Origin of the sequence: Rothia kristinae, from assembly GCF_016028855.1 — a bacterium.
GTDB lineage: Bacteria > Actinomycetota > Actinomycetes > Actinomycetales > Micrococcaceae > Rothia > Rothia kristinae.
Map to the genome: position 1 here is coordinate 1,660,716 of NZ_CP065738.1, position 57,346 is coordinate 1,718,061.

Genomic DNA, 57,346 nt, shown 5'->3' on the forward strand with positions numbered 1-57,346 from the left:
CGACCTCAAGGACGTCGAGCGCTACCGGGACGACGAAGTCGTGCTCATGTGCACCGGGTCCCAGGGGGAGCCGATGGCGGCCCTGTCCCGCATGGCCTCCGGGGACCACCGGGTGCAGATCGAGGAGGGGGACACCATCATCCTGGCCTCCTCGCTGATCCCCGGCAACGAGAACAGCGTCTTCCGGATCATCAACGGCCTGCTCAAGCTCGGCGCCAACGTGATCCACAAGGGCAACGCCAAGGTGCACGTCTCCGGGCACGCCGCCGCCGGGGAGCTGCTGTACTGCTACAACATCCTCGAGCCCGAGTACGTCATGCCGGTGCACGGCGAGGTCCGCCACCTGATCGCCAACGGCAAGCTCGCGGTGCAGACCGGCGTGCCGGAGGAGAACGTGCTGCTCGGGGAGTCCGGGATCGTCGTGGACATGAAGGACCACCGGGCCAAGATCGTCGGGGCCGTGGAGTGCGGCTACGTGTACGTGGACGGCAAGTCCGTCGGCGAGATCACCGACCAGGACCTCAAGGACCGCCGCACCCTCGGCGAGGAGGGCTTCGTCTCGATCATCACCGTGGTGGACCGCCGGTCCAAGCGCGTGGTGGCCGGCCCGGACATCCACGCCCGCGGCGTCGCGGAGGACGACTCCGTGTTCAAGTCCATCACCCCCAAGATCTCCTCCGCCCTGGAGGAGGCCCTCAAGGAGGGCGGCAAAGCGCCGAGCAACCACCAGCTGCAGCAGGTGGTGCGCCGGACCATGGGACAGTGGATCGCCCGGAAGCTGCGCCGCAAGCCCATGATCATCCCGGTGGTCGTGGAGGCCGGCAAGGACAAGTAGGAAGCCCCCGGGCCCGCGCCCAACGGTGCGGACCCGCGGTCGTGATGCGGGACCCGGACCCGCGCATCCCCTGAGACGGGGGTGCGCGGGTCCGGGTCCCGCGCGCATGAACTACCCTTGGAGGATATGGCGCCTCGAACTTCCCCCTCCGCGACCTCCGGCTCCAAGGGATCCTCCCGCTCCGCGAAGACCTCCGCGACGAAGACCGGCCGCGGCCGCTCCGGCTCCCGCGCACCCCAGCAGACCGGCCCCCGCCCCAACCCCCTGGTGCGGGCGCTCAGCGCCGCCTGGCTGGGCCTGGCCCACCTCGTCGGCGGGGCCGTGCGGCGCATGGGCACCCTGCGCACCGAGCTGGACCCGCAGGACCGGCGCGACGGCGGCGCCCTGCTGATGCTGCTGCTGGCCCTGATCACCGCCGCCGTCGAGTGGTGGAACCTCGCCGGGGCCTCCTCCCAGGCCATCGCCTGGCCGGCCGGGGCCTGGCACGCCGTGGTCGCCGGGACCTTCGGGCTGATGGCCCTGCTCGCCCCCGTCCTGCTGGGCGGATTCAGCCTGCGCGCCTTCCGCCACCCCACCGAGATGCGCGCCAACAACCGCATCGCCGTCGGGCTGCTGCTGATGATGATCTCCGGCTCCGCGGTCTTCGACCTCGCCGCGGGCTCGCCGACCACCCACGACGGGCTGCTGGCGATCCGCGAGGCCGGCGGCGTCGTGGGCCTGCTGGCCGGGGGCACCGTGGCCAAGCTGCTCACCGTGCCCGGGGCGTGGACCCTGCACGTGCTGCTGCTGATCATCTCCCTGCTGATCATCACCGCGACCCCCGTGCGCCAGATCATCCCGCGGCTGCGCGCCGGCCTGACCCGGCTGCTCGGGGAGCGGCCCGAGCGCCCCGGGGCCGACGAGCACGACCGCTCCTATCTGGACGGCCCCTACGTCGAGGACGCCCCGAGCACGCGCCGGGGCCGCCGGAAGAAGGGCAAGGACCGCTCCCGCCCGACCCCGGCCCTGGACTCCTACGAGGCGGATGAGCCCTACACCCGGGCGGTGGTGGACCGGGAGGAGACCGGAGCCTCCCCGGAGGCCGATTCGACGCAGCCGCAGGGTTCGCGCCGGAAGCGGAAGAAGTCCGAGCTGTTCGACCTCGGCAAGTTCAACCGCGCCCGCGCCGCCCAGGAGCAGCCCATCGAGACCGCCGAGACCGGGCCGATCCTGCGCGACCCCTTCGGCGAGCAGGAGGAGGCCACCCGGGTGCTGCGGGATCGGGACGCGGGCGCCCCCGACGCCGAGGACGCCGGGGCCGTGGACCCCGACGCCACCCAGGTGCTGGAGGACGATCAGACCCACACCGCCCCGGCCCGAGGCTCCTCGCACCGCGCCGCGCAGCGCGGGGCCCGCCGGGGTGTCTCGGCCTCCGCGGGCGACGCCGCCCCGGCAGCCGGGGCGGCCGCGGCCCCCGCCGGAGCCGCGACCCCGGAGGCCCCGGCCGAACACCCGGAGCACCCCGCCCAGGACGTCTCCCCGCTCATCGAGCGCGCCGAACCCGCCGAGCCCGCGGACCTCGGCGCGGGGACCGAGGCCGCCGCGGGGGAGCAGATCCCGCGGGCCCACCCCCAGCGCGGGGCCGCCCGGGAGACCGCGCTGGCCACCACCGATTACGTCCTGCCCCGCCAGTCCCTGCTCGTGCAGGGACCCCCGGCCAAGGAGCGCTCGGAGGTCAACGACGCCGTCGTGGCCTCCCTGACCGACGTGCTCGAGCAGTTCAGCGTCGACGCGGAGGTCACCGGCTTCTCCCGCGGCCCCACGGTCACCCGCTACGAGATCGAGCTGGGCCCGGGCACGAAGGTCGAGCAGGTCACCCGCCTGTCCAAGAACATCGCCTACGCGGTGGCCAGCGCGGACGTGCGCATCCTCTCTCCGATCCCGGGCAAGTCCGCGATCGGCATCGAGATCCCCAATACGGACCGGGAGACCGTGGCCCTGGGCGATGTGCTGCGCTCCGGGAAGGCCCACGCCTCCCCGCACCCGATGGTCATGGGCGTGGGCAAGGACGTGGAGGGCGGCTACGTCGTTGCCAACCTCGCCAAGATGCCGCACATGCTGGTGGCCGGGGCCACCGGGGCGGGCAAGTCCTCCTTCGTCAACTCCATGATCACCTCGATCCTCATGCGTGCGACCCCGGACGAGGTCCGCCTGATCATGGTGGACCCCAAGCGCGTGGAGCTGACCGCCTACGAGGGCGTGCCGCACCTGATCACCCCGATCATCACCAACCCGAAGAAGGCCTCCGAGGCCCTGCAGTGGGTGGTCAAGGAGATGGACGCCCGCTACGACGACCTCTCCCACTTCGGGTTCAAGCACATCGACGACTTCAACCGCGCGGTGCGCGAAGGCCGTGTGCAGCCCGAGCCCGGCTCCAAGCGCACCATCCGGCCCTACCCGTACCTGCTGGTCATCGTGGATGAGCTGGCGGACCTGATGATGGTCGCCCCGCGGGACGTGGAGGACGCGATCGTGCGCATCACCCAGCTGGCCCGTGCGGCCGGGATCCACCTGGTGCTGGCCACCCAGCGGCCCTCCGTGGACGTGGTCACCGGGTTGATCAAGGCCAACGTGCCCTCCCGCATGGCCTTCGCGACCTCCTCCGCGACCGACTCCCGGGTGGTCCTGGATCAGACGGGTGCTGAGACGCTGATCGGGCAGGGCGATGCGCTGTTCCTGCCGATGGGCGCCTCCAAGCCGATGCGCGTGCAGGGCGCGTGGGTCTCCGAATCCGAGATCCACGACGTCGTCGCCCACGTCAAGACGCAGATGCCGGTCAGCTACCGGCCCGACGTCACCCAGGAGGCCCCGAAGACGACCATCGACGAGGACATCGGGGACGACCTGGACGTGCTGCTGCAGGCCGCGGAGCTGGTCATCAACACCCAGTTCGGCTCCACCTCGATGCTGCAGCGCAAGCTGCGGGTGGGCTTCGCGAAGGCCGGGCGGCTGATGGACCTGCTGGAGTCCCGGGAGATCGTCGGGCCCTCGGAGGGATCCAAAGCCCGGGACGTGCTCGTGGCCCCGGATGACCTGCCGGCCGCCCTGGCCCGCATCCAGGGCCAGGAGCCCCCGGCCGCCCCTGCCGCGTCCGCGCCCGCGGACCTCGTGGGAGAATCGCAGCAGGAACCCGCCCGGGACTGGCAGGACGACGCCGAGTCCGCGGACTCCGAGGATGCCTGGCAGCTGACCGGGCGCTGATCGCCGCGGGGCCGCCGGGCCCCGCGGCACAGGAAGAGGGAAGGGACACCGATGAGCACCGCGCCGACCGGCGAGCCGAAGCCGTCCAACTGGAACCTGCCGAATGCGCTGACGACCGTGCGCATCCTCCTGGTTCCCTTCTTCATCTGGTTCCTGTGGGCCGGCGGCCCGTGGGGCGCGGACGCCCTGGGGATGCGCTGGGCCGCCGTCGTCGTGTTCGGCGTCGCGATGTACACGGACAAGCTGGACGGGGACCTGGCCCGCTCCCGCAACCTGATCACCGACTACGGCAAGATCGCGGACCCGATCGCGGACAAGCTGCTGACGGGCTCGGCCTTCGTGGTGCTCTCGCTGCTGGGGGAGCTGTGGTGGTGGGTCACGATCGTGATCCTCGTGCGCGAATGGGGGATCACCCTGATGCGCTTCGCGGTCCTGCGCTACGGGGTCATGCCGGCGTCGAAGGGCGGCAAGCTCAAGACGGTGCTGCAGACCATCGCCCTGGTCCTGCTCATCCTTCCGCTGGGCGCCCTGGGCACCGGCTGGCTGGTGCCCGGGTGGATCGTGATGGGCGCGGCCCTGGTGGTCACCGTGGTGACGGGGCTGGACTACGTGGTCCAGGCCGCGCGCCTGCGCCGCCGCGCCCTGTCCTCCGGGGGTGCGGCCCGATGAGCCCGCACGCGGGCCAGCCTGGGCCGGGCCGCACCCAGGAGCAGGCCGTGCGGCTGCTGCGCGAGCGGGGCCAGAGCGTGGCCACGGCCGAATCCCTGACCGCCGGGCTGATCAGCGCGAGCCTGGCCGAGGTGCCGGGGGCCTCCGCGGTGCTGCGCGGCGGCGTCGTCTCCTACGCCGCCGAGGTCAAGGAGGCGCTGCTGGGGGTGGACCCGGAGCTGATCGCCTCGCGCGGCACGGTGGATCCCGACGTCGCCCGGGCGATGGCCCGCGGCGCCCGCCGGGCCTGCGCCGCGGACTGGGGGATCTCCGCCACCGGAGCGGCCGGGCCGGAGCCGCACGACGGCAAGCCCGTCGGCACGGTGTACCTGGGGATCGCGGGCCCGGCGGAGGCCGAGACGGTCCTCGAGCTGCACCTGACCGGGGATCGTGAGCGCATCCGGACCGAGAGCGCCCGGCGGGCCCTGGAGACCCTGGTGGAGCAGCTGAGCCGCGGACGGTGACCGAACGGTGACCTGTTGTTCACCGATCTGCCAGGTTACTCCCAGGTCCCTGCCCGGCGCGGGGGGAATGAACGCACAGGTGAGGCGGTTGTAGTGGGTGATGACGGACCGGCAGGACCGGCCACTGCGTGGGCACCCGCCGCAGGCGGAGCCCCGAGGAACCACCCGGAGGACCCGGTCGGACCGTCGTTCGCTTCGAGTAGGGAGATAGGCAAGACCATGACCAAGCAGCCCGTGTCCGTCAACGGCGTCGTCCGCTGGAAGGACGTCAGCCGCCCCGAGACCGCTACCCCCGCCCACCAGGAGCCCAAGATGATCGTCCTGCGCCACGAGATCGGCGAGGTGCTGCGCGACGTCCGCCAGCGCCAGAACCGCACCCTGCGCGAGGTCTCCCACAGCGCCCGCGTGTCCCTCGGCTACCTCAGCGAGGTCGAGCGCGGCCAGAAGGAGGCCTCGTCCGAGCTGCTCGCCTCGATCTGCAGCGCCCTGGACATCCCCCTGTCCCAGATGCTGCGCGAGGTGGCCGACCGGGTCGCCGCCGGCGAGGGCCTGCGCATCCCGGACACCGTGCCCACCGAGTTCGACGAGGAGTTCCGCCGCGAGTACGGCGCCGGGGCCACCGGCACCAAGGATCTGCCGGGCGCGCCGCGTCCGCGTCCGATCGCGCACTGATCCGCCGCACCCTGCCGAGGCCCGCGCCGAGCACCGGCGGGAGGCGGCAGCCCGCCGGCCCGGCCCGCAGCCTGAGGACCCCGCGTCCGCACCCCACCTTCGGGGTGCGGATGCGGGGTTCTCGCGCGGACGGGCACCGGACAGCGGGCCCAGCTCGGCGGGCACCGCGCGGGCGCGATCTCAGGAAGGAGGAGGGATGAAGCTCTCGGAGTTCTGGCGCTCCATGGAGGAGGAGTTCGGCCGCGGCTACGCGCGCGTCGTCGCCGCCCAGACTGTGCTCGACGCCGCCGGGAACCGCACCGCCGAGGAGGCCCTGGCCGCGGGGATGAAGCCCCTGGCCGTCTGGCAGGCCGTGTGCCGCCAGCACGACCTGCCCGAGGACCGCTGGCTCGGGGCGGATCCGGGCGAGCCCCGCTGAGGCGAACCCCGGTATCTCGCGGGGCGCCGGCGGCCGGTGTTCGAGCGCGGAAGTACGTTCGAAGAGGTGTTCGAAGATCTGTTCGGACTGCGTTACACTGGCTTCAGAGGAAGCGCGGTCACCGCCCGGCGCGTCCCGGCCCACCCGGCTCGGGACCCGGACCCGGGCTCCCGTTATCCACAGAGCGGGCGAGCCCCCTTCGATCTGTCAGTCGGGGCCGTTACCGTGAGGATCGAACCGCAGGACCAACCACCGCCGCACCGGAACCGGCGCGGTGATCAGAATCGAGGAGACCATGGCTGCCAAAGCACGCAACAACGCCCCGGTGTCCCGGGCCACCGGCTCGGACCGGGAGAAGGCCCTGGAGTCCGTGCTCGCCCAGATCGACAAGAACTACGGCAAGGGCTCCGTCATGCGCCTGGGGGATCGGGAGGCCGTGAAGACGGAGACCGTCTCCACCGGCGCCCTGTCCCTGGACGTCGCTCTGGGCATCGGCGGCCTGCCGCGCGGGCGCGTCGTGGAGATCTACGGCCCGGAGTCCTCCGGTAAGACCACGGTCGCCCTGCACGCGGTGGCCAACGCCCAGAAGAACGGCGGGATCGCCGCGTTCATCGACGCGGAGCACGCCCTGGACCCGGTCTACGCGGAGAAGCTCGGCGTGGACACGGATGCCCTGCTGGTCTCCCAGCCGGACACCGGCGAGCAGGCCCTGGAGATCATGGACATGCTCGTGGGCTCCGGCTCCATCGACATCATCGTCGTGGACTCCGTGGCCGCCCTGACCCCGCGCGCGGAGATCGAGGGCGAGATGGGCGACTCCCACGTGGGTCTGCAGGCCCGCCTGATGTCCCAGGCGCTGCGCAAGATCACCGGGCGCCTGTCCCAGACCGGCACCACCGCGATCTTCATCAACCAGCTGCGCGAGAAGATCGGCGTGTTCTTCGGCTCCCCGGAGACCACCACCGGCGGCAAGGCGCTGAAGTTCTACGCCTCGGTGCGCATCGACATCCGTCGCATCGAGACCCTGAAGGACGGGGCCAACCCCATCGGCTCGCGGACCAAGGCCAAGATCGTGAAGAACAAGATGGCCCCGCCGTTCAAGCAGGCCGAGTTCGACATCCTCTACGGGGAGGGCATCTCCGTGGAGGGCGGCATCATCGACATGGCCGTGGAGTCCGGGATCGTCAAGAAGTCCGGCGCCTGGTTCACCTACGAGGGGGACCAGCTGGGCCAGGGCAAGGAGAACGCCCGCCGCTTCCTCAAGGACAACCCCGAGCTGGCCGAGGAGATCCAGCACAAGACGCTGATCAAGGCCGGGATCATCGACGCCGAGGAGGGCGAGGAGTCCCAGGAGGCTCCCGCGGGCGTCGGCGCGGGCATCGACGAGCTGGGTGATGACCCGCTGGACGCCCTGCCCGAGAACTTCTGATGAGCGATTCCAGCCCGCACGGCCGACGCCGCGGACCCGTCACGGGCCGCGGCGTCGGCCGTCGGCGCACCGGACGCAGCCTGGGCGCTCCCGCAGCAGCCCCGGTCTCCTCGACGCCGTCCTCAGGGCCGAACACCGGGGACGGGCGGAGGGACGCGGGGCGGCCTCCAGCCGAGGGATCGGCCCCGCGCACCCCGGAGGAGGCGGAATACGCCCGGGCCAAGGAGATCCTGCTGCGCCAGCTCACCGCCGCCGCCCGCTCCCGCGCCCAGCTGGCGCAGAAGCTCGCGGAGAAGGAGATCTCCGAGGAGACGGCCACCCGCATCCTGGACCGCTACGAGGATCTCGGTCTGATCGACGACGCCGAATACGCCGCGATGTACGTACGCAGCCGCTCCGCCAGCAGGAAGCTCGCCCGCCCGGCCCTGCGCCGGGAGCTCGCGCAGAAGGGCATCGACCCGGAGACCGCCGAGCGGGCCCTGACCCAGCGCACCGAGGAGGAGGAGCGCGAGGACGCCCGCGCGCTGGTGCGCCGTCGGCTGCGCCCCGAGCGGGACCTGGACGACCCGGCCCAGCGGGAGAAGGCCCTGCGTCGGCTGGTCGCGATGCTGGCCCGCCGAGGCTACGCCCCCGGCGTGGCCTTCGAGATCGTGCGCACGGTCATGGCCGAGCACGGGGAGACGCGTCTGGAGGAGCCACCGGGGCTGGCCTGACCCGGGCCGGTGGACTTGATCCGGCACGTCCCGGCGCCCGCGGCGGTCTTGTACCCTGGCACAGTGAATGCGAGCGCGACCCAGACCCAGACCCTGCCGTCGACCCTGCCCGAGGCCCTCGACGTCCAGCCCTGCCCGCCCGGCATCGAGGAGCGGACGGGGCGGTCCCACAGCTACGAGGTGCGCACCTTCGGCTGCCAGATGAACGTGCACGACTCCGAGCGGATCTCCGGGCTGCTGGAGGCCTCCGGGTACGTCCCGCACACGGGTGAGGGGACCCCTGACCTGGTGGTCTTCAACACCTGCGCGGTGCGGGAGAACGCAGACAACAAGCTCTACGGCCACCTCGGTCAGCTCGCCCCCGTCAAGCGCGCCCACGAGGGCATGCAGATCGCCGTCGGCGGGTGCTTGGCCCAGAAGGACCAGAACACCATCGTGGAGAAGGCCCCCTGGGTCGACGTCGTGTTCGGCACCCACAACATCGGCTCCCTGCCGCGGCTGCTGGAGCGCTCCCGGCACAACCGCGAGGCCGCCACCGAGCTGCTGGAATCCCTGGAGGTCTTCCCCTCCACCCTGCCGACCAAGCGGGAGAACGTGCACTCCGGGTGGGTGTCCATCTCCGTGGGCTGCAACAACACCTGCACCTTCTGCATCGTCCCCTCCCTGCGCGGCAAGGAGAAGGACCGCCGGCCCGGGGACATCCTCGCCGAGGTCCAGGCCCTGGTGGACGACGGCGCCGTGGAGGTCACCCTGCTCGGGCAGAACGTGAACTCCTACGGCGTCGGCTTCGGTGACCGGCAGGCCTTCTCCAAGCTGCTGCGCGCCTGCGGGCAGATCGAGGGCCTGGAGCGCATCCGCTTCACCAGCCCCCACCCGGCGGCCTTCACCGACGACGTCATCGACGCGATGGCCGAGACCCCCACCGTCATGCCCGTCCTGCACATGCCCCTGCAGTCCGGCTCCGACCGGGTGCTCAAGGCCATGCGCCGCTCCTACCGGTCCAAGCGGTTCCTCGGCATCCTGGAGAAGGTGCGCAAGCGCATCCCGCACGCCGCCATCACCACGGACATCATCGTGGGCTTCCCCGGGGAGACGGAGGAGGACTTCCAGGAGACCCTGCGCGTGGTCGAGGAGTCCCGGTTCTCCTCGGCCTTCACCTTCCAGTACTCCATCCGCCCCGGCACCCCGGCGGGTCGGATGCAGAACCAGGTGCCCCAGGAGGTCGTGCAGGAGCGGTACGAGCGGCTGGTGGCCCTACAGGATCGCATCAGCGCGCAGCTGAACGCCGAGCAGGTCGGGAAGCGGGTGGAGCTGCTGGTCTCCGCGCAGACCGGACGCAAGGCCGAGCAGACCCACCGGCTCTCCGGGCGCACTCCGGATCAGCGGCTCGTGCACTTCAGCGTGCCCGACGGCGCCCCCGTCCCGCGTCCGGGGGACTTCGCGACCGTGCGGATCACCGACGCCGCACCCTTCCACCTGCTCGCCGATTCCCCGGCGGAGGACTACGCGGTGCGCCGCTCCCGCGCCGGGGACGCTTGGGATCGCGCCCAGGCCGATTCCTGCGGCACCGGCGCCCCGTCGGGTGGCGCCCCGGGCACCACGATGCTCGGGATGCCGGCCCTGCCGCCGCGCCGATGACCCTCCCGATCATCGCCGTCCTCGGCCCCACCGGCACGGGGAAGTCAGACCTCAGCGTCGCCCTGGCCCGCGAGGTGGACGGCGAGGTGGTCAACGCGGACTCGATGCAGCTGTACCGCGGGATGGACATCGGCACGGCCAAGCTCACGCCCGCCGAGCGCGACGGCGTGCCCCATCACCTCCTAGACGTGCTGGACGTGCGCGAGGAGGCCTCCGTGGCCCGCTACCAGCGCGAGGCCCGCGAGCGCTTCGCCGAGATCCGGGGGCGCGGGCGCACCCCGATCCTCGTCGGCGGGTCCGGACTGTATGCGCGCGCGGCCCTGGACGTGCTGGAGTTCCCGCCCACCGATGCGCAGGTGCGTCAGCGCTGGCAGGAGCTCCTGGAGACCGAGGGGCGCGGGGCGCTGGCCGCTCGGCTGGAGGCCGTGGACCCGGTCTCCGCGCGGCGCGGCCTGGACGACCGGCGCCTGGTGCGCGCCCTGGAGGTCCACGAGCTGACCGGGCGCCCCTTCTCCTCCTACATGCCGCGGCGCGAACACCGGGAGCCGGCCCTGCAGATCGGGCTGAACGGGCCCCGGGACCTGCTGCACGACCGCCTGGCCGTGCGGGTGCACCGGATGGTCGAGGCCGGTCTCCTGCAGGAGGTGCGGGACCTGGCCGAGCGGGGGCTGCGCGAGGGGCGCACCGCCTCCCACGCCCTGGGCTACGCGCAGTTCCTGCGCGTCGTGGACGGGGAGACCTCCGAGGAGGAGGCCGTGCAGGAGACGATCATCGCCACCCGCCGCTTCGCCCGCCGCCAGGTCACCTGGTTCCGGGCGGACCCGCGCGTTACCTGGATCGGATTCACCCTCTCCCCGCGCCAGCAGCTGGACCGGGCGCTGACCCTGATCGAGCAGGGGCGCACGCCGGAGACCGCGAACGACGGGGGAGCCGAGGGCTGACCTGACCGCGCGGGCAGGACCGGGAGCGCGGCCGGATTCGCCGGCCAGACCGGTCCTCGCTGAGCCGGCCCTTCGGTCGTCCGACCCGCCCGATAGACTGGCCGGGTGACGACCGAGAGCACCACCGCCGAGAGCACCACCGCGCAGACCGACGCCTCCCGCTGGGGCGAACTGGCCGGAGTGACCCTGAGCAAGGGCCACGGCACCGGCAACGACTTCCTCCTGCTCACCGATCCCGAGGGAAGCCTCGAGCTGGAGGGGGACCTGGTGGCCGCCGTGTGCGACCGGCACCGGGGGATCGGCGCGGACGGGCTGATCCGCGCGATCCGCAGCCAGCACCTGGAGGCCGGGCGGGCCCTCGCCGCGAACGGGGAGGACGCCCCGGAGTGGTTCATGGACTACCGCAACGCGGACGGCTCCCTGTCCGAGATGTGCGGCAACGGGGTGCGCGTGTTCGCCCACCACCTCATCCACGCCGGGCTGATCGAGCTGCCGGAGGGGGAGACCGTGCGCATCGGGACCCGCGGCGGGGTCAAGACCGTCGCCCGGGTTCCCGGCGGCTACGCCGTGGACATGGGCCCCTGGGGCTTCATCGACGGGGAGCAGGCCCGGGAGCACGGGGCCGACTGCACCGTCTCGGCCCGCGGCCTGCGCACCGCCCGCCCGGGCCTGTCCATCACCATGGGCAACCCGCACACCGTCGTCGCCCTGGCCGATGAGGCCAAGCTGGCCCGGCTGGACCTGGGCACCGCACCGACCGTGGACCCCCGGCCCAGTGCCGGCACCAACGTCGAATTCGTGGTGCCCCGGGACGCCGAGGAGGAGGACGACGGCACGGGAGCGCTGGTGCTGCGCGTCAGCGAACGCGGGGTGGGCGAGACCCTGTCCTGCGGGACCGGCGCGTGCGCTGCCGCGGCGGCGACCCGCTTCTGGGGCGGGGAGGACGCCCCGGATGAGTGGCGGGTCGGCGTGCCCGGCGGGGAGCTGGGCGTGACCTTCGTGCTCGGCCCGGACGAGCTGGAGCACGTGATCCTCTCCGGGCCGGCGGAGCTCGTGGGCACCGTGCGCCTGGGCTGAGCCGCGGGACCCGGGCAGGTCGCCGCGGGGATCAGGCGGCGCGGGTGACCCGCAGGATCCGGAAGCCCTTGGCGGTGGCGGCCCGGTCCACCGCGAAGGCGCCGGGCTCCCGCTCCCGCAGGGTCTGATCCAGCCAGCGCTGCAGGGAGTCCGCGCCCAGGTTCTTCTGCACCACCAGGTGCGCCTGCCCGGCCGGGGCCAGGCGCACCAGCCAGGTCAGCAGCAGCTCGTGCAGCACCTGCTTGCCCACCCGGATCGGCGGGTTGGACCAGATCGCGTCGAAGCGCAGCCGCGGATCCACCTCCTCCGGGATCACCGGGCGGATGCCGGTCAGCCCCAGGCGCGCGGCGTTGCGGCGGGTCAGCTCCAGGCTGCGCCGGTTCACGTCCACGGCCATCACCTCGGCGTCGGGCCGCTGCAGGCCCATGCTCAGCGCGATCGGCCCCCACCCGCAGCCGACGTCGAGGAAGCGGGACCCGGACCGGGGCAGGGCGGGGACCTCGTCCAGCAGCACCGCGGTGCCCTTGTCCAGGGCCTTCGGGCTGAAGATGCCGGGGGCGCTCACCAGATCCCGCTCGGCCCCGGCCAGTCGCACCCGCAGGGGCTGCTCGACGAAGGGCTCGTCCTCGTGCGCGGAGAAGTAGTGCTCGACCATGATCCCCCATCGTATCGGCCCGCCTCACCCGCCTCCTCGGCGTCCGCGCTCGCGGCGCCGGCTCCCCGGGACTCGGCGCTGGGGCGCGGCGTCGCGTGTTCGTCCACAGCACAGGCCCGCCCCGGGTGCGGCGCGGGGGCCGCCCGGTAGACTGGCAGGACGCATTGAGCGGTCCGCGCGCCCGATCCGAGGGAGTCAGCACCGGCCGCGCCCCCGCACGGAAAGGCACCCTTGCCCCAGCATCACCCCCGCACCGCCGACGACGCCGCCCCCGAGCACACCGACGAGCGCACCGAGCAGCCCCGCCAGCCCAGCGACGCCCAGCTGCGCGCGACCGTGGACCGGGTCCTCGGCCGCTTCTCCCCGGAGGAGGAGCACCAGGCCTCCATCCTGGACCGCCGTGCCCCGGAGCTGGCGGAGACCACCCAGCACACCGAGCACGACGGCGAGCAGCAGGACCTCGAGGAGCGCCGCGCCCTGCGGCGCGTGGCCGGGCTGTCCACCGAGCTGGAGGACGTCACCGAGGTCGAGTACCGGCAGCTGCGCCTGGAGCGCGTGGTGCTGGCCGGGATCTGGTCCGAGGGCACCCTGGAGGACGCCGAGAACTCCCTGCGCGAGCTCGCGGCCCTGGCGGAGACCGCCGGCTCCGAGGTCCTGGACGGGCTGGTGCAGCGGCGGCTGAAGCCGGACCCCGGCACGTTCCTCGGCTCCGGCAAGGCCCAGGAGCTCAAGGAGATCGTGGCCGAGACGGGCGCGGACACCGTCGTCATCGACTCGGAGCTGGCCCCGTCCCAGCGGCGTGGGCTGGAGGACATCGTCAAGGTCAAGGTCATCGACCGCACCGCGCTGATCCTGGACATCTTCGCCCAGCACGCCAAGTCCCGGGAGGGCAAGGCCCAGGTGGAGCTGGCGCAGCTGGAGTACCTGCTGCCGCGCCTGCGCGGCTGGGGCGAGTCCATGTCCCGCCAGGCCGGCGGTCGGGCGGCCGGCGGCGAGGGGATCGGTTCGCGCGGTCCCGGTGAGACGAAGATCGAGCTGGACCGGCGCCGCATCCGCCAGCGGATGGCCAAGCTGCGTCGGGAGATCGCCGCGATGAAGCCGGCCCGGGAGACCAAGCGGGCCAACCGGCGTCGCAACCACATCCCCTCCGTGGCCATCGCCGGGTACACCAACGCCGGCAAGTCCTCCCTGCTCAACCGGCTCACCGACGCCGGGGTGCTGGTGGAGAACGCCCTGTTCGCGACCCTGGACCCCACGGTGCGCCGGGCCGAGACCCCGGACGGCATCGGCTACACCCTCTCGGACACCGTCGGCTTCGTGCGCAACCTGCCCACCCAGCTGGTCGAGGCCTTCCGCTCCACCCTCGAGGAGGTGGCCGACGCGGACGTGATCCTGCACGTGGTGGACGCCTCCCACCCGGACCCGGCGGGCCAGATCCGCGCGGTGCGCGAGGTCCTGGCCGAGGTGGACGCGCAGGACGTCCCGGAGATCATCGTGCTGAACAAGGCCGACGCCGCGGACCCCTTCGTTCTGGATCGCATCCGGCTGCGCGAACCCCACCATGCGATCGTCTCCGCGAAGACCGGGGAGGGGATCCCGGAGCTGAAGGAGCTGATCTCCCGGACCATCCCTCGGCCCAGCGTGCGCATGGAGATCCTGGTGCCCTACACCCACGGGGAGGTGGTCTCCCGGCTGCACGAGTGGGACGCGGAGATCCTGTCCACCGCGTTCGAAGAGGACGGGACCCGGATGAGCGTGCTGGTGCGGGAGGAGACCGCCCCGGAGCTGCAGCCCTACGCCGTGACCGCCCCGTGAGCAGCACCAACCCGGACCCCACGCGAGGCTCGGCACCCGCGGAGGCCGCCGAGGACGTGCACGCCCCGACCGGTGCGGAGCCGGAGACCCTGCCCGGGGCCAAAGACGCCCTGGCGCTGCTGGACACGGCGATCGAGCGCACCGGCGGGCAGCGCCGCGACGGGCAGCGGATCATGGCAGCGCACGTGGCCCAGGCCCTGCAGACGGGGCGGCACCTGCTGGTGCAGGCCGGCACCGGTACCGGCAAGTCCCTGGCCTACCTGGTCCCGGCCATCCAGCACGCCCTGGGCGCGGACAAGCCCGTCGTCGTCGCGACCGCGACCCTGGCCCTGCAGGCGCAGATCGTCGGCCGGGACGTGCCCCGGCTGCTGGAGACCCTCGAGGATCGCCTCGAGGGCGAGGTGGAGGTCGCCCTGCTGAAGGGGCGCAGCAACTACGTGTGCCTGCACAAGCTGGAGGGCGGCTACCCGGAGGATGAGGACCCGGACGCGCTGTTCAACCTCAACAGCCAGGGGCAGGCCGCCAGTGGGCATCCCCGTCCCGCCCCGGACTCGCTGGCCGAGGAGGTGGTGCGCCTGCGCGCCTGGGCGGACTCCACGGACACCGGGGACCGGGATGACCTGCGCCCGGGCGTCTCGGACCGGGCCTGGCGGCAGGTCTCGGTCACGGCCTCGGAGTGCCTGGGGCGCCGCTGCCCCCTGGTGGAGGAGTGCTTCTCCGAGCGGGCCCGGCAGCGGGCGGGGGAGGCCGACGTCGTGATCACCAACCACGCGCTGCTGGCGATCAGCGCCTTCGAGGGGATCGGGGTGCTGCCCGAGCACGACGTCGTGGTGGTCGACGAGGCCCACGAGCTGGTGGACCGCGTGACCGGCGCGGTGACCGGCGCCCTGTCCCCGCTGATGGTCCGCTCCGCGGCCCGGGCGGTGCGCACGAACACCCAGGCGGCCTCGGAGCCGCTGAGCTCCGCGGCCGAGGCCCTGGAGCAGGCCTGCTCCGGCCGGCCCGCCGAGCTCATGCCGCAGGGGCTGGAGCCGGGGATCGCCCGGGCCATGGAGCAGGTGCGCGACGCCGCCCGGGCCGCGCTGTCCGACACCAAGGGCGACGCGAAGGACTCCGACGCCGGGCGCCAGACCGCCCGCGCCAAGCTCACCGAGGTCCTGGAGCTGGCCGAGCGGATGCTCAGCGCGGACGGGCGCTTCGAGGTCGTGTGGATCTCCCGGGCCGGCGGCTGGGAGCCGGGACGCGGCTACGTCAGCGCCGCGGACACGGACCCGGCCACGCTGCACGTGGCCCCGCTGTCCGTGGCCGGGCGGCTGCGCGAGGGGCTGTTCCAGGACCGCACGGTGGTGCTGACCTCGGCGACCCTGGCCATCGGCGACTCCTTCGATCAGGTCGCCGGCTCCCTCGGGCTGCAGGGGGAGAAGGCCCCGGCGTGGGAGGGGCTGGACGTCGGCTCGCCCTTCGACTACCCGAAGCAGGGGATGCTCTACGTGGCCCGGGACCTGCCCAAGCCGGGGCGCGGGGTCTCGGAGGAGCAGCTGGAGCGGATCCTGCAGCTGGTGGAGGCCTCCGGCGGCGGGGCGCTGGGATTGTTCTCCTCGCGTCGCGGCGCGCAGCAGGCCGCCGAGTACGTGCGCGAGCACTCCGACCTGCCGGTGCTGGTGCAGGGGGAGTCCTCGCTGCGCGGTCTCGTCGAGCGGTTCACGGCCGAGGAGGACACGTGCCTGTTCGGAACCATGAGCCTGTGGCAGGGCGTCGACGTGCCGGGGCCCTCCTGCCGCCTGGTGCTCATCGATCGGATCCCGTTCCCGCGCCCGGATGATCCGCTGGCCACCGCCCGGGCCCGGGCGGTGGGCCGGCGCGGGGGCAACGGCTTCATGGCGGTCTCCGCCTACCACGCGGCGATCCGGCTGGCCCAGGGGGCCGGGCGCCTGATCCGCTCCCGCGAGGACCGCGGGGTCGTGGCGGTGCTGGATTCCCGGCTGGCCACCGCCCGGTACGGCGGGTTCCTGCGGGCGGCCCTGCCGCCGCTGTGGACCACGGACCGCCTGCCCGTGGTCACGGGGGCGCTGCGGCGGCTGCACGCGGGCTGAGGCGAGGGCCTCAAAGCCCGGACTCAGACGGCGCGCAGCACCGAGACGACCTTGCCCATGATGCTGGCGTGATCGCCGAGGATCGGCTCGTACTGGCGGTTCTGCGGCAGCAGCCAGGTGTGCCCGTCGCGCTGTCGGAAGGTCTTCACGGTGGCCTCGTCATCGAGCAGGGCGGCGACGATGTCCCCGTTCTGGGCGGTGTTCTGCTGGCGCACCACGACCCAGTCGCCATCGCAGATCGCGGCCTCGACCATCGAATCCCCGCGCACCTCGAGCATGAACAGCTCGCCCTGGCCCACCAGCTGTCGGGGCAGGGAGATCGTGTCCTCCACGTGCTGCTCGGCCGTGATCGGCACACCGGCGGCGATGCGCCCCACCAGCGGCACGCTGATGTTCTGCCCCTGCTCCTCCTCGGCCTCCGGCGCGGCGGTGGGGAACAGCGGGACCACGTCGGCTGCGGCCTCGGCCGTCGGCTGCGCGCTCGGGGCGGGGTCCGACTGCTCCTCCTGCGCGGGGCCCTGCCCGGAGGGGCGGATGTCGGTGCGGCGGGGTTCGGCCAGCACCTCGATGGCCCGCGGCCGCTTCGGATCGCGGCGGATGTAGCCCAGGGCCTCGAGCCGGGAGAGCTGGTGGGTGACGCTGGAGAGGCTGGACAGCCCGACGACGTCGCCGATCTCGCGCATCGACGGCGGGTAGCCGTGCGCGCTGATCGAGGCGGAGATGGCCTCCAGGATGGTGCGCTGGCGCGCGGTGAGGGGCTTGCGGGCGGAGGCCTCGGCTCCGTGGGGGGCTGCTCCGTGCTCTCGGGCCACCGTCGGGTCCTTCCTGGAGGTGTTCGATCTGTCAGTCCGGGGGTGTGGACTGCTCCCATCAGCGTAGGCGAGACCGCGTGTCGGATCAAACACATGTTCTAGTCCCTCGACAGTCTTCGATCGCACTGGTAGAACAGATGTACGAACTCGAACACGTCTTCGAAGGCGATCGAGCGTCAATCACCGCTAGGAGGCCGCCATGAGCATCGCGCTCACCGCACCCCGCCCGTTCCGCATCGGGTTCCGCACCGGGCCGCGCCGGGGTGCCCATCCGGCAGGCGCACCCGCCTGCACCCGCCCCGCCTGCGCCCGTCCGGCCGCGCGCCGCACCCGGCTGCTGCGCCGCCGTCCGGAGCGCGCGGCCCGCCCGACGCTGCGGCTCACCCGGCGCGGACGCCTCCTGCTCATCGGCCTGCCGGTGCTGCTCGGGGCCGTCGCGGTGCTGGCCGGGGCCCTGCTGCTGGTGCTGAGCCCGCAGGCCCAGGCCGGCGACGCCGCGCCGAGCGGGGCGCAGACCCGCGTCGTGGTGGTCTCCGCCGGGGACACCCTCTGGAGCCTCGCACAGGAGGCGGATCCGGAGTCCGACCCGCGGGCCGCGGTGGAGCGGATCGTGGACCTGAACGACCTGCAGGACAGCGCCGTGCGGCCCGGCCAGCGCCTCGTGGTGCCGCAGCCGGAGACCGCCGCGCCGTGAGACCGCAGGGTTCCGGGTTCACGCGAACGGGGACTCCACTAGGATGGCACCGTGAGTGATGCAGCCAGCCCCGATGCGGAAGCCGCCGTCCTGGATACCCTGCCGCTGCGAGATGACCTGCGCGGCCAGAGGGCCTACGGCGCCCCGATGATCCAGGTGCCCTACGCCCTGAACGTCAACGAGAACACCCATCCGCTGCCCGAGGAGCTGATCCGGGCGATCGGCAGTGCGGCCGCCGAGGCCGCGGCCGGGCTGAACAGATACCCGGACCGGGACTTCCCGCAGCTGCGCCGCGAGCTGGCGGACTACCTCGGCCACGGCATCACCGAACGCCAGGTCTGGGCCGCCAACGGCTCCAACGAGATCCTCCAGCAGCTGCTGCAGGCCTTCGGCGGGCCCGGCCGCAACGTGCTGAGCTTCGCGCCCACCTACTCCATGTACCCGCTCCTGGCCTCCGGCACCAACACCGAGTACATCGCCGGGCGGCGGGCCGCGGACTTCACCCTCTCCCCGGAGGATGCCGCGCGCCAGATCCGCCAGCACCGGCCGACCGTCACGATCCTGTGCTCACCCAACAACCCCACCGGCACGGCACTCTCCCCGGAGACCATTTTGGCCGCCTACGAGGCCGTCGAGGAGCTGGGCGGGATGCTCGTGGTGGATGAGGCCTACGCGGAATTCGCCCGCGATCCGGACACCACCGCGCTGTCCCTGCTGCCCGGGAGGCCCCGCCTGGTCGTCAGCCGCACCATGAGCAAGGCCTTCGCCCTGGCGGGGGCCCGGGTCGGCTACTTCGCCGCGGATCCGGCCGTGGTCGAGGCCGTCATGCTGGTGCGCCTGCCCTACCACCTCTCCGCGGTGACCCAGGCCGTCGCCCTGACGGCGCTGCGCCACCGGGACCAGCTGCTGGGGCAGGTCGGACGCATCCGCGAACAGCGGGACCGGATCGTGACCCGTCTGGAGCAGCTGGGTCTGGAGCCGGCCGCCTCGGACTCCAACTTCGTCTTCTTCGGGGGCCTGTCCGATGCCCAGGGCCTGTGGGAGGACCTGCTGGGCGACGGCGTGCTGATCCGCGACGTCGGGATCCCCGGGCACCTGCGGGTCACCGCCGGCACCGAGGAGGAGACCACCGCCTTCCTGGACAGCCTGGAACGGCACCTGCCCGACCGCCGCTGAGACCACCCCCGCCCCGGGCGCCCGGGTCTCACGGGCCCCGCGGGGCGCGCCGACCCACCGCCGACACCGCTACGGAGCATCGAATGCAGACCCTTGACGCCCAGCCCGCCCGGGCGGGCGGCCGCACGGCCTCCCTGACCCGCGCCACCAGTGAGTCCACGGTCCGGCTCAACCTGAACCTGGACGGCACCGGCGTCTCCCGGATCAGCACCACCGTGCCCTTCTACGACCACATGCTCACCGCCCTGTCCAAGCACTCGCTGATCGACCTGGAGGTCGAGGCCAGCGGAGACACCGAGATCGACGTGCACCACACCGTCGAGGACACCGCGATCGTGCTGGGCGAGGCCCTGCGCGAGGCCCTGGGCGACAAGCGCGGCATCCGCCGCTTCGGCCAGGCCACCGTGCCCCTGGACGAGGCCCTGGCCCGGGCCGTCGTGGACATCTCGGGGCGGCCCTACCTGGTGCACGAGGGGGAGTCCGAGGCCTTCGCCCACCACCTGATCGGCGGGCACTTCACCGGCTCCATGGTCCGCCACGTGCTCGAGGCCATCGCCTACCACGCCGGGATCTGCCTGCACGTGGACCTGCTGCGCGGCCGGGACCCCCACCACATCGCCGAGGCCCAGTTCAAGGCCCTGGCGCGGGCCCTGCGCGAGGCCGTCGAGCCGGATCCCCGCGTCCCGGAGGCCATCCCCTCGACCAAGGGGGCGCTGTGAGCACCGCTGGATCGCAGCCCGTGAAGCCCACCGTCACCGTCCTGGACTACGGGGCCGGCAACGTCCGCTCGGCCGTGCGCGCCCTGGAGACCGCCGGGGCCGACGTCGTGCTCTCCCGGCGCCCGCAGGACGTGCTGGAGGCCGACGGCCTCGTGGTCCCCGGCGTCGGGGCCTTCGGCGCCGTCATGGACGGCCTGCGCGCCGTGGATGCCCCGCGGCTGATCGGACGCCGGGTGGCCGGCGGCCGGCCCGTGCTGGGCATCTGCGTGGGGCTGCAGGTCTTCTTCGAAGCCGGCACCGAGCACGGGGAGCACACCGAGGGACTGGGGGAGTGGCCCGGGACCGTGGAGAAGCTGCCCGGAGACGTGGTCCCGCACATGGGCTGGAACACCGTGCGCCCGCCGGAGGGCAGCCGGCTGTTCGCCGGGATCGAGCGGGAGCGGTTCTACTTCGTGCACTCCTACGCGGTGCAGCGCTGGGAGTTCACCCAGACCAGCCAGCACATCCGGCCCCCGCAGGTCACCTGGGCCGAGCAGGGGGTGCCGTTCATCGCCGCCGTGGAGAACGGGCCGCTGAGCACCACCCAGTTCCACCCGGAGAAGTCCGCGGACGCCGGGCTGCGGCTGCTGCGCAACTGGCTGGACACCCTGCTGCGCACCGGCCGGATGGCCCCGCGAGGCCCCGAGTCCGAGGAGGACTTCCCAGACCCCGCCCGGGCGCAGGAGACCGCGCCCGCCGTCGACGCCGAGGAGGGCGAGCGCGCATGAGTCCCCTGACCTCCGGTCTGCTGCTGATGATCTTCGGGGCCTTCCTCGTCGGCGGCGGCATCTCCTTCCGCCGGCAGAAGCTGCCGCTCATCGCCCAGGTCGTGCTGTGGATCCTGGGCGCGGCCTTCTTCGCCTACGGCCTCTACGTCGTCACCCTCGACTGAGCGCCGGGCGCGGCCATCCCGCCCGCGCCCGCGCGCACCATCCGCAACGAACAGGAGCACCATCCCGATGAGCACCCCCCGCCTGCAGCTGCTGCCCGCCGTGGACGTCGCCGGGGGTCAGGCCGTGCGCCTGGTCCAGGGCGAAGCCGGCACCGAGACCGGCTACGGCGACCCCGTCGAGGCGGCCCTGGCCTGGCAGGAGGCCGGTGCCGAATGGGTGCACCTGGTGGATCTGGACGCGGCCTTCGGGCGTGGGGAGAACACCGAGGTGCTGCGCCGGGTCGCCGAGCGGGTGCGGCTGAAGATCGAGCTGTCCGGAGGGATCCGGGATGATGCCTCGCTGCGCCGGGCCCTGAGCCTGGAGCCCGCCCGGATCAACCTCGGCACCGCCGCCCTGGAGGACCCGGAGTGGACGCGCCGGGTCATCGCAGAGCACGGGGAGCGCATCGCCGTCGGGCTGGACGTGCGCGGCACGACCCTGGCGGCCCGCGGCTGGACCGAGGAGGGCGGGGACCTGTGGGAGGTGTTGGACCGGCTCAACGCCGACGGCTGCGCCCGCTACGTCGTCACCGACGTGACGAAGGACGGCACGCTGCGCGGGCCCAACACCGAGCTGCTGGCCGAGGTCGCCCGGCGCACGGATCGGCCGGTCGTCGCCTCCGGCGGCATCTCGGGGCTTGCGGACCTGGAGGCGCTGCGGGCCATGGTCCCGCACGGGGTCGAGGGCACGATCGTCGGCAAGGCCCTGTACGCCGGGCGCTTCACCCTGGCCGAGGCCCTGGACGCGGCGGGGCGGCCCGAGGCATGAGCCCGCGGGAATTGCCGGCTCACATCCAGGCGCAGCTGCGCAGCGCCGGCCGGGAGACGGACACCGGCGGGCAGCCGTGGAAGGGCCGCAACCTGGGGGAGGGGACCTCCCACACCCACGCGTATCCGCAGGACGACGGCCTGACCCCCGCCCCCGTGGCCGAGGCCCTGGAGGCCTTCGCCCGGGCCGAGATCCCCGAGGAGTCGGTGCTGGAGGCGCTGCGCGGCACGCGCCTGTTCGCCCCGGTTCTCGCCGAGCTGTCCCAGGCCCACGTGACCGAGGACGGGCTGGTCTCGGACAAGGAGTCGGAGATGGCCCTGGTCTCCATCAGCGCCCCGGACGGGCGGCGGGCCCTGCCCGTGTTCACCAGCGTGGACGCGCTGACCTCCTGGCATCCGCAGGCCCGGCCGGTGGCCGCCGAGGCCCGGCGCACGGCGCTGGCCGCGGTGGAGGACGGCAACCAGCTGCTGGTCCTGAATCCGGGCACCGAACTGGTCTTCGTCCTGCGGCGTCCGGGGGTGTGGGCCCTGGCCAAGGGCGAGCCCTGGCTGCCGTCCTACTCGGATCCCGAGGTGCTGGCCGCCCTGCAGCGCGCGGCCGCGGGGATCCCGCAGGCCCGAGGCGCGCAGATGGCCCCCGGGGCCGGGGTGGCGGCCCGCGACGCCGAGGGTCGGTTGCTGCCCGGCGGCGGGCCCGGCCCGGAGCTCAGCGTCGAGCTGCTGCTGGTCCCCGGCCTGGACCGGGCGGGCCTGGACGCTGCGTCGGAGACCTTCCGGGCGGCCGTGGCCGCGGACCCGCTGCTCGCCGAGCGGATCGACTCCCTGGAGATCCGGGTGCGCCCGGTCGAGGACCGGGAGCCGCGCCCGGCGGGCTAGAAGACCGGGCCGGTCAGGTTCTCTCCGGGGCCCTTGCCCGGGGCGTCCGGGGCGAAGGAGGCCTCGCGGAAGGCCAGCTGCAGGGAGCGCAGGCCGTCGCGCAGGGGCCCGGCGTGCTGGGAGCCGATCTCCGGGGCCGCGGAGGTGACCAGCCCGGCCAGGGCGATGATGAGCTTGCGGGCCTCGTCCAGATCCTTCAGCTCCGCGGCGTCGGGCCCCTCGGCCAGGCCGCATTTCACGGCGGCCGCGCTCATCAGGTGCACCGCGGTGGTGGTGATGACCTCCACGGCGGGGACCTCGGCGATGTCGCGCATCTGCGCGTTCACGGCCTGGATCTGCTCGGCGCTGGGCTCCGGGGCGGCCTCGGGGGCCACGGCGGCATCCGTGCCGCCGGGGAAGCGGTGCACGCCGGGATCGGGCTGGGCGTCGGCGGGATCCTGCGCGGCAGAGGAGGGGCGGGGTGTCTCAGTCATGGCCCCCACTGTCGCACATCGGGGGCCGTCGCGCCGCCTCGGGGCGAGACCGGCGCAGGGCAGACAACGGGGCGGCCATGGTGTAGAGTGTCAGGAGTTTCCAAGCGGGGATCTCGATCTCCCACCCGCGTCGACCGCAGCGGTCGCCGGGTCAGCGCTCGTGCGCCATCATGCCGTCCGCATCCTGAGGATGCGCGTCGTGTGCGGGCACGGGTCTCGAAGCCCCCGCTGGAACCGTCCCGCGGGGGCTTCTTCGCATCCCGTCGGGGCGATCCGCGAACCGTGCGGGAACAGACCCGCAGAGCCGACAGGAGCACCACATTAGCGATCCACGCATCAATGACCGCATCCGCGTACCGGAAGTCCGACTGGTCGGCCCCAGCGGCGAGCAGGTCGGGATCGTCCGCGTAGAGGACGCACTGCGTCTGGCGCGGGAATCGGATCTTGATCTGGTCGAGGTGGCGCCGAACGCCCGTCCGCCGGTGTGCAAGCTGATGGACTTCGGCAAGTACAAGTACGAGGCCGCCGTCAAGGCCCGCGAGTCCCGCAAGAACCAGACCAACACGGTCCTGAAGGAAGTGCGGTTCCGGCTGAAGATCGACGACCACGACTACGAGACCAAGGTCGGGCACGCCAAGCGCTTCCTCACCGCGGGAGACAAGGTCAAGGCCATGATCCAGTTCCGCGGCCGCGAGCAGCAGCGCCCCGAGATGGGAGTGCGCCTGCTGGAGCGGCTGGCGATGGACCTGGCCGAGGTCGGCAGCGTCGAGTCCAATCCGCGCCAGGATGGGCGGAACATGGTCATGGTCATCGGCCCGCTGCGCAACAAGGCCGAGGCGCGCCGCGAGCAGCAGCGCCAGGCCAAGCAGCAGGGCGGCAGCCGCCGTCAGCGCGAGCGGGTGGACACCCGCACCGCGCAGCCGGTGTCCAACTCGGTGGCCGCGGCCATGCCGGAGCAGCTGCGCCAGCAGGCGCAGGGCGGCTCGGCATCGCAGGCCCAGGAGGCCCCGGCCCCGAAGCCGCAGGCCGAGTCGAAGCCCGCGTCGGCCCCGAAGCCGCAGGCGGCTCCCAAGCCCCAGGCGGCCGCGAAGCCCGCGTCGGCTCCGAAGCCGCAGGCCGCGCCGAAGCCCCAGGCGGCTCCCAAGCCGCGGGCGCCGAAGCCCGGCCCCCGGTCGTAGCCGCCCCGCCCGGGTCCGCCCCGGGTTGGATGACCCTGCGGACCGGGTCGAGAAGGCGCCTCGTCCTCGACGTCGCCCTCGCAGATCCGGCTTCCGCTGCCTGAGACAGGCACCGTCCCCTCGGGGCGGTGCACGCCCTCCCGGCCCCGCGTGCCCCACGCGGGATCCGGGATGAAACGTAAGGAGAACGGCCCCCATGCCGAAGCACAAGTCCCACTCCGGTGCCAAGAAGCGCTTCAAGCTCACCGGTTCCGGCAAGGTCAAGCGCCAGCAGGCCAACCGCCGCCACTACCTGGAGCACAAGTCCTCCCGGCTGACCCGCCGGCTGGCCTCGGACCAGATCGTCACCGGCGGTCAGGCCAAGGTCATCAAGAAGATGCTGGCCAAGTAGGGCTCAAGCCCACCGCACCCATCGACCTCCCGGTCCCCGCACGGGACCGGCCCCGAACACGCCGCGCCGCCCCCAGGTGAGGGCCGCGCCAGAGCAGAAGGAGTACGCACGTGGCACGTGTGAAGCGGGCAGTCAACGCCCACAAGAAGCGTCGGACCACCCTGGACCGCGCGTCCGGCTACCGGGGGCAGCGCTCCCGCCTGTACCGGAAGGCCAAGGAGCAGGTCACCCACTCGCTGGTCTACAGCTACGACCACCGGCGCAAGAAGAAGGGCGACTTCCGCCGCCTGTGGATCCAGCGCATCAACGCCGCCGCGCGCGCCGAGGGCCTGACCTACAACCGCTTCATCCAGGGCCTGAAGGCCGCCGAGGTGGAGGTCGACCGCCGCATGCTGGCCGAGCTGGCCGTCAACGAGCCGGCCGCCTTCAAGGCGCTGGTCGGCATCGCCAAGGAGAACCTCCCCGAGGACACCTCCGCTCCCAAGGCCGCCTGAGACCGGCTCTCCAGCACGACGCCGCCCGCCCCGCGATCCGCGGGGCGGGCGGCGTCGTGCGTGGGCGCAGGCTCCGGTACCGCGGATCCGCCGCGCGCGGGCCGACGCCGGACTCCGGGCGCGGGCGAGGCCCGGGTAGGGTGGCCGGGTGAGCGCATTCCAGATCCTCGACCGCGAGCGGACCCTGATCAACCCCACCGCGGACCGGGTCCGCGACGTCGCCGCCCTGGCCCGGGCCCGCCAGCGCGCCCGTCGCGGGCTGTTCCTCGTGGAGGGGCCGCAGGCGGTGCGCGAGGCCCTGGCCGCCCACGCGCGCGGCCCGCTGCTGGACGCCGTGTACGTCACCCCGGCCTGCCTCGAACAGGACCCCTCGCTGGGCGAGGCCATCGCGGCCGCGGCGGGCAGCCCGGCCCCGACCGCCCCCGGGGGCCCCGCGCGTCGGGTCTTCGCCCGGCTGGCGGCCCCGGAGGTGCTGGCCGCGATGGCCGAATCCCAGACGCCCCAGGGGGTCCTGGCCGTGGCTCACAGCGCCGCGGCGCTGAGCGGCCTGCCCGGTGCTCAGGACTGGCCGGACCTCGGGGCGGTCATGGTCCGGGTGCAGGATCCGGGCAACGCCGGGACCCTGATCCGCGCCGCCGACGCCGCGGGCGCCGGGTTCGCGGCCGCGACCGCGGGCTCGGTGGACCTGCTCAACCCCAAGGCCGTGCGCTCCACCGCGGGCTCCCTGTTCCACCTGCCCGTCGCGGCGCACCAGACGCTGCCCGACCTGGTCGAGGCGGCCCGGACCGCGGGCGCTCAGATCCTCGCCGCCGACGGGCACGCCGCCCTGGATCTGGATGAGCTGGCCGATGCCGCGGCCGCGCAGCGTCCCGGCGACGGCGCCGATCTGCGCCGGCCCACCGTGTGGCTGTTCGGCAACGAGGCCCAGGGCCTGTCGGAGGAGGAGAAGGGGCTGGCCGATGCCCGGGTCGCGGTCCCGCTGCACGGGCGGGCCGAATCCCTCAACGTGGGGATGGCCGCTACGGTGTGCCTGTACGCCTCCGCGCGCGCCCAGCGACGACGCACCCGCTGACCGTCCCGGCCCGTCCGGCTCCGCCCCCCGCCCGTCTCGCGTCGGCCCCGCCGAGTGCGGTCCCGACGGCCTCGTCCCCGCCCTCACCCGTCGCCTCGGCGGCGGGCGTCTCCCATCAACTTAGCCTCCCGATCTGCTCGGCGGGCCGATCCGAAAGGCCCTCCATGACCGAGAAGCAGCAGCAGGAGCCCCAGCAGAAGCAGCAGAGGAAGAGCTCCGGCGGGGCCGCGATCTTCGCGGCCCTGGCGGCCAACCTCGGCATCGCGGTGCTGAAGTTCGCCGCCTACCTACTGACCCGATCCTCATCGATGCTCGCCGAGTCCATCCACTCCGTGGCCGACACCGGCAACCAGTTCCTCCTCCTGCTGGGCGGGCGGGCGGCACGCAAGGCCCCCGACGCCGAGCACCCCTTCGGGCACGGGCAGAACCGCTACATCTACGCCTTCGTGGTCTCGATCGTCATGTTCTCCCTCGGCGGGCTGTTCTCCCTCTACGAGGCCTGGGAGAAGTGGGCCGAGCCGCACCCCATCGAGGACTGGGCGTGGGTGCCCGTCGTCGTGCTGGTCGGCTCGATCCTCATGGAGGGCCGCTCCCTGCTCACCGCCCTGCGCCAGGCGCGGGGGACCAAGGGGCAGCGCAGCTGGCTGGAGTACGTGCGCGGGGCCAAGGCCCCGGAGCTGCCGGTCGTGATGCTCGAGGACTCCGCGGCCGTGACCGGCCTGCTCTTCGCCCTGTTCGGCATCACCATGACGCTGATCACCGGAGACGGCCGCTGGGATGCCGCCGGATCCGGGGCGATCGGGGTGCTGCTGGTGGCCGTGGCGGTGTTCCTCGCGGTGGAGATGAAGTCCCTGCTGCTCGGGGAGTCCGCCAGCGCCTCCACCCTCGAGACGATCCGCCGGGCCGTGGACGCCGAGGAGCACATCGGGCTGATCCACCTCAAGACCATGCACCTGGCCCCCGAGCAGATCCTGGTGGCCGCCAAGATCTCCGTGGCCCGCCAGGAGACGGCCGCCCAGCTGGTGGCCGAGATCAACGCGACCGAGCGGCGCATCCGCGAGGCCGTCCCGGCCGCCCAGCTGATCTACCTGGAGCCGGACCTGTACCGGGAGGACTACGTCTCCGAGATCCCGCCGCAGCCCGAGCAGGACGAGGCCTGAGCCGGCGGGGGACCGCCCGATCCGCGCGCGGGCCCGGCCCCGCCCCGTGTCCCGCGATCCTCTAGACTGGGTCTGCCGCCCGCGCGGGAAGCAGCCCCGACGGGCCCGAGCGCGCCGCACGCCACGACGCGTCCCGGTGCGCCGTGGACCGCGACGTCGGCGGCAGCGCACGACCCGCGACCCAGGAGAAGACCCGTCCATGACTGAGAACCCGTCCTCGCCCGCGGGCGATGCCGCCGCGGCCCGCCAGGTGCTGGCCGACATCGGCGCCGCCTACGCGGCGGATCCGGAGAGCGCCCCGCAGCGCGTGCGGGAGGCCTTCGACGCCGAGCTGGCCGAGGCCCTGCGCGCCGTGCGCGAGCAGACCCCGGACTTCGAGACGCTGAAGGCCGTGCGGCTGCGCTACACCGGCGAGGGCTCCGGCACCGATCTGGTCAACCGGCAGATGCGCTCGCTGGAGCCGGGGCAGAAGAAGGAGATCGGGAAGCTGCTGGGCCAGACCCGCGGCCGCATCACCCAGGCCGTGGCCGCCCGCGAAGCGGAGCTCGAGGCCGAGCACGCCGAGCGGATCCTCGTGGAGGAGGCCGTGGACGTGACCGCCTCCTCCGGCCGACGCCGCATGGGCGCCCGCCACGCCGTGTCCCTGCTGCAGGAGCGGGTCGGCGACGTGTTCGTGGCGATGGGCTGGGAGGTCGAGGACGGCCCCGAGGTGGAATCCGAGTGGTTCAACTTCGACGCCCTGAACTTCCAGCCGGACCACCCGGCCCGGGAGCTGCAGGACACCTTCTTCCTGGAGCCGGCCTCCGCCCACCGGGTGCTGCGCACCCACACCTCCCCGGTGCAGATGCGGGCCATGCAGCGTCGCCAGCCGCCCCTGTACATCGTGTGCCCCGGGCGGGTCTACCGCACCGACGAGCTCGACGCGACCCACACCCCCGTCTTCCACCAGCTCGAAGGTCTGGCCGTGGACCGGGGCCTGACCATGGCGGATCTGAAGGGCACCCTGGAGCACTTCGCCCGCCGGATGTTCGGCGAGCAGGCGCGCATCCGCCTGCGCCCCAACTACTTCCCGTTCACCGAGCCCTCCGCCGAGATGGACGTGTGGCACCCGCAGGCCAAGGGCGGGCCCCGGTGGATCGAATGGGGCGGCTGCGGCATGGTGCACCCCAACGTGCTGCGCGCCGCCGGCATCGACCCGCAGACCCACTCCGGCTTCGCCTTCGGGATGGGCATCGAGCGGACCCTGATGTTCCGCAACGGGGTCCCGGACATGCACGACATGATCGAGGGCGATATCCGCTTCAGTTCAACCTTCGGGATGGAGATCTAGACCCATGCGAATTCCGCTGTCCTGGCTGCGCGAGCACGCCCCCCTGCCGGAGGGCGCCACCGCCGAGTACGTCCTGGAGACGCTGGTGCGGGTCGGCTTCGAGGAGGAGGCCGTGCACCGGCCCCTGGACCACATCACCGGGCCCGTCGTCGTCGGGCAGGTGCTGTCCATGGAGCCGGAGACCCACTCCAACGGCAAGACCGTCAACTGGTGCCAGGTGCGCGTGGTCCCCGAGGGCCGCGAGCAGACCCTGGAGGGCAAGGGCATCGAGGCCTCCGGGATCCAGGGCATCGTGTGCGGGGCCCACAACTTCTCCGTGGGGGACAAGGTCGTGGTGACCCTGCCCGGGGCCGTGCTGCCCGGGGACTTCCGGATCTCCCCGCGCAAGACCTACGGCCACGTCTCCGCAGGGATGATCGCCTCCGCCCGGGAGCTGGGTCTGTCCGATGAGCACGAGGGGATCATCGTCCTCGGTGAGCTCGGCCTGGACCCCGAACCAGGTCAGGACGCCCTGGAGCTGCTGGGACTGACCGATGAGGCCGCGGAGATCAACGTGACCCCGGACCGCGGCTACGCGTTCTCCGTGCGCGGGGTGGCCCGGGAGTACTGCCTGGCCGTGGACGCCCCCTTCGCCGACCCGGCCGGGCCCCTGGCCGAGCGGGCGCCGGCGGACAACGGGGAGGGCTACGTCGTGGACCTGCGCGACGACGCCCCCATCCACGACCGTCCGGGCTGCACCCGCTTCGTCGCCCGCACCGTGCGGGATCTGGACCCCACCCGGGCGACCCCGCCGTGGCTGGCCGCCCGTCTGCGCCTGGCCGGGATCCGCTCGATCTCCCTGCCCGTGGACATCTCCAACTACGTCATGCTGGAGCTGGGCCAGCCCCTGCACTTCTACGACGCCGAGAAGATCGCCGGACCCCTCCACGTCCGCCGGGCCCGCCCGGGGGAGACCCTGCAGACTCTCGACGGGAAGAACCGCGAGCTGCACCCGGAGGACCTGATCATCGCCGACACCGACGAGGCCATCGGCCTGGCCGGGGTCATGGGCGGAGCCAAGACCGAGGTCACCGGGCAGACCCGCCACGTGCTGATCGAGGCGGCGCGCTTCGAGGAGGTCTCGATCGCCCGCACCCGGCGTCGGCACCGGCTGCCCTCGGAGGCCTCCAAGCGCTTCGAGCGCGGGGTGGACCCCCAGGTGGCCGCCGCGGCCGCCCAGCGGGCCGTGGAGCTGCTGGAGGAGCTGTCCGGCGCCCGGGCCGAGGACGGGGTCACCGACGTCGGCACCGCCGTCGAACCCCGCCAGATCACCCTGCCGGTGGGCTACGCCGCGGCGCGGGTCGGGGTGGACTACACCCCAGAGCAGATCCTCGAGGTGCTCGAGCGCATCGGCTGCACCGTGCACCGCGGGGGCGACGTCTGGCAGGTCGCCGTGCCCTCCTGGCGCCCGGACCTGACGGCCGAGGAGGACCTCGCCGAGGAGATCGCCCGCGTCGTCGGCTACGAGCAGATCCCCTCCCGCCTGCCCGCCGCCCCCGCCGGGCGCGGGTGGACCCCGGAGCAGGCCGGGCGACGCCGGGTGCTGGACGCGTTCGCTGCCGCCGGTCTGGTGGAGGTCGCGGCCTACCCGTTCGTCTCCGCCGAGGAGGACACCCTCTACTGCGTGCCCGAGGCCCCGGCCGAGGGGACCGTGGAGCACGTGCGCCTGGCCAACCCGATCAGCGACGCCCAGGGCTGGCTGCAGCGCTCGCTGCTGCCGGGACTGACCGAGGTGCTGCGGCGCAACCGCTCCCGCGGCTTCCGGGACCTGGCCCTGTACCAGGCCGCCACCGTGTTCCTGCCCGGGCAGGCGCTGGGGGAGACCCCGCTGCCCGCCGGCGGGGCGCGGCCGGACGCGCAGGTGCTGGAGCAGCTGGAGGCCGGGCTGCCGGTCCAGCCGAAGCACCTGGCCGCGGTGTTCTGCGGGCATGACGCCCCGGAGGGGCCCGGCATCACCCCGCGGGTCCACGACTGGCAGGACGCCCTGGATGCGGCCCGGCTGGCCGCCGATGTGCTCGGCGTGGCGCTGCGGGTGGCCCAGGGCCGCCACCAGGCCTTCCACCCCGGGCGCACCGCCCGGCTGGAGGACGCCGAGGGGCGCCTGCTCGGCTGGGCCGGGGAGCTGCACCCCCAGGTGTGCCGGGATCGGGATCTGCCGGAGCGCACCTGCGCGATGGAGCTGGATCTGACCGCGCTGCTGGGCGGCGTCGGCGCCCCGGTCCAGGCGGGCCCGGTCTCCCCGTACCCGCCGGTCACCCAGGACGTCGCCCTGATCGTCGACGCCGACCTGCCGGCAGCACAGCTGCTGGAGACCCTGCGGGAGGGTGCCGGCGAGCTGCTGGAATCCGCCCGGGTCTTCGACGAGTACCGCGGGGAGTCCATCGGCGAGGACCGGAAGTCCGTGGCCTGCGCGCTGGTCTTCCGCGCCCCGGACCGGACCCTGACCAACGAGGAGGCCGGGCGCGAGCGGGAGGCCGCCGTCGCCCTGGCCGAGCGGCGCCACGGCGCCGTCCTGCGCGGCTGAGACCGTGGGCACCGACAGCGAGGAAGGGTGGGGACGAGGATGAGCGAGACGTTCTTCGGCTTCGATGAGGACGACGAGTTCGGGGCGCCCGCGCGGCGGCACCGCTCCCCGTGGCGGTGGATCACCGCGGCGATCGTGCTGGTCGCGCTGGTCGGGTGCGGCCTGCTGTGCCTGGCGGGGGTGCGCACCGTGGAGGACGCCCGTCAGAACCAGGAGTGGGTCGGGCGGTCCTGGGTGATCCAGGGGCAGTACGCCACGATGACCCAGGACCTGCAGACCACCTCGCACAACGCGGTCTACACCGGCACCCTGCCCTCCTCGATCGACCAGCACTACGACAAGTACTACGGCGGGATCGCGGACCCGAAGAAGGTCCAGGCCGGGGGCCAGATCCAGTTCCGCGGCACCCAGACCGGGGCCCAGCGGGAGGACTTCCCGGAGATTGTGGACGCCCTGCTGGTCAACGACGACGGGACGCTCACGGTGGAGCGGACCACCCCGGCGGGGGAGATGTCCCCGATCACCGAGGACGGGATCCGCGCCCAGCAGCGCCACGGCTGGCTGCTGGTCGGCGGCGGGGTGCTGGTCCTGGCCCTGGGTGCCGCCGGCACGGTCTACGGGGTGCGCCGGATGCGTCGCGACGAGGACTGACCCGACCGACCCGCACCGACCCTGGGCCGGTGGCAGGCGGACGATGCGACGATGCCCCGCTCGCACACCCCGTAAAAAGGGGGGGTCGCGAGCGGGGCATCGTCGCATCCGGCGGCCGCCGCTTACGGGATCAGCAGCACCTTGCCGCGCGAGCGCCGGTCCTCCAGGTGCCGGTGGGCCTCGGCGGCCTCGGCCAGGGGGAACGTGGTGTCCAGGGTCGGGCGCAGGACCCCGGCCTCGGCCAGGTCGAAGACCTCACCCAGGCGGGCCTGCAGCTCCTCCCGATCCTGCAGGTACGCCCCGATCGAGGGGCGGGTGACGTACAGGGACCCCAGGGCGTTGAGCCGCTGCAGGTCGAAGGGCGGCACCTGGCCGCTGGCCCCGCCGTAGAGCACGGCCGTGCCGCGCGGGCGCAGCGCCTGCACGGACTGATCGAAGGTGTCCTTCCCCACGGAGTCGTAGACGACGTCGGCCCCGCGCCCACCGGTCAGCTCCCGGACCCGCTCGGCGAAACCCTCGTAGCCCAGCACGTGATCCGCCCCGTGCTCCCGAGCGATCCGGCGCTTCTCATCGGTGGAGGCGGTGGCGATCACCTCGGCGCCGAGGTGCTTGAGCAGCTGGATCAGCAGCCCGCCGACCCCGCCGGCCCCGGCCAGCACCACGGCCGTCTGGTCCTGCTGGACCGGCACGGTGGAGCGGGACAGGTACTGCGCCGTGATGCCCTGCAGCGGCAGGCAGGCCGCGGTGCGCGGGTCCAGGTGCTCCGGCACGGCCACGATCTTCTGCGCATCCGCGACGAACCGCTCGGCGTAGGTCCCGGAGGCCTGGCAGGTGGCCACCCGGGCCCCGACCCGCAGCCCCAGGGCCTCCAGGTCGACGTCGGGCCCGGCCGCCTCGATCAGCCCGACCGCCTCCGCGCCCGGGACGAAGGGCAGCTCCACCGAGTACACCCCGGAGCGCTGGTAGGTCTCGATGAAGTTCACCCCGGTGGCCTCGGTGCGCACCAGCACCTGGCCCTGCCCTGGCTGGGGGATCTCGCGGGTCTGCGTCGTCAGGGCCTCCGGGCCTCCGGTCTGCTCGACGACGATGGCCGTCATCTGCCCGGCCGCGCTCGCCTCCTGCGGCCGCCTCTCCTGCTGTGCCATGCCCTGCTCCTCACCGGCCGGGGCCCTGCGGGTGCCCGGCCTCGCGGTTCTCGGTCCTCACCCATCGTAGGCCCGGGGCGGATCGCAGGGAGGGGGACGCCCTCACCCGATGCATAAATATTTAGGCCAATGCATAAATCTGCGGTAGGGTGGGCCCATGACATACACCGCAGCGGTCTCCGGGGCCACCGGATACGCCGGGGGAGAGGTCCTGCGCCTGCTCGCCGGGCATCCCGAGATCGAGGTCACCACGCTGGCCGCCGGGGCCAGCGCCGGCTCCTCCTTCGGCGCGCTCGCCCCTCACCTGCCCCGCTACGCCCACCTCACCGTGCAGGAGACCACCCCCGAGGTGCTCTCCGGCCACGACATCGTCTTCCTGGCCCTGCCCCACGGAGCCAGCGCGCAGGTGGCCGCGGCCCTGCCGGAGGAGACGGTCGTCGTGGACGCCGGGGCGGATCACCGCCTCGAGGACCCCGCCGACTGGGCGCGCTTCTACGGCACCGAGCACGCCGGGCACTGGCCCTACGGCCTGCCCGAGCTGCTCACCGGCCCCGGAACCGGTGAGGCGAAGGCCCCCCGGCAGCGCGAGACCCTGCGCACCGCGCGCCGCATCGCCGTGCCCGGCTGCTACCCGACGGCCGTGCAGCTGGCCCTGGCCCCCGGCCTGGCCGCCGGGGTGGTGCAGCCGCAGGACCTCGTGGTCGTGGCCGCCTCCGGGACCTCCGGGGCCGGGAAGTCCGCGAAGCCGCATCTGCTGGGCAGCGAGGTCATGGGGTCGATGTCCCCGTACGGGGTCGGCGGCATCCACCGCCACGTCCCGGAGATCCGCCAGGGCTTATCCCGGGCCGCCGGAGCCGAGGTGAGCCTGAGCTTCACCCCGACGCTGGCGCCGATGCCCCGGGGGATCCTCGCCACCGCCACGGCCCGGCTGAGCCCCGGGGTCGGCCCGGCCGCCGTGCGCGCGGCGTGGGAGGCCGCCTACGCCGAGGAGCCCTTCGTGCACCTGCTGCCAGAAGGACTCTGGCCGGCCACGCAGAACGTGCAGGGCGCCAACTCCGCTCAGCTGCAGCTGGCCGTGGACGAAGCCGCCGGGCGGGTGGTCGTCGTCTGCGCGATCGACAACCTCGTCAAGGGCACCGCCGGCGGTGCCATCCAATCCGTGAACCTCGCCCTCGGTCTGCCGGAGACCACCGGGCTGCCTCAGGAAGGACTCGCCCCGTGAGCATCCCCGACCACTCCGATCTGCCCGTCGATCGCTGCGCCGGCTTGGAGACCGTCGCGGGGCTGGCCTGCACCGGGACCACCGCCGGGCTGAAGGCCAGCGGTGCCCCGGACCTGGCGCTGGTGCGCGTGCTCGGACCCGAGCACACGGCCGCGGCCGTGTTCACCCGCAACCGCTTCGCCGCCGCGCCTGTGCTGTGGTCCCGGGAAGTGGTCTCGGACGGGCGGGCCGACGCCGTCGTGCTCAACTCCGGCGGGGCCAACGCCTGCACCGGGCCCGAGGGCTTCGCCGCCGCCCACCGCACCGCCGAGGCCGCGGCCGAGCACCTGGGCATCGCCGCCGGGGACGTCCTGGTCTGCTCCACCGGGCTGATCGGGGAGCAGCTGCCCCTGGAGAAGCTGCTGGCCGGCCTGGAGCGGGCCTGCGGGGACCTGGCCTCGGACGAGGCCCACGCCCGCGCCGCGGCCCGGGCCATCATGACCACCGACACCGTGCCCAAGCAGGCGGCCCTCACGCTCACGACCGAGCAGGGCGAGGTCCACCTGGCCGGGATCGCCAAGGGTGCGGGCATGCTCGCGCCCGGACTGGCCACGATGCTCGTGGTCCTGGCCACGGACGCCTCCCTGGATCCGGAGCGGGCCGAGACCGCGCTGCGCACCGCCGCCTCGCTGAGCTTCGACCGGGCCGATTCCGACGGCTGCATGTCCACCAACGACACCGTGACCCTGCTGGCCTCCGGGGCCAGCGGGATCGCCCCCGACCCCGAGGAGTTCGCCCGCGGGCTCACGGCCCTGTGCGAGGACCTCGCGCTGCAGCTGATCGGCGACGCCGAGGGCGCCAGCCACGACGTGCACGTGCGCACCGTGGGCGCGGCGAGCGAGGCCCAGGCCCTGGAGGTCTCCCGGGCCGTGGCCCGCTCCAACCTCGTGAAGACCGCGATCTTCGGCAATGACCCCAACTGGGGGCGGATCCTCTCCGAGGTCGGCACCACCGCCGCCGAGTACGAGCCCGAGCACGTGGACGTGAGCATCAACGGGGTCATGGTCTGCCGGGCCGGGATGATCGGGCAGGACCGCTCCCTGGTGGACCTGGCCGGGGACCGGAGGGTGGTCATCGAGATCGACCTGGCGGCCGGCCCGGAATCCGCGGTGATCTGGACCAACGACCTCACCCACGACTACGTCGAGGAGAACTCGGCCTACTCCAGCTGAGCACCCTTCGCATCCACCCTGACGAGGAGCCCCATGGCCCAGACCAGCCCCAGCACCCGCTACGAGACCGCCCAGCTGAAGGCGCAGACCCTGATGGAGGCGCTGCCCTGGATGCAGCGCTACGCCGGATCCATCATGGTCTTCAAATACGGCGGCAACGCCATGGTCGACGAGTCCCTGCGCGCGGCCTTCGCCGCGGACATGGTCTTCCTGCGCGCGGTGGGCATCCGCCCCGTCGTCGTGCACGGCGGCGGCCCCCAGATCACCGCGATGCTCGAGCGTCTGGAGATCCCCAGCGAGTTCCGCGGGGGCCTGCGCTACACCACCCCGGAGGCCATGGAGGTGGTGCGCATGGTGCTGACCGGGCAGGTGGCCCGGGAGCTGGTGGGGCTGATCAACGCCCACGGCCCGCACGCGGTGGGCATGTCCGGGGAGGACGGCGGCCTGCTGCGCGCCCGGCGCATCACCACCGTGGTGGACGGGCAGGAGACGGACCTGGGCCTGGTCGGAGAGGTCGTCGGGGTCAACACCACCGCGATCCTGTCCATGATCGAGGCCGGCAAGATCCCGGTGATCTCCTCGATCGCCCCGGAGATCATGGGCGAGCGGGCGCTGGATCGGGGCCTGCCGCAGGACACCCTCACCGGCGAGGTGCTCAACGTCAACGCCGACACCGCCGCGGCCGCGGTGGCCGCGGCGATCGGGGCCGCCAAGCTCGTGGTGCTCACCGACGTCGAAGGGCTCTACGCGGACTGGCCGAACCGGGATTCGCTGATCAGCTCCCTGAGCACCGAGGAGCTGCGCGAGCTGCTGCCCGGGCTGGACGCCGGGATGATCCCCAAGATGGGCGCCTGCCTGGGAGCCGTGGAGAACGGGGTGCCCACCGCCGCCGTCGTGGACGGGCGCCGGGCCCACTCCCCGCTGCTGGAGATCTTCACCGACTCCGGCATCGGCACCCAGGTCACCGGCCCCGCCCCCGAACCCAAGCCCCTGGCCGATTTCGTGGTGATCGACCCGCTGCGCACCCACGAAACCCCCGCGGCCCCGCCCGCCGAGACCGCACCCCACGGAAGGACAGCATGAGCCAGCCCGCCGATTATCTGGACGCCTACCGGAAGGACCTGCTCGACGTGTTCGGGCAGCCCGCGCTGGTGCTCACCGAGGGCTCCGGCTGCGAGGTCACCGACGCCGCCGGGCGCACCTACCTGGATCTGATGGCCGGGATCGCGGTCAACAGCCTCGGCTACGCCCACCCCGCCTGGGCCGACGCCGTCGCGGCCCAGGCCCACCGCCTCCAGCACGTCTCGAACTTCTTCACCACCCCGCAGCAGATCGAGCTGGCCCGCACCCTCCTGGAGATCGCCGACGCCCCGGCCGGCTCCCGCGTCTTCTTCGCCAATTCCGGGACCGAGGCGAATGAGGCGGCCCTGAAGGCCGTGCGCGCCCACGGCAACGCCCGCGAGCCCCGGGCCCGCCGGATCCTGGCCCTGGAGCACGCCTTCCACGGGCGCACCGCGGGGGCCCTGGCGGCCACCTGGAAGCCGGCCTACCGGGAGCCCTTCGAGCCGCTGCCCGGCGGGGTCCAGTTCATCCCCCCGACGGCGCAGGCCCTGGAGGAGGCGATGGGCGATGATGTCGCCGGGGTGATCCTGGAGCCCATCCAGGGCGAGGCCGGGGTGCACCCGCTGCCGGAGGAGCTGCTGCTGGCCGCCCGCCGGCTGACCCGCGAGCACGGCGCGCTGCTGGTGGTGGACGAGGTGCAGACCGGGATGGGCCGGACCGGGCTGTGGCTGGAGTCCCTGCGCGTGCTCGGGGACCCGGGGCAGCGCCCGGACCTGATCACCCTGGCCAAGGGCCTGGGCGGGGGCTTCCCCATCGGGGCGATGCTCGCCCTGACCCCCGAGGCCACCGGTGCCCTGGCCCCGGGCAGCCACGGCACGACCTTCGGGGGCAACCCCCTGGCCACCGCCGCCGGGCTGGCCACGATCCGGGCCCTGCGCGACGAGGACCTGCTGACCCGCGCCCGCGAGGTCGGAGCGCACCTGCGCGAGGGCCTGGCCGCGACCCCGGGCATCGGCGCGGTGCGCGGGCGGGGCCTGCTGATCGGGGCTGACCTGACTGCGCCCGACGACGAGCGGGCCGCCCCCGCCGGGCCCGACGTCGTCGCCGCGGCCCGGCGCGCCGGATTCATCATCAACGCCACCGGCCCGAACACCCTGCGCCTGGCCCCGCCGCTGGTGCTCACCGCAGACCAGGCCCGCACCTTCCTGGACGCGCTGCCCGGCATCCTCGCCGACGCCGCCACCGCCGACTGACCCGACCGAACCGCCGACCGACCGCATCCCGGCCCGGACCCTCAGAGCCCGGGCCGGCGAAGGAGCCCCATGATCCGCCACTTCCTCACCGACCTGGACCTCACCCCGGCCGAGCAGTCCGAGGTTCTGGACCTCGCCGCGCGCATGAAGGCCGACCCGTACGCCCGCCGGCCCTATGCGGGCCCGCAGACCGTCGCGGTGCTGTTCGACAAGACCTCCACCCGTACCCGGGTCTCCTTCCACGCCGGGATCGCCGCCCTGGGCGGGAACCCCCTGGTGATCAACCCGGGGGAGTCCCAGCTGGGGCACAAGGAATCCGTCGCGGACACCGTGCGGGTGCTGACCCGCATGGTCTCCACCATCGTGTGGCGCACCTACGCCCAGTCCGGGCTGGAGGAGATGGCCCGTCACGCCACGGTCCCGGTGGTCAACGCGCTGTCCGATGACTGGCACCCCTGCCAGATCCTCGCGGATCTGCTCACCGTGCGGGAGCGCTTCGGGGCGGATCTGACCGGGCGGACCCTGGCCTACGTCGGGGACTGCGGCAACAACATGGCGGCCTCCTACGCCGCCGGCGGAGTCACGGCCGGGATGCACGTGCGCCTGGCCGGGCCGGCCTCCCACCAGCTGCCCACCGCGGTGCTCGACGCCGCCCGGGCGCGGGCCGAGGCCACCGGCGGGTCCGTGCTGCTCACGGAGGACCCGGCCGAGGCCGCCGACGGGGCCGACGTCGTCGTGACCGACACGTGGGTGTCCATGGGCCAGGAGGAGGAGAAGGCGGAGCGTCTGGAGGTCTTCGCGGACTACCGGGTGGATGAGGATCTGATGTCCCGCGCGGGGCGGGAGGCGGTGTTCCTGCACTGCCTGCCCGCGTATCGGGGCATGGAGGTCACCGAGGGCGTGATCGACGGGCCGCGCTCGGCGGTGTGGGATGAGGCGGAGAACCGCCTGCACGCGCAGAAGGCGCTGCTGACCTGGCTGATGGTCCGCTCGGGGCTGGCCGGGGAGGAGCTGCTGCGATGAGCGGGATCCCGGCGACGAAGACGGCCAGGCAGGCCCGCATCGTCGAGGTGCTGGAGCAGCGCTCGATCCGCTCGCAGTCGGAGCTGGCGCGGGTGCTGGCCGCGGACGGGCTGAAGGCCACCCAGGCGACGCTGTCCCGGGATCTGGTGGAGATCGGCGCGCAGCGCCTGCGCGGGCCGGACGGGGTGCTGGTCTACGCGGTGGCCGGCACCGAGCAGCCGCGCGGCCAGGAGCCGCCCCAGCGGCTAGCGGGGCTGTTCAAGGATCTGCTGATCACCGCCGAGGCCAGCGCCAACATCGTGCTGCTGCGCACCCCGGCCGGGGCCGCCCAGTTCCTGGCCTCGGCCCTGGATCAGACGGCGATCCCCGAGGCGATGGGCACGATCGCCGGGGACGACACGGTCATGGTCATCACCCGGGATCCCCAGGGCGGGGCGGCGCTGGCGCAGCGCTTCCTCGAGTGGTCGCAGACGCCGGCGAGCTGAGCCGGCGCCTCGCCCGGTCCGCGCACGGGCCGGCCCCGCACGGGGGTGGGAGGGCTGGCTCGGCCGCGGCTCAGGCGCCGCCGCGGTGCTCGGCCAGCAGGCGGGTCATGCCGGGCAGGCCGAAGAAGGCGGCCACGGCCTCCGGGCTCTGGTGGCCCTGGCTCGCGTCGGCGCCGGCCTCCAGCAGCATCCGGGCGATCGGCTCGTGGTTGCGGAACACGGCGCAGACCAGGGCGGTCTGACCGCGGTCGTTGAGCCGGTCCGCATCGGCCCCGCGCTCCAGCAGCAGGCGCACCACCTCGGGCTGCTGCCGGTAGGCGGCCAGGATCAGCAGGGTGTCGCCGTTGGCGTTGGTCAGGTTCACCGGGATCCCCTGCTCCAGCACGGCCGCCAGCTGTTCGGTCCGGCCGTCCCGGGCGAGGTCGAAGACCTGGTTCAGGGCCTCCAGCTCCCGGTCGGACAGCGGGGCGGCGCCGTCCGGGGTCTGCGGCTCGGCGTGCGGATTCTGCTCGGCGGACATGGGCGGGCTCCTTCGCGGTGGACGATGCACGGTGACGATGCCCCAACGTAGTACACTCGGGGTGGGAGCGGGACGGAGGAGGGCCGGGACGCCGGGCCGACACGCCGGGCGGGGTCTCGGGTGGGGCGGGATCGGCGCGAACGTGGTTGGATGAGATCGGACACACCGTCGTGGCCGGCCCGGGCCGCGGGTCGGCCCGCTGCCTCGGAGGACCCATCATGAACACCCTCGCACCCACCCGCCGCACCCTCGTGAAGGGGGCCGCGTGGTCCCTCCCGGTCCTCGCGGCGGCCTCCGCCGTCCCGGCCCTGGCCGTCAGCTGCCACCCCGTGGAATCCCGGTGGTACCTGAAGTCCCGGATCGTGTACACGGACGACAACTATTCGAACGTCAACTTCGACAACCTGGTCACCTACGACTCCACCCCTCCGGGGGAGGCCTCGATCCAGCACTGGGTCTCGGGTGAGACCCTGAACTGGCGGATCCCGCTGGGCTTCCCGCAGGGCCTGGAGGACGGTGCCGTGGTCACCATCCCCTTCGATCCCTCTTGGACCACCCCGACCACCCCCACCTCCTACAGCCTCGCGGGTTTCAAGAAGTTCGGGGCCGCGCATCCGGATGATTTCACCCAGGAGCTGCCCCCGGCCACGGTCGTCGAGAACGCCGATTCCTTCACCATCACCTTCCACGGTCAGGTGCCGGCCGGCTCCGCCGGCGGATATCAGTTCACCGCCAAGGCCGTGGGGGGCACGGCCGCGGTCCGCCGCGGGGACACCTACACCTGCCAGGCCACGGTGACCTTCACCCCGGTCACGTGCGACGCCCCGGGCGCCTGACCCCGGAGTGCATAAATAAACGAATATCTGTATAGTCATTCATGACGATGCGCGGCGCGGGCCCAGCGGGTCCGCGCCGCGCCACACCGCGAGGAAGGCGAGAGACATGACGGATCGGGTAGTGCTGGCGTACTCCGGAGGACTGGACACCTCCGTGGCCATCGGCTGGATCGGCGAGGCCACGGGCGCGGAGGTCATCGCCGTGGCCGTGGACGTCGGACAGGGCGGGGAGGATCTGGAGACCGTCCGGCAGCGCGCCCTGGACTGCGGGGCCGTGGAGGCCTACGTCGCCGACGCCCGCGAGGAGTTCGCCGCCGGGTACTGCATGCCCGCCCTGCAGGCCAACGCCCTGTACATGGACGCCTACCCGCTGGTCTCGGCAGTCTCCCGGCCCGTCATCGTCAAGCACCTGGTGGCCGCCGCCCAGCAGTTCGGCGCCACCACCGTGGCCCACGGCTGCACCGGCAAGGGCAACGACCAGGTGCGCTTCGAGGTCGGCATCCAGACCCTCGGCCCGGACCTGCAGTGCATCGCCCCCGTGCGGGACCTGGCCCTGACCCGGGAGAAGGCCATCGCCTACGCCGAGGCCAACGGCCTGCCGATCATCACCACCAAGAAGAACCCGTTCTCCATCGACCAGAACGTGTGGGGCCGGGCCGTGGAGACCGGCTACCTCGAGGACATCTGGAACGGACCCACCAAGGACGTCTACGACTACACCGACGACCCGGGCTTCCCGCCGGCCCCGGACGAGGTCGTCATCACCTTCGAGCAGGGCGTGCCCACCGCGATCGACGGGCAGGCCGTGACCCCGCTGGAGGCCATCCAGATCATGAACCAGCGGGCCGGCGCCCAGGGCGTGGGCCGGATCGACATCGTCGAGGACCGGCTGGTGGGCATCAAGTCCCGCGAGATCTACGAGGCCCCCGGCGCGATGGCCCTGATCGCCGCGCACCGGGAGCTGGAGAACGTGACCCTGGAGCGGGAGCAGGCCCGGTTCAAGAAGACCGTGGGCCAGCGCTGGACCGAGCTGGTCTACGACGGCCAGTGGTTCTCCCCGCTGAAGAAGTCCCTGGACGCCTTCATCGCCGACACCCAGCAGATGGTCTCTGGGGACATCCGGATGCAGCTGCACGGCGGGAAGGCCACCGTGACCGGGCGGCGCTCCGAGACCTCCCTGTACGACTTCAACCTGGCCACCTACGACGAGGGCGACTCCTTCGACCAGTCCCAGGCCAAGGGCTTCATCGAGCTGTTCGGGATGTCCTCCAAGGTCGCCTCCGCCCGGGACCAGCGGCTGGGGCTGTGATGGCCGAGCACGCCAAGCACGGCACCAACGACGGCGCCCTGTGGGGCGGGCGCTTCGCCGGCGGCCCGGCGGACGCGCTCGCGGCCCTGTCCAAGTCCACCCAGTTCGACTGGCGCCTGGCCCCGTACGACATCGCCGGCTCCCGTGCCCACGCCCGGGTGCTGCACGCCCGCGAGCTGCTCACCGACGCCGAGCTGGACGGGATGCTCGCGGCCCTGGACGAACTCGAGGCCGACGTGCGCTCCGGGGCCTACGCGCCGGCCCCGGGCGATGAGGACGTGCACGGGGCGCTGGAGAAGGGCCTGATCGAGCGGGCCGGGCCCGCCCTGGGCGGCAAGCTGCGCGCGGGGCGCTCGCGCAACGACCAGATCGCCACCCTGGGGCGGATGTACCTGCGCGACCACGCCGGGATCATCGCCCGGGAGGTGCTCGGCGTCGTCGACGCCCTGATCGGGCAGGCCGAGGCCCACCCGTACGCGCCGATGCCGGGACGCACGCACCTGCAGCACGCCCAGCCGGTGCTGCTCAGCCACCACCTGCTGGCCCACGCCTGGGCCCTGTCCCGGGACCTGCAGCGCTTCCTCGACTGGGATGCCCGGGCCGCGGTCTCCCCGTACGGCTCGGGGGCCCTGGCTGGGTCCTCCCTGGGGCTGGACCCCAACGCCGTCGCCGCCGAGCTGGGCTTCGACTCCGCCACCTGGAACTCCATCGACGGGACCGCCGGGCGGGACGTGTACGCGGAGTTCTCCTGGATCACCGCGATGATCGCGGTGGACCTGTCCCGGATCAGCGAGGAGATCATCCTCTGGGCCACCAAGGAGTTCTCCTTCGTGACCCTGGACGACGCCTTCTCCACGGGCTCCTCGATCATGCCGCAGAAGAAGAACCCGGACATCGCGGAGCTGGCCCGCGGCAAGGCCGGGCGCCTGATCGGGGACCACGCGGGCCTGCTGGCCACCCTCAAGGCCCTGCCGCTGGCGTACAACCGGGACCTGCAGGAGGACAAGGAGCCGATCTTCGACGCGATCGATCAGCTCGAGGTCCTGCTGCCGGCGGTCTCCGGGATGATCGCCACCCTCACGGTGCACGAAGCTCGGCTGGCCGAGCTGGCCCCGCAGGGCTTCGCCCTGGCCACCGACGTCGCCGAGTGGCTGGTGCGCCAGGGGGTGCCGTTCCGCGACGCCCACGAGATCGCCGGCGAGGCCGTGCGCGTGTGCGAGGAGCAGGACTGCGAGCTGTGGGACCTCACGGACGCGGATTTCGCTGAGATCTCCGAGCACCTGACCCCCGGCGTGCGCGAGGTGCTCACCGTGCGCGGCTCCCTGGAGTCCCGCTCCTCCCAGGGCGGCACCGCCCCCTCCGCGGTGGCCGATCAGCTGCGGGCCCTGCGCGAGCAGCTGGCACCCGCCCGGGATTTCGCCGCCCGCGAGCAGCGGATCTCCTGACCCCCTCCCCGCGGCCGAAGGGCCCGGCTCCCGGATCCCCCGGGGCCGGGCCCTTCCCGCGCCCCCTCGCCGCGGCGTCGGCTCCCGCCGCACCCGGCCGGTGGCGTAGCCTGTGGTGTGCCCTCTCCCCGCCGGGGAGCCCCGTCACCGGAAGACTGAAGCGCCGCCCATGCACGATGCCCACTCCACCGCCGCCCGCCTCATCGCCGACACCTGCGCCCTGATCCCGGACTACCCGAAGCCGGGCATCCTCTTCCGCGATCTCACCCCCGTCTTCGCCGACGGCCGGGCCTTCCGCACCGTCGTGGACGCGATGGTGGAGCGCTTCGAGGGCACCTTCGACGCCGTGGCCGGGGTCGAGGCCCGCGGCTTCCTGCTGGCCTCGGCGGCGGCCTACGCCGCGGGCGTGGGGGTCGTGCCGGTGCGCAAGCAGGGCAAGCTGCCCCGGGAGACCTACGCCGAGGACTACGACCTCGAATACGGCTCCGCGACCCTGGAGATCCACCGGGACGACCTGCCCGACGGGGCGCGGGTGCTGATCCTGGACGACATCCTGGCCACCGGAGGGACGCTGGCGGCCGCGGTGCGCCTGGTGCGCCGGGCCGGGTACCGGGTGGCCGGCGTCGGGGTGGCCATGGAGCTGGACGGGCTCGGCGGGCGCGAGGCGCTGGTCGGCGCATCGGCGCTGACCCGCACCGAGGGCGCCCCGGAGCCCCTGCCCGCCGACGCCGTGCGAGCCCTGTACACCGTCTGATCCCCGCGCCCACCCCGGTCTTCTCTGAACAGGAGCGTGCCCGTTTCCATGACCCAGCACCCCGCTTCCGCCCCTCGCGACGCCGTCGAGGCCGACTCGGAGGTCAGCGCCCCGCCGCAGGACGACGCCGAGGCGCCCGCCTCCGAGCAGGCCTCGGAATCCGAGCAGGCCGCCTGGCGCCGCCAGCTGGAGGCCGCCCTGAGGGAGGAGGGGGCGTACGTGGATCGGCTCTACGCCCGCCTGGACGAGGTCCGCGAGGAGACCGCGGCCAAGCTGGCCGGGGTGCGGCGGGCCGGAGCCGCCGGATCGCACCAGAACCGCTCGGAGCGCGACGCCTACGCGACCCATTACGAGGACCGGCTGGCCCAGCTGGAGGCGGTGGATCACCGCCTGGTCTTCGGGCGCCTGGATCTGGAGGACCGCACGCGCCGCTACGTCGGGCGGATCGGGCTGACCGACGCCGAGCACGGCCGGCTGCTGGTGGACTGGCGGGCCCCCGAGGCCGGGACCTTCTACCAGGCCACCGCCTTCGACCGCCAGGGCGTGGCCCGGCGTCGCCACCTGATCCTGGAGGGGCGCACCCTGCGCGGCATCGAGGACGACGTGCTGGACCCGAGCTTCCTGGACGACGCCGAGGCGCTGCACGGGGAGGGGGCGCTGCTGGCGGCCCTGAACCGGCGGCGCACCGGGCGCATGGGGGACATCGTGGCGACCATCCAGGCGGAGCAGGACCGCATCATCCGCGCCCCGCTGCCCGGGGTGCGCGTCGTGCAGGGGGGGCCGGGCACCGGCAAGACCGCGGTGGCCCTGCACCGGGCGGCCTACCTGCTGTACACCCACCGGGAGCGGCTGGGGAAGTCCGGGGTCCTCGTCGTTGGGCCCTCCACCTCGTTCCTGTGGTACATCGAGCGGGTCCTGCCCTCCCTGGGGGAGACCGGTGTGGTCATGTCCTCGCTGGCGGACCTGTTCCCCGGGGAGCACGGGGTACCGGAGCGGGATCCCGAGGTCGCCCGGATCAAGGGATCGCTGCAGATGGCCGAGGTCATCCGCCGGGCCGTGCGCGACCGGCAGAAGGTCCCGACCCAGACCCAGCGGCTCACCGTGGGCTCGGCGGTCGTGGAGCTGACCCCGCAGCAGGTGCGCTCGGCCCGGGAGCGGGCCCGGGCCACAGGCAAGCCCCACAACCAGGCGCGGGAGACCTTCGTGAAGATCCTGGTGCGGGAGCTGGCCGAGAAGCTGCAGGAGCAGCTGACCCGGGAGACCGGCAACGACGTCGCCCGCGACTGGCTGCCCGAGGATGTGCGCACCTCCCGGGATGTGCGGGTCGCGCTGAACCTGGCCTGGCTGCCGCTGAGCCCGCAGACCCTGCTGCGCGACCTGTTCGCCAAGCCCCGCTACCTGGACTCGGCCGCCCGGGCGCTGGACCCGGCCCAGCGTCAGCTGCTGCGCCGGGAGGCCTCGGCCCCGTTCACCGAGGCCGACGCCCCGCTGCTGGACGAGGCCGCGGAGCTGCTCGGGGACTTCGAGGCGGCGGTCGGCACGGCCGCGGCCCGGGCGGCCGCCCAGCGCAGCGCGGACCTGGAGAACGCGGCCAAGGCCATCGAGAACGTGGAGGAGTCCCTGGCCGATGTCGGGGCCGACGGGGTGGTCACCGCCCAGATGCTCGCTGACCTCAACGCGGTGGGCCCGGCGCGGATGAGCGCGGCGGAGGCCGCGACGGCCGACCGCACCTGGGCCTACGGGCACGTGGTGGTCGATGAGGCCCAGGAGCTCTCCCCGATGCAGTGGCGGCTGCTGATGCGCCGGTGCCCCATGAAGTCCTTCACGGTGGTCGGGGATATCGCCCAGGCCTCGGCACCGGCGGCCGCGCACAGCTGGGCCGAGGCCCTCGAGCCCTTCGTGGGGGAGCGCTTCACCCTGGAGGAGCTGACCGTCAACTACCGCACCCCCGCGCAGATCGCCCGTGCGGCGGTCGAGGTCGCCCGGGCCTCGGGGCTGGAGGTCTCCGCGCCGCGGGCCGTGCGCGAGGGGCGGTGGGCGCCGCAGCTGGTGCGCACCGGGGACGTCCCGGCCGGCGTCGTCGAGGCCGTGGCCCGGGACCTGGAGCTGGTGCCCGGCGGACTCGTGGGCGTGGTGGCCGCACCCGAGCAGCACGACGCGGTGGCCGCGGCCGTGGTGGAGGCCTTCGGCGCGCGCAGCGGCACCGGCGGTGGGGCCCGGCAGCGCCAGATCCTGGTGCTCAGCCCGTGGGAGGCCAAGGGCCTGGAGTTCGACGCCGTCGTGATCGCCGAGCCGAACGCCCTGGTGCAGGCGGCCGAGGGTCGGCTGGGGGACCTGTACGTGGCGATGACCCGCCCGACCCAGCGGCTCACCCTGGTCTCCTCCGGGCCGATGCCGGCGGGCCTGGACTGAGACCGCTGGCTGCGCGCGGGCCCGATGGTACCGTGTGTGCCGTGACGACTAACGCGAACATCGACGCCGTGCAGGGTCTGGACGAGCAGGCCAACGACCCCACCTTCCAGAACATCTGGCAGGAATTCCAGTGGCGGGGGCTCGTGCACGTGAGCACGGACCCCCAGGCCCTGGAGAAGGCCCTGACGGAGGACACCCTCACGTACTACATCGGCTTCGATCCGACCGCGGCCTCCCTGCACCTGGGGCATCTCGTGCAGCTGCTGAACATGCGCCGGCTGCAGCTGGCCGGGCACCGGCCCCTGGGGCTGGTCGGCGGCTCGACGGGGCTGATCGGGGACCCGAGGCAGACCTCCGAGCGGGTGCTGAACTCCCGGGAGGTCGTGGCCCAGTGGGTGGAGTCCCTGCGCGGGCAGATCCAGCGCTTCCTGTCCTTCGAGGGGGACAACGCCGCGCGGATGGTCAACAACCTGGACTGGACGGCGGGGCTGTCCGCCCTGGACTTCCTGCGCGACATCGGCAAGAGCTTCCGCGTGGGCACCATGATCAAGAAGGAGATCGTCGCCAAGCGGCTGAACTCCGAGGAGGGCATCTCCTACACCGAGTTCAGCTACCAGATCCTGCAGGGCATGGACTTCCTGGAGCTGTACCGGCAGTACGGGTGCACCCTGCAGCTGGGCGGCTCCGACCAGTGGGGCAACCTCACCTCCGGCACCGAGCTGATCCGCAAGGTGGAGGGCGAGCACGTCCACGCGATGGGCAGCCCGCTGATCACCAACTCGGACGGCACCAAGTTCGGCAAGTCCGAGGGCAACGCCATCTGGCTGGATCCCGAGCTGACCACGCCGTACGCCTTCTACCAGTTCTGGCTGAACACCGCCGACGCCGACGTCGTGGACCGGCTCAAGGTCTTCACCTTCCGCACCCGCGCCGAGATCGAGGAGCTGGCGCGGCTGACGGAGGAGGAGCCCTTCCGCCGGCAGGCTCAGAAGACGCTGGCCTATGACGTGTGCTCCCTGGTGCACGGATCCGAGGCCACGGACAAGGTCATCGCGGCGTCGGAGGCCCTGTTCGGCCGCGGCGACATCGCGGCGCTGGACGAGCCGACGCTGGTGGCGGCCACCGCCGAGCTGCCCCACGCACAGGTGCCGGCGGGGCGGCTCCCGCAGGTGGCGGACCTGCTGCTGGCCACGCAGCTGGCCTCCTCCAAGTCCGAGGCCCGCCGGTTCCTGCGCGAGGGCGCGGTGTCGGTGAACGGGGCCAAGGCCGCGGGGGAGGACGCCGTCGTGGCCGACGAGGACCTGCTGCACGGGCGCTACCTGGTGCTGCGCCGGGGCAAGAAGAACATGGCCCTGGTGACCGTGCAGGACTAGCCCGACGCCTGGGGCCGCAGGCTGTGACCGAGGACATCTCATTCCGGCTTGCGTGCCCTGGTAGAGGTCTGTAAAGTCTTACAGGTCGCCGCGAGGCGGGCCGGTCCTGACCGGCCGGATCATCACCGAGGATCCGCAGGTTTGCGGGATGGTGTGAGGGTCTGGTACGGTGGACAGGTTGCCGCCGATCGAGACGGTGACGTTTTTTCGAGAGACCGATGGTCGTCTCTGGTTCCGAGTGTTCGGGGCTGGTGGTGGCTGTGTGGTTCGTTGTTTGAGAACTCAATAGTGTGCTTTGTTCACTCTGATGGTGCATACCAAGTATTTTTTGTGAATGACTGTGGTCATCATGCAGAGTGTTGGTGCAGCGTGGAGGCCACCCCGTGGCTGGTGATGCGCTGTGCTGTTCATTTATTTTGATGAGTCCAGTGTTCATGCTTTTTGTTTTTCAACGGAGAGTTTGATCCTGGCTCAGGACGAACGCTGGCGGCGTGCTTAACACATGCAAGTCGAACGCTGAAGCCTGGTGCTTGCACCGGGTGGATGAGTGGCGAACGGGTGAGTAATACGTGAGTGACCTGCCTTTGACTCTGGGATAAGCCTGGGAAACTGGGTCTAATACCGGATGCGACTACTGCCCGCATGGGCTGGTGGTGGAAAGGGTTATGTACTGGTCTTAGATGGGCTCACGGCCTATCAGCTGGTTGGTGGGGTAATGGCCTACCAAGGCGACGACGGGTAGCCGGCCTGAGAGGGTGACCGGCCACACTGGGACTGAGACACGGCCCAGACTCCTACGGGAGGCAGCAGTGGGGAATATTGCACAATGGGCGCAAGCCTGATGCAGCGACGCCGCGTGAGGGATGACGGCCTTCGGGTTGTAAACCTCTTTCAGCAGGGAAGAAGCGGAAGTGACGGTACCTGCAGAAGAAGCGCCGGCTAACTACGTGCCAGCAGCCGCGGTAATACGTAGGGCGCAAGCGTTGTCCGGAATTATTGGGCGTAAAGAGCTCGTAGGCGGCTTGTCGCGTCTGCTGTGAAAGCCCGGGGCTTAACTCCGGGTGTGCAGTGGGTACGGGCAGGCTAGAGTGCAGTAGGGGTAACTGGAATTCCTGGTGTAGCGGTGAAATGCGCAGATATCAGGAGGAACACCGATGGCGAAGGCAGGTTACTGGGCTGTTACTGACGCTGAGGAGCGAAAGCATGGGGAGCGAACAGGATTAGATACCCTGGTAGTCCATGCCGTAAACGTTGGGCACTAGGTGTGGGGGACATTCCACGTTTTCCGCGCCGTAGCTAACGCATTAAGTGCCCCGCCTGGGGAGTACGGCCGCAAGGCTAAAACTCAAAGGAATTGACGGGGGCCCGCACAAGCGGCGGAGCATGCGGATTAATTCGATGCAACGCGAAGAACCTTACCAAGGCTTGACATACACCGGATCGTTCCAGAGATGGTTCTTCCCTTTTGGGCTGGTGTACAGGTGGTGCATGGTTGTCGTCAGCTCGTGTCGTGAGATGTTGGGTTAAGTCCCGCAACGAGCGCAACCCTCGTTCTATGTTGCCAGCACGTGATGGTGGGGACTCATAGGAGACTGCCGGGGTCAACTCGGAGGAAGGTGGGGATGACGTCAAATCATCATGCCCCTTATGTCTTGGGCTTCACGCATGCTACAATGGCCGGTACAATGGGTTGCGATACTGTGAGGTGGAGCTAATCCCAAAAAGCCGGTCTCAGTTCGGATTGGGGTCTGCAACTCGACCCCATGAAGTCGGAGTCGCTAGTAATCGCAGATCAGCAACGCTGCGGTGAATACGTTCCCGGGCCTTGTACACACCGCCCGTCAAGTCACGAAAGTTGGTAACACCCGAAGCCGATGGCCTAACCCTTGTGGAGGGAGTCGTCGAAGGTGGGACTGGCGATTGGGACTAAGTCGTAACAAGGTAGCCGTACCGGAAGGTGCGGCTGGATCACCTCCTTTCTAAGGAGCTCAACTTTGGTTGGCCCTGTTCGTGCCCGAGTGTGGTGCGTGGGGTTTGCTCATGGGTGGAATGTGCGCCTGTTCTTGTCATGCTGCCGGCTTGTGTGGCTGGTGGTGTGGTGAGTGGAGTGGATGGAGCATGCTGTTGGGTTTTGAGGCAATGAGCTTCTGACCCGTGCTGGTGATGGGTTTCCTGTTGCTGGTGTGGGTTGGGGTGGTTGTCTTGGGTTTGCCTGGCTGCTGCTGGTGCTATGCGTTGTGTGTGGTGTTGGTGGTGGTGTGGGTTGTTGTTTGAGAACTATATAGTGGACGCGAGCATCAATTTTATTCTGGTATGCCGTGTCTGGTGACTGCTGGGTTTCTGGTGGTTGCTGGGTGTGGTGTATCTGCGATTGTTGAGTCTATCTGTGATTATCTGTGTGTGGCTAAGTTGTTTAGGGCGCACGGTGGATGCCTTGGCACAAGAAGCCGATGAAGGACGTGTGAATCTGCGATAAGCCTCGGGGAGTCGATAACAGGACGTTGATTCGAGGATTTCCGAATGGGGGAACCCCGCCACTTGTCAAGGGTGGTGACCTGCACCTGAATGTATAGGGTGTGTGGAGGGAACGAGGGGAAGTGAAACATCTCAGTACCCTCAGGAAGAGAAAATAACTAATGATTCTGTGAGTAGTGGCGAGCGAAAGCGGATGAGACTAAACCTGTGGTGTGTGATACCGGTGAGGGGTTGCATCATGGGGGTTGTGGGAGTGATGCGTGCCAGTTCTTACCGGCTGGTGGTGTGGTGTGTTGCGGTAGGCGAAGCGCCTGGGATGGCGTGCCGTAGAGGGTGAGAGTCCTGTAGCTGAAACCGTGGCTGCTGCATGGTGTTGTTTCCCGAGTAGCACGGGCCCGTGAAATCTCGTGTGAATCTGCCAGGACCACCTGGTAAGTCTAAATACTTTCTTGTGACCGATAGTGGATCAGTACCGTGAGGGAATGGTGAAAAGTACCCCGGGAGGGGAGTGAAATAGTACCTGAAACCGTGTGCCTACAAGCCGTCAGAGCCTTTTGGGGTGATGGCGTGCCTTTTGAAGAATGAGCCTGCGAGTTAGTGTTCTGTCGCGAGGTTAACCCGTGTGGGGTAGTCGTAGCGAAAGCGAGTCTGAAGAGGGCGTGTGAGTGGCAGGATCTAGACCCGAAGCGGAGTGATCTACCCATGGCCAGGTTGAAGCGCGTGTAAGAGCGCGTGGAGGACCGAACCCACTTCAGTTGAAAATGGAGGGGATGAGCTGTGGGTAGGGGTGAAAGGCCAATCAAACTCTGTGATAGCTGGTTCTCCCCGAAATGCATTTAGGTGCAGCGTTGCGTGTTGCTTGCTGGAGGTAGAGCTACTGGTTGGCTGATGGGCCTTATCGGGTTACTGACGTCTGCCAAACTCCGAATGCCGGTAAGTTTTAGCGTGGCAGTGAGACAGTGGGGGATAAGCTTCATTGTCGAGAGGGAAACAGCCCAGACCATCAACTAAGGCCCCTAAGCGTGTGCTAAGTGGGAAAGGATGTGGAGTTGCTGAGACAACCAGGAGGTTGGCTTAGAAGCAGCCATCCTTGAAAGAGTGCGTAATAGCTCACTGGTCAAGTGATTCTGCGCCGACAATGTAGCGGGGCTCAAGTACACCGCCGAAGTTGTGGCAACAGCGTTTTGTTGTTGGGTAGGGGAGCGTCGTGTGGCCGGTGAAGCTGCCGTGTGAACGAGTGGTGGAGGCTATGCGAGTGAGAATGCAGGCATGAGTAGCGAATGATGCGTGAGAAACGTATCCGCCGGATGATCAAGGGTTCCAGGGTCAAGCTAATCTTCCCTGGGTTAGTCGGGGCCTAAGGCGAGGCCGTCAGGCGTAGTCGATGGATAACGGGTTGATATTCCCGTACCGACGAAGGACCGTCCATACTGAGCTGGTGATACTAACCACCCGAACCGCTGTGGCCGCATTTTGTGTGGCTTCTGGTGGGGAGCGTGGGGCCTGAGCCAGGGAGGTAAGCGTGTTAACAGGTGTGACGCAGGAAGGTAGCCGGGCCACGCGGTGGTTGTCGTGGTCTAAGCATGTAGGGTGGGGTGTTGTTAAATGCGCGCCCCGTGTGCCTGAGATGTGATGGGACCCCCTTTGGTGGGGGGATTCGGTGATCCTATGCTGTCGAGAAAAGCATCGGCGTGAGGTTCTAGTTGCCCGTACCCTAAACCGACACAGGTGATCAGGTAGAGAATACTAAGGCGTTCGAGAGAATCATGGTTAAGGAACTCGGCAAAATGCCCCCGTAACTTCGGGAGAAGGGGACCTTGAGCGTGAACCGGGCTTGCTCCGGGGAGCGTGTATGGGTCGCAGAGACCAGGGGGAAGCGACTGTTTATCAAAAACACAGGTCCGTGCGAAGTCGCAAGACGATGTATACGGACTGACTCCTGCCCGGTGCTGGAAGGTTAAGAGGACTCGTTAGGCCCTTCGGGGTCGAAGCGGAGAATTTAAGCCCCAGTAAACGGCGGTGGTAACTATAACCATCCTAAGGTAGCGAAATTCCTTGTCGGGTAAGTTCCGACCTGCACGAATGGAGTAACGACTTCCCTACTGTCTCAACCATGAACTCGGCGAAATTGCAGTACGAGTAAAGATGCTCGTTTCGCGCAGCAGGACGGAAAGACCCCGTGACCTTTACTATAGTTTGGTATTGGTGTTCGGTGTGGCTTGTGTAGGATAGGTGGGAGACTGTGAAGTCATCACGCTAGTGGTGGTGGAGTCGTTGTTGAAATACCACTCTGGTCATATTGGATGTCTAACTTCGGCCCATGATCTGGGTCAGGGACAGTGCCTGATGGGTAGTTTAACTGGGGCGGTTGCCTCCTAAAGAGTAACGGAGGCGCCCAAAGGTTCCCTCAGCCTGGTTGGCAATCAGGTGTTGAGTGTAAGTGCACAAGGGAGCTTGACTGTGAGACTGGCAGGTCGAGCAGGGACGAAAGTCGGGACTAGTGATCCGGCGGTTCATTGTGGAATGGCCGTCGCTCAACGGATAAAAGGTACCTCGGGGATAACAGGCTGATCTTGCCCAAGAGTCCATATCGACGGCATGGTTTGGCACCTCGATGTCGGCTCGTCGCATCCTGGGGCTGGAGTTGGTCCCAAGGGTTGGGCTGTTCGCCCATTAAAGCGGTACGCGAGCTGGGTTCAGAACGTCGTGAGACAGTTCGGTCCCTATCCGCTGCGTGCGTTGGAGAATTGTGGAGGCCTGTCCTTAGTACGAGAGGACCGGGACGGACGAACCTCTGGTATGTCAGTTGTACCGCCAGGTGCATGGCTGATTGGCTACGTTCGGGAGAGATAACCGCTGAAAGCATCTAAGCGGGAAGCTTGCTTCGAGATGAGTTCTCCTTGCCCTTTTGTTGGGTGTGAGGCTCCCTGTAGATGACGGGGTTGATAGGCCAGGTATGGAAGCCGGGACTGAAGACTGGTGGAGTTGACTGGTACTAATAGGCCGAAGACTTATCTACACATCATGGTGATCATGGTTGTTTGATGGTCGTGTGTTGGTGTTCGTGTTCACTGTATGGTTTTGGGATAGCAACCCGTGTGGGGTGCTGACCATGAACCCGTGACCCTTGGGGGTGTTTCCCTGGTGGGTGGGGTTGGTGGTGGGTGCCTGGATGGTGGTTGGCCCGTGTTTTTCTCGGTGGTTATGGCAAGAGGGGTACACCCGGTCCCTTTCCGAACCCGGTAGTTAAGGCTCTTAGCGCTGATGGTACTGCACCCGGTAGGTGTGTGGGAGAGTAGGTCGCCGCCGAGATTCATTTTTTGATGGTGGTGGGGGTCCCCGGTCGGGGACCCCCACCCTTTTTTTGTGCCCGTGGGATGTGCGGGGCTTGGCGGGGTCCGTGGTTGTGGGTGGTGGGGGTCCCGGTGTGGGGCCCCCTTTTTTTCGTGCCCGGGACCCTTCCCGACCCTCCGGGGCGGCGCACCCACAGGCCCGTGCTGCTCCGTGCCCGCACTCGGCCGTCAGGTTCCCGCACACCGGTGGCGATGCACCGGTGTCCGGTTCCGTAGACTGGTGGCGAGCAGCGACGCGGTCGGCCTGAGCCGTGGGATCCCCCGTGGTCCCGGTGGCCGGACCGCGTCGAGAGAACGTGAGCAGAAGGAGCACAGCGTGGCTGAAGACCGTCCGCACGAAGGGCATCGGTCGGGGGACCGGAGGCGCGATCGCCCCAGCGGTGCCTCCGATCGAGGGCGGGGCCGCTCCGGTTCCCCGCGCTGGGGCCGCGACGAGAGCCGCTCCGACGGTCGTCGCGGCTCCGCCGGTGCAGGCCGTGGCTCCTTTGATCGTCGTCGCGGGTCCGGTCGGTTCGAGGACCGGGGGGATCGCCCCCGGCAGGATCGCCGGGATGAGCGCTTCGGCCAGGACCGTCGTCGCGATGACGGTCCGCGTCAGGATCGCGATCGTCAGGACCGTCCCCGTCAGGACCGGGATCGCCGCGGGCCTGCGTCCCGGCTCGGCGGCGAGTTCCGCGGGGGATCCCGCCCGCAGTCCTGGCAGGACCGGCGGGGCGAGGACGCCGAGCGCAACCCGCGGGGCCAGTTCGACCGGCGTCGGGAGCAGCGTCGGGAGGATGTGCGCAGCGGCTACCGGCCCTCGCGCGGACCCGCCCCGGAGATCGACGAGGAGGTCACAGGCAAGGAGCTGGACAAGTCCGTGCAGCGGGAGCTGCGGGTGCTCGAGCCGGACAACGCGGAGGTGGTCTCCCGGCACCTGGTGATGACCAGCCTGTACCTGGACGTGGACCCGGACTTCGCCCTCGAGCACGCCCAGGCCGCCGTCGCCCGGGCCGGACGGGTTGCCGCGGTGCGCGAGGCCGCCGGCGTCGCCGCCTACGCCGCGGAGGACTGGGAGACCGCCCTGCGCGAGCTGCGTACCCACCGGCGCATGACCGGATCCCACGAGCACCTGCCGCTGATCGTCGACGCGCAGCGGGCCCTGGGCCGCACCGCGAAGGCCCTGGAGGAGGCCCGGGACGAGGAGGCCCTGGAGGGTCTGAGCGCCGAGCAGAAGGCCGAGCTGGCCATGGTGGTCTCCGGGATCCACCAGGACGCGGGAGACCTCGAGGCCGCCCGGCGCGCCCTGGAGATCCCCGAGCTGAACCCCCGCCGCGCCTTCTCCTACAGCCCGCGCCTGTACTCCGCCTACGCGGACGTGCTCGAGGCGCTGGGCCGGGAGGCGGAGGCCGCCCGGTGGTCCCGGCTGGCCGCCGTCGCCGAAGCCGCCCTGGGGCAGGGACAGTTCGCGGAACCGGAGATCTACGACATCGACGTGCTGCCGGATGAGCAGCCCGAGGACGAGGAGGGAATCGAGATGGCCGAACAGGAGCCCACCCCCGAGGAGATGGAGGAGGCCGCCGCCCAGCGCCGCCGCGCCGAGGCCGAGACCGGCGATGACGAGCGCCTCGCGGCCGTCGCCGAGGACCGCACCGGCTTCGGCGGCGCGCTCGAGGACGTCGAACCGGACGTGGAGCGCACCGGCGAGGAGGAGCTGCGCACCGAGCTGGGCGACGTCGTGGAGAAGACCGACCTGGAGGATGAGGATCCCGGGGACCCCGAGGCCACCGACGAGACCGAGATCGAAGGCGACGTGGTCACCGAGGACGTCGCCGATGACGACGCCGCCACGACCGGCGGGATGCCGCCGGAGCTGCGGGAGGTCGAGGAGGACATCGCCCGGGACAACGCGGGGGACGCCGGGCGCGCATGAGCCACCTGCTCGCATCCTTCGACGCGATCCTCTCCGACCTGGACGGGGTGGTCTACGCAGGCCCCGATCCCATCCCGGGGGCCGTGCCCGCGCTGAACCGCGCCCAGCGGGAAGGTGTCGCGGTGGCGTACGTGACCAACAACGCCTCGCGCTCCGTGGGCACCGTGGCCGAGCACCTGAACGTCCTGGGTCTGCACACCGACGCCGAGCACGTGGTCAGCTCCGCGCAGGCCGCCGCCCGGCTGGCGGCCGACCGGCTCGGCGCGGGCGCGCCCGTGCAGATCTGCGGGGCCGAGGCTCTGGCCGACTGCGCCCGGGACGCCGGACTGCGCGTCGTCGCGCCGGGGGAGGAGCCCCGTGCCGTGCTGCAGGGCTTCGAGCCGACGCTGCGCTGGCAGGACCTGGCCGAGGCCGCCTACACCCTGGCCGACGAGCAGGTGCTGTGGATCGCCTCCAACACGGATCTGACCATCCCCAAGGAGCGGGGCATCGCCCCCGGCAACGGCACCCTCGTGCGGGCCGTGGCCACCGCCACCCGGCGGGAGCCCCTCGTGGCGGGCAAACCCGGCGCGGCGATCTTCCACACCATCGTCGAGCGGCTGGACGTGCGTCGGCCGCTGGTGGTCGGGGACCGACTGGACACGGACATCCTCGGGGCGCACCGGGCGGACCTGCCCAGCGCCGCCGTCATGACCGGGGTGCAGACCTGGGAGGACGTGCTGCGCGCCCCGGCGGACCAGCGACCGGACCACCTGCTGGCCGACCTGGGCGAGCTGTTCGAGGACTACGCCGCCCCGCGGGTGAACGCGGACGGCGGTGAGGCCCGCGCCGAGCTGCACGGGATCACCGCCCAGGCCGACGCCGCCGGCGTCACCGTGCGCGGGGATGGCCCGGAGGTCCTGCGCTGGCGGGTCGCCTGCGCCGCCTGGTGGGCCGTGCATCCCCGGGCCGAGGAGCCGACGGAGCCCGAGCTGCGATGGCGGTGAGTCCGGAGCCGACGGGGGGCCCGCGGGCCGTGGAGGCGTCGCGGGTGGTGCAGGAGGCGGCGCGGCAGCTGGCCGAACACGGCTCCGCCGAGGAGCTGGAGGCCCTGCTGCAGCGCTTCGACGCCGTCCCGGTGGCCGAGCACGTCGCCCTGTACGACCAGCTGCATCGGGCCCTGCGGACCCGCCTGGACGCCGAGCCCAGCCCCGCGCCGGCGGCACCGGGAGAGGCCCGCGCCGACCCGGAGACGCGCGGATGAGGCTGGACCGACATCTGGTGCACGCGGGTCTGGCCCCCTCGCGCACCGCGGCCGCCCGGCTGATCCGGGAGGGGCGGGTTCTGGTTCACGGGCGGGCGGCCGCCAAACCCGCCCTCGACGTCGCCGCGGAGGTGCCCGTGCGCATCCTGCCGGGCCCGGGGGCGGACTGGGTCTCGCGGGCCGGACACAAGCTCGACGGCGCGCTGCGGGCCTTCCCCGACGTCGTCGTGGCCGGGCGGCGCTGCCTGGACGCCGGGGCCTCCACCGGCGGGTTCACCCAGGTGCTGC

The 57,346-nt window shown here is 71.6% G+C and carries 49 protein-coding genes and 3 rRNA genes (2 of these 52 only partly in view); 47 read left to right on the plus strand and 5 right to left on the minus strand.

Annotated elements, in window-relative coordinates:
• The 11 genes from I6G21_RS07320 to dapF all read left to right on the plus strand — a co-directional run.
• On the plus strand, window positions 1–835 hold the end of the coding sequence (locus I6G21_RS07320; protein ID WP_058743681.1) for a ribonuclease J. It extends 869 nt beyond the left edge of the window; the window shows 835 of its 1,704 coding nt (coding positions 870–1,704); the start codon falls outside the window, past its left edge; the stop codon is at window positions 833–835.
• Window positions 836–961: 126 nt separating this feature from the next.
• Entirely contained in the window at window positions 962–4,075 is a 3,114-nt protein-coding gene (locus I6G21_RS07325) for an FtsK/SpoIIIE family DNA translocase (protein WP_129357873.1), read from the plus strand.
• Window positions 4,076–4,126: 51 nt separating this feature from the next.
• Complete coding sequence (locus I6G21_RS07330) at window positions 4,127–4,744, plus strand: CDP-alcohol phosphatidyltransferase family protein (RefSeq protein ID WP_058730813.1); 618 nt, start codon at window positions 4,127–4,129, stop codon at window positions 4,742–4,744.
• Window positions 4,741–5,247: a CinA family protein gene (locus I6G21_RS07335; protein WP_064725826.1), complete on the plus strand. Its 507-nt coding sequence runs from the start codon at window positions 4,741–4,743 to the stop codon at window positions 5,245–5,247. Before I6G21_RS07330 ends, I6G21_RS07335 begins: the two co-directional genes overlap by 4 nt.
• 219 nt (window positions 5,248–5,466) lie before the next feature.
• Window positions 5,467–5,919, plus strand: coding sequence for a helix-turn-helix domain-containing protein (locus I6G21_RS07340; RefSeq protein ID WP_081046235.1), 453 nt, complete (start codon window positions 5,467–5,469; stop codon window positions 5,917–5,919).
• A gap of 196 nt (window positions 5,920–6,115) precedes the next feature.
• Complete coding sequence (locus I6G21_RS07345) at window positions 6,116–6,337, plus strand: DUF3046 domain-containing protein (RefSeq protein ID WP_061225233.1); 222 nt, start codon at window positions 6,116–6,118, stop codon at window positions 6,335–6,337.
• A gap of 295 nt (window positions 6,338–6,632) precedes the next feature.
• Window positions 6,633–7,766 carry a recombinase RecA gene (recA, locus tag I6G21_RS07350; RefSeq protein WP_061225232.1) on the plus strand — a complete coding sequence of 378 codons (1,134 nt, stop codon included), beginning with the start codon at window positions 6,633–6,635 and terminating at the stop codon, window positions 7,764–7,766.
• Window positions 7,766–8,479 (plus strand): regulatory protein RecX, encoded by a 714-nt coding sequence (locus I6G21_RS07355; RefSeq protein ID WP_129357874.1) that lies wholly within the window; start codon window positions 7,766–7,768, stop codon window positions 8,477–8,479. Before recA ends, I6G21_RS07355 begins: the two co-directional genes overlap by 1 nt.
• A gap of 144 nt (window positions 8,480–8,623) precedes the next feature.
• The gene (gene miaB, locus I6G21_RS07360; RefSeq protein ID WP_129357900.1) at window positions 8,624–10,117 is read left to right on the plus strand and encodes a tRNA (N6-isopentenyl adenosine(37)-C2)-methylthiotransferase MiaB; all 1,494 of its coding nucleotides are present in this window, start codon (window positions 8,624–8,626) and stop codon (window positions 10,115–10,117) included.
• Window positions 10,114–11,058 (plus strand): tRNA (adenosine(37)-N6)-dimethylallyltransferase MiaA, encoded by a 945-nt coding sequence (miaA, locus tag I6G21_RS07365; protein ID WP_064725827.1) that lies wholly within the window; start codon window positions 10,114–10,116, stop codon window positions 11,056–11,058. Before miaB ends, miaA begins: the two co-directional genes overlap by 4 nt.
• 105 nt (window positions 11,059–11,163) lie before the next feature.
• Window positions 11,164–12,135 (plus strand): diaminopimelate epimerase, encoded by a 972-nt coding sequence (gene dapF, locus I6G21_RS07370; protein WP_058730808.1) that lies wholly within the window; start codon window positions 11,164–11,166, stop codon window positions 12,133–12,135.
• Window positions 12,136–12,166: 31 nt separating this feature from the next.
• Here dapF and I6G21_RS07375 read toward each other — a convergent pair whose 3' ends face one another.
• Window positions 12,167–12,790: a class I SAM-dependent methyltransferase gene (locus I6G21_RS07375; protein WP_058730807.1), complete on the minus strand. Its 624-nt coding sequence runs from the start codon at window positions 12,788–12,790 to the stop codon at window positions 12,167–12,169.
• Window positions 12,791–13,021: 231 nt separating this feature from the next.
• Here I6G21_RS07375 and hflX point away from each other — a divergent pair, with 231 nt between their 5' ends.
• Window positions 13,022–14,605, plus strand: coding sequence for a GTPase HflX (gene hflX / locus I6G21_RS07380; protein ID WP_129357875.1), 1,584 nt, complete (start codon window positions 13,022–13,024; stop codon window positions 14,603–14,605).
• The gene (locus tag I6G21_RS07385; protein WP_408015176.1) at window positions 14,602–16,698 is read left to right on the plus strand and encodes an ATP-dependent DNA helicase; all 2,097 of its coding nucleotides are present in this window, start codon (window positions 14,602–14,604) and stop codon (window positions 16,696–16,698) included. The genes hflX and I6G21_RS07385 overlap by 4 nt, the downstream gene beginning before the upstream one ends.
• Window positions 16,699–16,721: 23 nt before the next feature.
• Here the strand turns inward: I6G21_RS07385 and lexA are convergent, their stop codons facing one another.
• The gene (gene lexA / locus I6G21_RS07390) at window positions 16,722–17,510 is read right to left on the minus strand and encodes a transcriptional repressor LexA (protein ID WP_058730804.1); all 789 of its coding nucleotides are present in this window, start codon (window positions 17,508–17,510) and stop codon (window positions 16,722–16,724) included.
• A gap of 199 nt (window positions 17,511–17,709) precedes the next feature.
• Between lexA and I6G21_RS07395 the strand changes: the two genes are divergently transcribed.
• From I6G21_RS07395 to I6G21_RS07425, 7 genes are all read left to right on the plus strand, one after another.
• Entirely contained in the window at window positions 17,710–18,204 is a 495-nt protein-coding gene (locus I6G21_RS07395) for a LysM peptidoglycan-binding domain-containing protein (protein ID WP_058730803.1), read from the plus strand.
• Window positions 18,205–18,255: 51 nt separating this feature from the next.
• Window positions 18,256–19,380 (plus strand): histidinol-phosphate transaminase, encoded by a 1,125-nt coding sequence (locus tag I6G21_RS07400; protein ID WP_193554005.1) that lies wholly within the window; start codon window positions 18,256–18,258, stop codon window positions 19,378–19,380.
• Between the two features lie 83 nt (window positions 19,381–19,463).
• Window positions 19,464–20,099 carry an imidazoleglycerol-phosphate dehydratase HisB gene (gene hisB / locus I6G21_RS07405; protein ID WP_129357876.1) on the plus strand — a complete coding sequence of 212 codons (636 nt, stop codon included), beginning with the start codon at window positions 19,464–19,466 and terminating at the stop codon, window positions 20,097–20,099.
• Complete coding sequence (hisH, locus tag I6G21_RS07410; protein WP_129357877.1) at window positions 20,096–20,866, plus strand: imidazole glycerol phosphate synthase subunit HisH; 771 nt, start codon at window positions 20,096–20,098, stop codon at window positions 20,864–20,866. Before hisB ends, hisH begins: the two co-directional genes overlap by 4 nt.
• A complete protein-coding gene (locus tag I6G21_RS07415; RefSeq protein ID WP_165590107.1) occupies window positions 20,863–21,030 on the plus strand; it encodes a hypothetical protein in 168 nt (55 codons plus the stop codon). Before hisH ends, I6G21_RS07415 begins: the two co-directional genes overlap by 4 nt.
• A gap of 67 nt (window positions 21,031–21,097) precedes the next feature.
• Window positions 21,098–21,838, plus strand: a complete 741-nt coding sequence (gene priA / locus I6G21_RS07420; protein ID WP_129357878.1) for a bifunctional 1-(5-phosphoribosyl)-5-((5-phosphoribosylamino)methylideneamino)imidazole-4-carboxamide isomerase/phosphoribosylanthranilate isomerase PriA — start codon at window positions 21,098–21,100, stop codon at window positions 21,836–21,838.
• Window positions 21,835–22,713, plus strand: a complete 879-nt coding sequence (locus I6G21_RS07425; RefSeq protein ID WP_129357879.1) for an SseB family protein — start codon at window positions 21,835–21,837, stop codon at window positions 22,711–22,713. The genes priA and I6G21_RS07425 overlap by 4 nt, the downstream gene beginning before the upstream one ends.
• Here I6G21_RS07425 and I6G21_RS07430 read toward each other — a convergent pair.
• A complete protein-coding gene (locus I6G21_RS07430) occupies window positions 22,710–23,186 on the minus strand; it encodes a DUF1844 domain-containing protein (RefSeq protein WP_165869996.1) in 477 nt (158 codons plus the stop codon). The two genes, I6G21_RS07425 and I6G21_RS07430, sit on opposite strands and share 4 nt — an antisense overlap.
• A 347-nt stretch (window positions 23,187–23,533) precedes the next feature.
• On the opposite strand from I6G21_RS07430, the gene infC reads away from it, so the two are divergent.
• The 8 genes from infC to I6G21_RS07470 all read left to right on the plus strand — a co-directional run bounded on the left by infC (window position 23,534) and on the right by I6G21_RS07470 (window position 32,025).
• On the plus strand, window positions 23,534–24,364 hold the full coding sequence (infC, locus tag I6G21_RS07435) for a translation initiation factor IF-3 (protein ID WP_408015188.1): 831 nt from the start codon (window positions 23,534–23,536) through the stop codon (window positions 24,362–24,364).
• Window positions 24,365–24,560: 196 nt separating this feature from the next.
• Entirely contained in the window at window positions 24,561–24,755 is a 195-nt protein-coding gene (rpmI, locus tag I6G21_RS07440) for a 50S ribosomal protein L35 (RefSeq protein ID WP_058730797.1), read from the plus strand.
• Between the two features lie 110 nt (window positions 24,756–24,865).
• Window positions 24,866–25,249 (plus strand): 50S ribosomal protein L20, encoded by a 384-nt coding sequence (rplT, locus tag I6G21_RS07445; RefSeq protein WP_064725707.1) that lies wholly within the window; start codon window positions 24,866–24,868, stop codon window positions 25,247–25,249.
• A 148-nt stretch (window positions 25,250–25,397) separates the two neighbouring features.
• Window positions 25,398–26,321, plus strand: coding sequence for a TrmH family RNA methyltransferase (locus tag I6G21_RS07450; protein WP_232238424.1), 924 nt, complete (start codon window positions 25,398–25,400; stop codon window positions 26,319–26,321).
• Between the two features lie 164 nt (window positions 26,322–26,485).
• The gene (locus tag I6G21_RS07455) at window positions 26,486–27,481 is read left to right on the plus strand and encodes a cation diffusion facilitator family transporter (RefSeq protein ID WP_075515354.1); all 996 of its coding nucleotides are present in this window, start codon (window positions 26,486–26,488) and stop codon (window positions 27,479–27,481) included.
• A 199-nt stretch (window positions 27,482–27,680) separates the two neighbouring features.
• Window positions 27,681–28,811, plus strand: a complete 1,131-nt coding sequence (gene pheS, locus I6G21_RS07460) for a phenylalanine--tRNA ligase subunit alpha (protein WP_129357881.1) — start codon at window positions 27,681–27,683, stop codon at window positions 28,809–28,811.
• A gap of 4 nt (window positions 28,812–28,815) precedes the next feature.
• Window positions 28,816–31,374, plus strand: a complete 2,559-nt coding sequence (gene pheT / locus I6G21_RS07465) for a phenylalanine--tRNA ligase subunit beta (protein ID WP_129357882.1) — start codon at window positions 28,816–28,818, stop codon at window positions 31,372–31,374.
• Window positions 31,375–31,413: 39 nt separating this feature from the next.
• Window positions 31,414–32,025, plus strand: coding sequence for a hypothetical protein (locus tag I6G21_RS07470; protein ID WP_129357883.1), 612 nt, complete (start codon window positions 31,414–31,416; stop codon window positions 32,023–32,025).
• 122 nt (window positions 32,026–32,147) lie between these two features.
• Here I6G21_RS07470 and I6G21_RS07475 read toward each other — a convergent pair whose 3' ends face one another.
• Window positions 32,148–33,170: a quinone oxidoreductase family protein gene (locus tag I6G21_RS07475; protein WP_232238425.1), complete on the minus strand. Its 1,023-nt coding sequence runs from the start codon at window positions 33,168–33,170 to the stop codon at window positions 32,148–32,150.
• 157 nt (window positions 33,171–33,327) lie between these two features.
• Here I6G21_RS07475 and argC point away from each other — a divergent pair, with 157 nt between their 5' ends.
• The 6 genes from argC to I6G21_RS07505 all read left to right on the plus strand — a co-directional run bounded on the left by argC (window position 33,328) and on the right by I6G21_RS07505 (window position 39,426).
• Entirely contained in the window at window positions 33,328–34,392 is a 1,065-nt protein-coding gene (gene argC, locus I6G21_RS07480) for an N-acetyl-gamma-glutamyl-phosphate reductase (RefSeq protein WP_061225903.1), read from the plus strand.
• 2 nt (window positions 34,393–34,394) lie between these two features.
• Window positions 34,395–35,603, plus strand: a complete 1,209-nt coding sequence (argJ, locus tag I6G21_RS07485) for a bifunctional glutamate N-acetyltransferase/amino-acid acetyltransferase ArgJ (RefSeq protein WP_404434939.1) — start codon at window positions 34,395–34,397, stop codon at window positions 35,601–35,603.
• Window positions 35,604–35,636: 33 nt separating this feature from the next.
• On the plus strand, window positions 35,637–36,686 hold the full coding sequence (argB, locus tag I6G21_RS07490; protein ID WP_129357884.1) for an acetylglutamate kinase: 1,050 nt from the start codon (window positions 35,637–35,639) through the stop codon (window positions 36,684–36,686).
• A complete protein-coding gene (locus I6G21_RS07495) occupies window positions 36,683–37,918 on the plus strand; it encodes an acetylornithine transaminase (RefSeq protein WP_129357885.1) in 1,236 nt (411 codons plus the stop codon). The genes argB and I6G21_RS07495 overlap by 4 nt, the downstream gene beginning before the upstream one ends.
• Before the next feature lie 69 nt (window positions 37,919–37,987).
• The gene (gene argF, locus I6G21_RS07500; RefSeq protein WP_129357886.1) at window positions 37,988–38,941 is read left to right on the plus strand and encodes an ornithine carbamoyltransferase; all 954 of its coding nucleotides are present in this window, start codon (window positions 37,988–37,990) and stop codon (window positions 38,939–38,941) included.
• Window positions 38,938–39,426: an arginine repressor gene (locus I6G21_RS07505; protein ID WP_058731526.1), complete on the plus strand. Its 489-nt coding sequence runs from the start codon at window positions 38,938–38,940 to the stop codon at window positions 39,424–39,426. Before argF ends, I6G21_RS07505 begins: the two co-directional genes overlap by 4 nt.
• 70 nt (window positions 39,427–39,496) lie before the next feature.
• Here I6G21_RS07505 and I6G21_RS07510 read toward each other — a convergent pair whose 3' ends face one another.
• Window positions 39,497–39,946, minus strand: a complete 450-nt coding sequence (locus I6G21_RS07510) for an ankyrin repeat domain-containing protein (protein WP_129357887.1) — start codon at window positions 39,944–39,946, stop codon at window positions 39,497–39,499.
• Window positions 39,947–40,164: 218 nt separating this feature from the next.
• Here I6G21_RS07510 and I6G21_RS07515 point away from each other — a divergent pair, with 218 nt between their 5' ends.
• The 13 genes from I6G21_RS07515 to I6G21_RS07580 form a co-directional block, all read left to right on the plus strand.
• Complete coding sequence (locus I6G21_RS07515; protein WP_058731794.1) at window positions 40,165–40,782, plus strand: hypothetical protein; 618 nt, start codon at window positions 40,165–40,167, stop codon at window positions 40,780–40,782.
• A 106-nt stretch (window positions 40,783–40,888) separates the two neighbouring features.
• Window positions 40,889–42,091: an argininosuccinate synthase gene (locus tag I6G21_RS07520; protein ID WP_061225899.1), complete on the plus strand. Its 1,203-nt coding sequence runs from the start codon at window positions 40,889–40,891 to the stop codon at window positions 42,089–42,091.
• Window positions 42,091–43,536 carry an argininosuccinate lyase gene (argH, locus tag I6G21_RS07525; RefSeq protein ID WP_058743496.1) on the plus strand — a complete coding sequence of 482 codons (1,446 nt, stop codon included), beginning with the start codon at window positions 42,091–42,093 and terminating at the stop codon, window positions 43,534–43,536. The genes I6G21_RS07520 and argH overlap by 1 nt, the downstream gene beginning before the upstream one ends.
• 169 nt (window positions 43,537–43,705) lie before the next feature.
• The gene (locus I6G21_RS07530; protein WP_129357888.1) at window positions 43,706–44,290 is read left to right on the plus strand and encodes an adenine phosphoribosyltransferase; all 585 of its coding nucleotides are present in this window, start codon (window positions 43,706–43,708) and stop codon (window positions 44,288–44,290) included.
• Between the two features lie 48 nt (window positions 44,291–44,338).
• Window positions 44,339–46,702 carry a HelD family protein gene (locus I6G21_RS07535; RefSeq protein ID WP_129357889.1) on the plus strand — a complete coding sequence of 788 codons (2,364 nt, stop codon included), beginning with the start codon at window positions 44,339–44,341 and terminating at the stop codon, window positions 46,700–46,702.
• Between the two features lie 59 nt (window positions 46,703–46,761).
• Entirely contained in the window at window positions 46,762–48,075 is a 1,314-nt protein-coding gene (tyrS, locus tag I6G21_RS07540; protein ID WP_404434938.1) for a tyrosine--tRNA ligase, read from the plus strand.
• Window positions 48,076–48,523: 448 nt separating this feature from the next.
• Window positions 48,524–50,054: ribosomal RNA gene (locus I6G21_RS07550) — 16S ribosomal RNA — on the plus strand.
• Between the two features lie 423 nt (window positions 50,055–50,477).
• A 23S ribosomal RNA gene (locus tag I6G21_RS07555) occupies window positions 50,478–53,569 on the plus strand.
• 175 nt (window positions 53,570–53,744) lie between these two features.
• Window positions 53,745–53,862: ribosomal RNA gene (rrf, locus tag I6G21_RS07560) — 5S ribosomal RNA — on the plus strand.
• Together the 16S, 23S and 5S rRNA genes form the textbook arrangement of a ribosomal RNA operon.
• 819 nt (window positions 53,863–54,681) lie before the next feature.
• Window positions 54,682–55,815 (plus strand): hypothetical protein, encoded by a 1,134-nt coding sequence (locus I6G21_RS07565; RefSeq protein ID WP_129358149.1) that lies wholly within the window; start codon window positions 54,682–54,684, stop codon window positions 55,813–55,815.
• Window positions 55,812–56,801: an HAD-IIA family hydrolase gene (locus I6G21_RS07570; RefSeq protein WP_055684705.1), complete on the plus strand. Its 990-nt coding sequence runs from the start codon at window positions 55,812–55,814 to the stop codon at window positions 56,799–56,801. Before I6G21_RS07565 ends, I6G21_RS07570 begins: the two co-directional genes overlap by 4 nt.
• Window positions 56,792–57,058 (plus strand): hypothetical protein, encoded by a 267-nt coding sequence (locus I6G21_RS07575; protein ID WP_129358148.1) that lies wholly within the window; start codon window positions 56,792–56,794, stop codon window positions 57,056–57,058. The genes I6G21_RS07570 and I6G21_RS07575 overlap by 10 nt, the downstream gene beginning before the upstream one ends.
• Window positions 57,055–57,346 carry the beginning of a TlyA family RNA methyltransferase gene (locus I6G21_RS07580; protein WP_129358147.1) on the plus strand. The gene runs 473 nt beyond the window's last position, so only the first 292 of its 765 coding nucleotides appear in the window; its start codon is at window positions 57,055–57,057; its stop codon lies off the right edge, out of view. The genes I6G21_RS07575 and I6G21_RS07580 overlap by 4 nt, the downstream gene beginning before the upstream one ends.

Excerpts from the sequence above, each read along its gene's own strand:
- I6G21_RS07425 (WP_129357879.1), top strand. The coding sequence starts at position 21,835 with ATGAGCCCGCGGGAATTGCCGGCTCACATCCAGGCGCAGCTGCGCAGC.
- pheT (WP_129357882.1), top strand. The coding sequence starts at position 28,816 with ATGCGAATTCCGCTGTCCTGGCTGCGCGAGCACGCCCCCCTGCCGGAG.
- I6G21_RS07345 (WP_061225233.1), top strand. The coding sequence starts at position 6,116 with ATGAAGCTCTCGGAGTTCTGGCGCTCCATGGAGGAGGAGTTCGGCCGC.
- I6G21_RS07375 (WP_058730807.1), bottom strand. The coding sequence starts at position 12,790 with ATGGTCGAGCACTACTTCTCCGCGCACGAGGACGAGCCCTTCGTCGAG.
- I6G21_RS07505 (WP_058731526.1), top strand. The coding sequence starts at position 38,938 with ATGAGCGGGATCCCGGCGACGAAGACGGCCAGGCAGGCCCGCATCGTC.
- I6G21_RS07570 (WP_055684705.1), top strand. The coding sequence starts at position 55,812 with ATGAGCCACCTGCTCGCATCCTTCGACGCGATCCTCTCCGACCTGGAC.
- I6G21_RS07455 (WP_075515354.1), top strand. The coding sequence starts at position 26,486 with ATGACCGAGAAGCAGCAGCAGGAGCCCCAGCAGAAGCAGCAGAGGAAG.
- I6G21_RS07330 (WP_058730813.1), top strand. The coding sequence starts at position 4,127 with ATGAGCACCGCGCCGACCGGCGAGCCGAAGCCGTCCAACTGGAACCTG.
- hisB (WP_129357876.1), top strand. The coding sequence starts at position 19,464 with ATGCAGACCCTTGACGCCCAGCCCGCCCGGGCGGGCGGCCGCACGGCC.
- I6G21_RS07430 (WP_165869996.1), bottom strand. The coding sequence starts at position 23,186 with ATGACTGAGACACCCCGCCCCTCCTCTGCCGCGCAGGATCCCGCCGAC.
- argH (WP_058743496.1), top strand. The coding sequence starts at position 42,091 with ATGGCCGAGCACGCCAAGCACGGCACCAACGACGGCGCCCTGTGGGGC.
- I6G21_RS07515 (WP_058731794.1), top strand. The coding sequence starts at position 40,165 with ATGAACACCCTCGCACCCACCCGCCGCACCCTCGTGAAGGGGGCCGCG.
- I6G21_RS07520 (WP_061225899.1), top strand. The coding sequence starts at position 40,889 with ATGACGGATCGGGTAGTGCTGGCGTACTCCGGAGGACTGGACACCTCC.
- I6G21_RS07530 (WP_129357888.1), top strand. The coding sequence starts at position 43,706 with ATGCACGATGCCCACTCCACCGCCGCCCGCCTCATCGCCGACACCTGC.
- rpmI (WP_058730797.1), top strand. The coding sequence starts at position 24,561 with ATGCCGAAGCACAAGTCCCACTCCGGTGCCAAGAAGCGCTTCAAGCTC.
- I6G21_RS07415 (WP_165590107.1), top strand. The coding sequence starts at position 20,863 with ATGAGTCCCCTGACCTCCGGTCTGCTGCTGATGATCTTCGGGGCCTTC.
- miaA (WP_064725827.1), top strand. The coding sequence starts at position 10,114 with ATGACCCTCCCGATCATCGCCGTCCTCGGCCCCACCGGCACGGGGAAG.
- I6G21_RS07335 (WP_064725826.1), top strand. The coding sequence starts at position 4,741 with ATGAGCCCGCACGCGGGCCAGCCTGGGCCGGGCCGCACCCAGGAGCAG.
- I6G21_RS07495 (WP_129357885.1), top strand. The coding sequence starts at position 36,683 with ATGAGCCAGCCCGCCGATTATCTGGACGCCTACCGGAAGGACCTGCTC.
- I6G21_RS07340 (WP_081046235.1), top strand. The coding sequence starts at position 5,467 with ATGACCAAGCAGCCCGTGTCCGTCAACGGCGTCGTCCGCTGGAAGGAC.
- I6G21_RS07355 (WP_129357874.1), top strand. The coding sequence starts at position 7,766 with ATGAGCGATTCCAGCCCGCACGGCCGACGCCGCGGACCCGTCACGGGC.
- argF (WP_129357886.1), top strand. The coding sequence starts at position 37,988 with ATGATCCGCCACTTCCTCACCGACCTGGACCTCACCCCGGCCGAGCAG.
- argB (WP_129357884.1), top strand. The coding sequence starts at position 35,637 with ATGGCCCAGACCAGCCCCAGCACCCGCTACGAGACCGCCCAGCTGAAG.
- I6G21_RS07395 (WP_058730803.1), top strand. The coding sequence starts at position 17,710 with ATGAGCATCGCGCTCACCGCACCCCGCCCGTTCCGCATCGGGTTCCGC.
- I6G21_RS07535 (WP_129357889.1), top strand. The coding sequence starts at position 44,339 with ATGACCCAGCACCCCGCTTCCGCCCCTCGCGACGCCGTCGAGGCCGAC.
- I6G21_RS07470 (WP_129357883.1), top strand. The coding sequence starts at position 31,414 with ATGAGCGAGACGTTCTTCGGCTTCGATGAGGACGACGAGTTCGGGGCG.
- pheS (WP_129357881.1), top strand. The coding sequence starts at position 27,681 with ATGACTGAGAACCCGTCCTCGCCCGCGGGCGATGCCGCCGCGGCCCGC.
- argC (WP_061225903.1), top strand. The coding sequence starts at position 33,328 with ATGACATACACCGCAGCGGTCTCCGGGGCCACCGGATACGCCGGGGGA.
- recA (WP_061225232.1), top strand. The coding sequence starts at position 6,633 with ATGGCTGCCAAAGCACGCAACAACGCCCCGGTGTCCCGGGCCACCGGC.
- priA (WP_129357878.1), top strand. The coding sequence starts at position 21,098 with ATGAGCACCCCCCGCCTGCAGCTGCTGCCCGCCGTGGACGTCGCCGGG.
- I6G21_RS07510 (WP_129357887.1), bottom strand. The coding sequence starts at position 39,946 with ATGTCCGCCGAGCAGAATCCGCACGCCGAGCCGCAGACCCCGGACGGC.
- I6G21_RS07325 (WP_129357873.1), top strand. The coding sequence starts at position 962 with ATGGCGCCTCGAACTTCCCCCTCCGCGACCTCCGGCTCCAAGGGATCC.
- I6G21_RS07475 (WP_232238425.1), bottom strand. The coding sequence starts at position 33,170 with ATGGCACAGCAGGAGAGGCGGCCGCAGGAGGCGAGCGCGGCCGGGCAG.
- I6G21_RS07575 (WP_129358148.1), top strand. The coding sequence starts at position 56,792 with ATGGCGGTGAGTCCGGAGCCGACGGGGGGCCCGCGGGCCGTGGAGGCG.